This window comes from Pseudomonas sp. 2, from assembly GCF_056627435.1.
Genome location: NZ_JBWXNG010000001.1, coordinates 393,730 through 450,319, shown reverse-complemented (window position 1 = coordinate 450,319; position 56,590 = coordinate 393,730). Strand labels below are relative to the sequence as shown.

At 63.0% G+C, this 56,590-nt stretch carries 51 protein-coding genes and 1 pseudogene (2 of these 52 running past the window's edge); 27 read left to right on the top strand and 25 right to left on the bottom strand.

The window, feature by feature from the left end:
- The 9 genes from AC1MEK_RS02100 to AC1MEK_RS02060 form a co-directional block, all read left to right on the top strand.
- Positions 1-145, top strand: partial view of an ABC transporter ATP-binding protein gene (locus AC1MEK_RS02100; protein ID WP_480394602.1) — the 3' portion only. 929 nt of this gene lie to the left of the window's left edge; 145 of the gene's 1,074 nt are visible here — the last part of the coding sequence; the start codon falls outside the window, past its left edge; it ends in the stop codon at positions 143-145.
- The gene (locus tag AC1MEK_RS02095; protein WP_480394601.1) at positions 132-1,004 is read left to right on the top strand and encodes an ABC transporter permease; all 873 of its coding nucleotides are present in this window, start codon (positions 132-134) and stop codon (positions 1,002-1,004) included. Before AC1MEK_RS02100 ends, AC1MEK_RS02095 begins: the two co-directional genes overlap by 14 nt.
- 6 nt (positions 1,005-1,010) lie before the next feature.
- Complete coding sequence (locus tag AC1MEK_RS02090) at positions 1,011-1,808, top strand: ABC transporter permease (RefSeq protein ID WP_480394600.1); 798 nt, start codon at positions 1,011-1,013, stop codon at positions 1,806-1,808.
- Positions 1,805-2,947, top strand: coding sequence for an NAD(P)/FAD-dependent oxidoreductase (locus tag AC1MEK_RS02085; RefSeq protein ID WP_480394599.1), 1,143 nt, complete (start codon positions 1,805-1,807; stop codon positions 2,945-2,947). Before AC1MEK_RS02090 ends, AC1MEK_RS02085 begins: the two co-directional genes overlap by 4 nt.
- Entirely contained in the window at positions 2,937-3,290 is a 354-nt protein-coding gene (locus AC1MEK_RS02080) for a (2Fe-2S)-binding protein (RefSeq protein ID WP_480394598.1), read from the top strand. Before AC1MEK_RS02085 ends, AC1MEK_RS02080 begins: the two co-directional genes overlap by 11 nt.
- Positions 3,287-4,663 carry an FAD/NAD(P)-dependent oxidoreductase gene (locus AC1MEK_RS02075; RefSeq protein ID WP_480394597.1) on the top strand — a complete coding sequence of 459 codons (1,377 nt, stop codon included), beginning with the start codon at positions 3,287-3,289 and terminating at the stop codon, positions 4,661-4,663. The genes AC1MEK_RS02080 and AC1MEK_RS02075 overlap by 4 nt, the downstream gene beginning before the upstream one ends.
- Positions 4,656-5,825, top strand: a complete 1,170-nt coding sequence (locus AC1MEK_RS02070; protein ID WP_480394596.1) for an NAD(P)/FAD-dependent oxidoreductase — start codon at positions 4,656-4,658, stop codon at positions 5,823-5,825. Before AC1MEK_RS02075 ends, AC1MEK_RS02070 begins: the two co-directional genes overlap by 8 nt.
- Positions 5,826-5,834: 9 nt before the next feature.
- Positions 5,835-6,188, top strand: coding sequence for a RidA family protein (locus tag AC1MEK_RS02065; RefSeq protein WP_480394595.1), 354 nt, complete (start codon positions 5,835-5,837; stop codon positions 6,186-6,188).
- A 189-nt stretch (positions 6,189-6,377) separates the two neighbouring features.
- On the top strand, positions 6,378-7,724 hold the full coding sequence (locus AC1MEK_RS02060) for an amidohydrolase (protein ID WP_480394594.1): 1,347 nt from the start codon (positions 6,378-6,380) through the stop codon (positions 7,722-7,724).
- A 16-nt stretch (positions 7,725-7,740) separates the two neighbouring features.
- Here AC1MEK_RS02060 and AC1MEK_RS02055 read toward each other — a convergent pair whose 3' ends face one another.
- Positions 7,741-8,652: a LysR family transcriptional regulator gene (locus tag AC1MEK_RS02055; RefSeq protein WP_480394593.1), complete on the bottom strand. Its 912-nt coding sequence runs from the start codon at positions 8,650-8,652 to the stop codon at positions 7,741-7,743.
- Between the two features lie 85 nt (positions 8,653-8,737).
- Here AC1MEK_RS02055 and AC1MEK_RS02050 point away from each other — a divergent pair, with 85 nt between their 5' ends.
- Positions 8,738-9,247 (top strand): SRPBCC family protein, encoded by a 510-nt coding sequence (locus tag AC1MEK_RS02050; RefSeq protein ID WP_480394592.1) that lies wholly within the window; start codon positions 8,738-8,740, stop codon positions 9,245-9,247.
- 39 nt (positions 9,248-9,286) lie between these two features.
- On the opposite strand, the gene proP is transcribed toward AC1MEK_RS02050, so the two are convergent.
- Positions 9,287-10,786: a glycine betaine/L-proline transporter ProP gene (proP, locus tag AC1MEK_RS02045; protein ID WP_480394591.1), complete on the bottom strand. Its 1,500-nt coding sequence runs from the start codon at positions 10,784-10,786 to the stop codon at positions 9,287-9,289.
- A gap of 183 nt (positions 10,787-10,969) precedes the next feature.
- Here proP and AC1MEK_RS02040 point away from each other — a divergent pair, with 183 nt between their 5' ends.
- The gene (locus AC1MEK_RS02040) at positions 10,970-11,305 is read left to right on the top strand and encodes a hypothetical protein (RefSeq protein ID WP_480394590.1); all 336 of its coding nucleotides are present in this window, start codon (positions 10,970-10,972) and stop codon (positions 11,303-11,305) included.
- 101 nt (positions 11,306-11,406) lie between these two features.
- A complete protein-coding gene (locus AC1MEK_RS02035; RefSeq protein WP_480394589.1) occupies positions 11,407-13,623 on the top strand; it encodes an OsmC domain/YcaO domain-containing protein in 2,217 nt (738 codons plus the stop codon).
- Positions 13,624-13,673: 50 nt separating this feature from the next.
- Here AC1MEK_RS02035 and AC1MEK_RS02030 read toward each other — a convergent pair whose 3' ends face one another.
- The 3 genes from AC1MEK_RS02030 to AC1MEK_RS02020 are packed head-to-tail and all read right to left on the bottom strand — an operon-like array spanning position 13,674 to position 17,807.
- Complete coding sequence (locus AC1MEK_RS02030; RefSeq protein WP_480394588.1) at positions 13,674-15,098, bottom strand: efflux transporter outer membrane subunit; 1,425 nt, start codon at positions 15,096-15,098, stop codon at positions 13,674-13,676.
- The gene (locus AC1MEK_RS02025) at positions 15,095-16,687 is read right to left on the bottom strand and encodes a DHA2 family efflux MFS transporter permease subunit (protein ID WP_480394587.1); all 1,593 of its coding nucleotides are present in this window, start codon (positions 16,685-16,687) and stop codon (positions 15,095-15,097) included. Before AC1MEK_RS02025 ends, AC1MEK_RS02030 begins: the two co-directional genes overlap by 4 nt.
- On the bottom strand, positions 16,680-17,807 hold the full coding sequence (locus AC1MEK_RS02020) for an HlyD family secretion protein (protein ID WP_480394586.1): 1,128 nt from the start codon (positions 17,805-17,807) through the stop codon (positions 16,680-16,682). Before AC1MEK_RS02020 ends, AC1MEK_RS02025 begins: the two co-directional genes overlap by 8 nt.
- A 99-nt stretch (positions 17,808-17,906) precedes the next feature.
- Between AC1MEK_RS02020 and AC1MEK_RS02015 the strand changes: the two genes are divergently transcribed.
- On the top strand, positions 17,907-18,617 hold the full coding sequence (locus AC1MEK_RS02015) for a CerR family C-terminal domain-containing protein (RefSeq protein WP_480394585.1): 711 nt from the start codon (positions 17,907-17,909) through the stop codon (positions 18,615-18,617).
- A gap of 31 nt (positions 18,618-18,648) precedes the next feature.
- Here AC1MEK_RS02015 and AC1MEK_RS02010 read toward each other — a convergent pair whose 3' ends face one another.
- From AC1MEK_RS02010 to AC1MEK_RS01980, 7 genes are all read right to left on the bottom strand, one after another.
- On the bottom strand, positions 18,649-19,446 hold the full coding sequence (locus AC1MEK_RS02010; RefSeq protein WP_480394584.1) for an IclR family transcriptional regulator: 798 nt from the start codon (positions 19,444-19,446) through the stop codon (positions 18,649-18,651).
- A gap of 109 nt (positions 19,447-19,555) precedes the next feature.
- A complete protein-coding gene (locus tag AC1MEK_RS02005) occupies positions 19,556-21,106 on the bottom strand; it encodes an AMP-binding protein (RefSeq protein ID WP_480394583.1) in 1,551 nt (516 codons plus the stop codon).
- A 3-nt stretch (positions 21,107-21,109) separates the two neighbouring features.
- Positions 21,110-22,813 (bottom strand): ABC transporter permease subunit, encoded by a 1,704-nt coding sequence (locus AC1MEK_RS02000; protein ID WP_480394582.1) that lies wholly within the window; start codon positions 22,811-22,813, stop codon positions 21,110-21,112.
- Positions 22,810-23,874 (bottom strand): ABC transporter ATP-binding protein, encoded by a 1,065-nt coding sequence (locus tag AC1MEK_RS01995; protein WP_480394581.1) that lies wholly within the window; start codon positions 23,872-23,874, stop codon positions 22,810-22,812. The genes AC1MEK_RS02000 and AC1MEK_RS01995 overlap by 4 nt, the downstream gene beginning before the upstream one ends.
- A gap of 12 nt (positions 23,875-23,886) precedes the next feature.
- On the bottom strand, positions 23,887-24,951 hold the full coding sequence (locus AC1MEK_RS01990) for an ABC transporter substrate-binding protein (protein ID WP_480394580.1): 1,065 nt from the start codon (positions 24,949-24,951) through the stop codon (positions 23,887-23,889).
- Between the two features lie 180 nt (positions 24,952-25,131).
- On the bottom strand, positions 25,132-25,890 hold the full coding sequence (locus AC1MEK_RS01985; protein WP_480394579.1) for an enoyl-CoA hydratase/isomerase family protein: 759 nt from the start codon (positions 25,888-25,890) through the stop codon (positions 25,132-25,134).
- Between the two features lie 327 nt (positions 25,891-26,217).
- Complete coding sequence (locus tag AC1MEK_RS01980; RefSeq protein WP_480394771.1) at positions 26,218-26,964, bottom strand: GntR family transcriptional regulator; 747 nt, start codon at positions 26,962-26,964, stop codon at positions 26,218-26,220.
- Positions 26,965-27,079: 115 nt separating this feature from the next.
- Between AC1MEK_RS01980 and AC1MEK_RS01975 the strand changes: the two genes are divergently transcribed.
- From AC1MEK_RS01975 to AC1MEK_RS01965, 3 genes are all read left to right on the top strand, one after another.
- Positions 27,080-28,435, top strand: coding sequence for a class-II fumarase/aspartase family protein (locus tag AC1MEK_RS01975; RefSeq protein WP_480394578.1), 1,356 nt, complete (start codon positions 27,080-27,082; stop codon positions 28,433-28,435).
- Positions 28,436-28,509: 74 nt separating this feature from the next.
- A complete protein-coding gene (locus tag AC1MEK_RS01970; RefSeq protein ID WP_480394577.1) occupies positions 28,510-29,811 on the top strand; it encodes a cation:dicarboxylate symporter family transporter in 1,302 nt (433 codons plus the stop codon).
- Positions 29,808-31,220, top strand: a complete 1,413-nt coding sequence (locus AC1MEK_RS01965; protein WP_480394576.1) for a class II fumarate hydratase — start codon at positions 29,808-29,810, stop codon at positions 31,218-31,220. The genes AC1MEK_RS01970 and AC1MEK_RS01965 overlap by 4 nt, the downstream gene beginning before the upstream one ends.
- Before the next feature lie 436 nt (positions 31,221-31,656).
- On the opposite strand, the gene AC1MEK_RS01960 is transcribed toward AC1MEK_RS01965, so the two are convergent.
- Positions 31,657-32,127, bottom strand: a complete 471-nt coding sequence (locus tag AC1MEK_RS01960) for an REP-associated tyrosine transposase (protein WP_480394575.1) — start codon at positions 32,125-32,127, stop codon at positions 31,657-31,659.
- 197 nt (positions 32,128-32,324) lie between these two features.
- Here AC1MEK_RS01960 and AC1MEK_RS01955 point away from each other — a divergent pair, with 197 nt between their 5' ends.
- Positions 32,325-33,797, top strand: coding sequence for an MFS transporter (locus AC1MEK_RS01955; protein WP_480394574.1), 1,473 nt, complete (start codon positions 32,325-32,327; stop codon positions 33,795-33,797).
- 345 nt (positions 33,798-34,142) lie between these two features.
- Positions 34,143-34,730 carry a LysE family translocator gene (locus AC1MEK_RS01950; RefSeq protein ID WP_480394573.1) on the top strand — a complete coding sequence of 196 codons (588 nt, stop codon included), beginning with the start codon at positions 34,143-34,145 and terminating at the stop codon, positions 34,728-34,730.
- Here the strand turns inward: AC1MEK_RS01950 and AC1MEK_RS01945 are convergent, their stop codons facing one another.
- The 3 genes from AC1MEK_RS01945 to AC1MEK_RS01935 all read right to left on the bottom strand — a co-directional run bounded on the left by AC1MEK_RS01945 (position 34,731) and on the right by AC1MEK_RS01935 (position 39,878).
- Positions 34,731-35,555 (bottom strand): helix-turn-helix transcriptional regulator, encoded by an 825-nt coding sequence (locus AC1MEK_RS01945; RefSeq protein WP_480394572.1) that lies wholly within the window; start codon positions 35,553-35,555, stop codon positions 34,731-34,733.
- 6 nt (positions 35,556-35,561) lie between these two features.
- Positions 35,562-37,205 (bottom strand): phosphoethanolamine transferase, encoded by a 1,644-nt coding sequence (locus tag AC1MEK_RS01940; RefSeq protein WP_480394571.1) that lies wholly within the window; start codon positions 37,203-37,205, stop codon positions 35,562-35,564.
- A 249-nt stretch (positions 37,206-37,454) separates the two neighbouring features.
- Complete coding sequence (locus AC1MEK_RS01935; protein ID WP_480394570.1) at positions 37,455-39,878, bottom strand: glucose/quinate/shikimate family membrane-bound PQQ-dependent dehydrogenase; 2,424 nt, start codon at positions 39,876-39,878, stop codon at positions 37,455-37,457.
- Between the two features lie 339 nt (positions 39,879-40,217).
- On the opposite strand from AC1MEK_RS01935, the gene AC1MEK_RS01930 reads away from it, so the two are divergent.
- Together AC1MEK_RS01930 and AC1MEK_RS01925 are read left to right on the top strand one after the other, a co-directional pair.
- A complete protein-coding gene (locus tag AC1MEK_RS01930) occupies positions 40,218-40,658 on the top strand; it encodes a GNAT family N-acetyltransferase (RefSeq protein ID WP_480394569.1) in 441 nt (146 codons plus the stop codon).
- Positions 40,659-40,672: 14 nt separating this feature from the next.
- Positions 40,673-41,323, top strand: coding sequence for an FMN-dependent NADH-azoreductase (locus tag AC1MEK_RS01925; protein WP_480394568.1), 651 nt, complete (start codon positions 40,673-40,675; stop codon positions 41,321-41,323).
- Between the two features lie 15 nt (positions 41,324-41,338).
- Here the strand turns inward: AC1MEK_RS01925 and AC1MEK_RS01920 are convergent, their stop codons facing one another.
- Both AC1MEK_RS01920 and AC1MEK_RS01915 read right to left on the bottom strand, forming a co-directional pair.
- Positions 41,339-41,761, bottom strand: coding sequence for an NUDIX hydrolase (locus AC1MEK_RS01920; RefSeq protein ID WP_480394567.1), 423 nt, complete (start codon positions 41,759-41,761; stop codon positions 41,339-41,341).
- Positions 41,762-41,783: 22 nt separating this feature from the next.
- Positions 41,784-43,262 carry a hypothetical protein gene (locus AC1MEK_RS01915; RefSeq protein WP_480394566.1) on the bottom strand — a complete coding sequence of 493 codons (1,479 nt, stop codon included), beginning with the start codon at positions 43,260-43,262 and terminating at the stop codon, positions 41,784-41,786.
- Positions 43,263-43,502: 240 nt separating this feature from the next.
- Here AC1MEK_RS01915 and yghU point away from each other — a divergent pair, with 240 nt between their 5' ends.
- A complete protein-coding gene (gene yghU / locus AC1MEK_RS01910; RefSeq protein ID WP_480394565.1) occupies positions 43,503-44,342 on the top strand; it encodes a glutathione-dependent disulfide-bond oxidoreductase in 840 nt (279 codons plus the stop codon).
- 775 nt (positions 44,343-45,117) lie between these two features.
- Here the strand turns inward: yghU and AC1MEK_RS01905 are convergent.
- From AC1MEK_RS01905 to AC1MEK_RS01895, 3 genes are all read right to left on the bottom strand, one after another.
- On the bottom strand, positions 45,118-45,471 hold the full coding sequence (locus tag AC1MEK_RS01905) for a hypothetical protein (RefSeq protein WP_480394564.1): 354 nt from the start codon (positions 45,469-45,471) through the stop codon (positions 45,118-45,120).
- A gap of 115 nt (positions 45,472-45,586) precedes the next feature.
- On the bottom strand, positions 45,587-46,048 hold the full coding sequence (locus AC1MEK_RS01900) for an Hsp20 family protein (protein ID WP_480394770.1): 462 nt from the start codon (positions 46,046-46,048) through the stop codon (positions 45,587-45,589).
- 143 nt (positions 46,049-46,191) lie between these two features.
- Entirely contained in the window at positions 46,192-46,701 is a 510-nt protein-coding gene (locus AC1MEK_RS01895) for a thioredoxin family protein (RefSeq protein WP_480394563.1), read from the bottom strand.
- A 181-nt stretch (positions 46,702-46,882) separates the two neighbouring features.
- Between AC1MEK_RS01895 and AC1MEK_RS01890 the strand changes: the two genes are divergently transcribed.
- The 3 genes from AC1MEK_RS01890 to AC1MEK_RS01880 all read left to right on the top strand — a co-directional run bounded on the left by AC1MEK_RS01890 (position 46,883) and on the right by AC1MEK_RS01880 (position 51,377).
- Entirely contained in the window at positions 46,883-47,392 is a 510-nt protein-coding gene (locus AC1MEK_RS01890; RefSeq protein WP_480394562.1) for a sigma-70 family RNA polymerase sigma factor, read from the top strand.
- Entirely contained in the window at positions 47,389-48,339 is a 951-nt protein-coding gene (locus AC1MEK_RS01885) for a FecR domain-containing protein (RefSeq protein WP_480394561.1), read from the top strand. Before AC1MEK_RS01890 ends, AC1MEK_RS01885 begins: the two co-directional genes overlap by 4 nt.
- A gap of 629 nt (positions 48,340-48,968) precedes the next feature.
- Positions 48,969-51,377, top strand: a complete 2,409-nt coding sequence (locus AC1MEK_RS01880) for a TonB-dependent siderophore receptor (protein WP_480394560.1) — start codon at positions 48,969-48,971, stop codon at positions 51,375-51,377.
- On the opposite strand, the gene AC1MEK_RS01875 is transcribed toward AC1MEK_RS01880, so the two are convergent.
- Positions 51,374-51,676 (bottom strand): DUF1330 domain-containing protein, encoded by a 303-nt coding sequence (locus AC1MEK_RS01875; protein WP_480394559.1) that lies wholly within the window; start codon positions 51,674-51,676, stop codon positions 51,374-51,376. The genes AC1MEK_RS01880 and AC1MEK_RS01875 overlap by 4 nt on opposite strands.
- Before the next feature lie 85 nt (positions 51,677-51,761).
- On the bottom strand, positions 51,762-52,430 hold the full coding sequence (locus AC1MEK_RS01870) for a type 1 glutamine amidotransferase domain-containing protein (RefSeq protein ID WP_480394558.1): 669 nt from the start codon (positions 52,428-52,430) through the stop codon (positions 51,762-51,764).
- A gap of 134 nt (positions 52,431-52,564) precedes the next feature.
- On the opposite strand from AC1MEK_RS01870, the gene AC1MEK_RS01865 reads away from it, so the two are divergent.
- Positions 52,565-53,467, top strand: a complete 903-nt coding sequence (locus AC1MEK_RS01865) for a LysR family transcriptional regulator (protein WP_480394557.1) — start codon at positions 52,565-52,567, stop codon at positions 53,465-53,467.
- Positions 53,468-53,480: 13 nt separating this feature from the next.
- On the opposite strand, the pseudogene AC1MEK_RS01860 reads toward AC1MEK_RS01865, so the two are convergent.
- Positions 53,481-54,377, bottom strand: a pseudogene (locus AC1MEK_RS01860) (LysR substrate-binding domain-containing protein); the annotation flags it as partial.
- A 131-nt stretch (positions 54,378-54,508) separates the two neighbouring features.
- Between AC1MEK_RS01860 and AC1MEK_RS01855 the strand changes: the two are divergent.
- Positions 54,509-55,450 carry a DMT family transporter gene (locus tag AC1MEK_RS01855; RefSeq protein ID WP_480394556.1) on the top strand — a complete coding sequence of 314 codons (942 nt, stop codon included), beginning with the start codon at positions 54,509-54,511 and terminating at the stop codon, positions 55,448-55,450.
- Between the two features lie 19 nt (positions 55,451-55,469).
- On the opposite strand, the gene AC1MEK_RS01850 is transcribed toward AC1MEK_RS01855, so the two are convergent.
- Positions 55,470-55,904, bottom strand: a complete 435-nt coding sequence (locus AC1MEK_RS01850) for a GNAT family N-acetyltransferase (RefSeq protein WP_480394555.1) — start codon at positions 55,902-55,904, stop codon at positions 55,470-55,472.
- A gap of 286 nt (positions 55,905-56,190) precedes the next feature.
- Here AC1MEK_RS01850 and katG point away from each other — a divergent pair, with 286 nt between their 5' ends.
- A protein-coding gene (gene katG, locus AC1MEK_RS01845; protein ID WP_480394554.1) for a catalase/peroxidase HPI crosses the window boundary here: on the top strand, positions 56,191-56,590 show its beginning. Its footprint extends 1,856 nt past the window's final position; only the first 400 of its 2,256 coding nucleotides appear in the window; it begins with the start codon at positions 56,191-56,193; its stop codon lies beyond the right edge, outside the window.

Below are 56,590 nucleotides of genomic sequence, written 5' to 3'. Positions count from 1 at the left end.
GGTCGAAAGCCATCTGGGCCTGGTCCACATGACCCAGCCGAACCTCGGCACGCCACCGCCGGAGGAAGGCTGTGAAGTCGGGCTGGACTGGTCTGATGACGATTTGCGCCTGCTGGATCGGGAGGTCGCCCATGGCCAGGTATGACGCCGAACACATTGGCGCCGCGCCCTGGATACTCAGCGGTCCGGCGTTGCTGGTGTTCATCGCGCTGTTGCTGGCACCGCTGCTGCTCACCGCAGTGCTGTCACTGAACCTGTTCAATGACAGCGAAGGTGTGGTCGCGGCCTACAGCCTGGGCAACTATCTGGAGGTGTTCAAGGACGACTACTTCCACGATATTTTTCTGCGCACCGGTGGTATGGCGCTGGCCGTGACGCTGCTGTGCGTGCTGCTGGGCATTCCCGAAACCATCATCATTGCCCGCATGGCGCCGCGCTGGCGTTCGCTGTTCTTGCTGGTGGTGCTCGGACCGCTGTTGATTTCGGTGGTGGTGCGCACCCTCGGCTGGGCGATTCTTCTGGGCAATAACGGCCTGATCAATGACGCCTTGCAGGCACTGGGCATTACCGAGCAACCGGTGAAGATGTTGTTCACCCAGGTCGGCGTGATCATCGCGCTGACCCATGTACTGGTGCCGTTCATGGTCATCGCGGTGTGGGCGACCCTGCAGCGGCTCGATCTGCAAGTGGAGTGGGCGGGCCTGTCGCTGGGTGCCTCCAGGCTGACGGTGTTTCGTCGCATCATCCTGCCGCAGATCATGCCCGGTGTGCTCTCGGGATCGATCATTGTGTTCGCTCTGGCCGCTTCGGCTTTTGCCACCCCCGCGATCATCGGCGGGCGACGCCTGAAAGTGGTCGCCACCGCAGCCTATGACGAATTCCTCGGCACCCTCAACTGGCCCCTTGGCGCGGCTATCGCGATGCTTCTGCTGGTCGCCAACCTGATCATCATTCTGGGTTGCAGCAAGCTGGCCGAACGTCGCTTCAAGCAAGTCTTCGAGTAGACGACCATGCACAAGAACGGATTTTTCTCGCTGCTGTTTCATGCGTCTTTCATCACCTTCATTGTCGCGCCGCTGGTGGTGGTGATGGCGATGGCGTTCACCAGCAAAGGCTACCTCTCGCTGCCCACCGACGGTCTGTCGCTGCGCTGGTTCCGGGCGTTGCTGGACAATCAGGAGATGCTCGACGCCTTCGTGCTGTCGATCAAACTGGGCCTGGCATCCGCCACGCTGGCGGCGCTTCTGGCCATCCCGGCGGCACTGGCGATCAGTCGTTACGACTTTCCCGGCCGTGGCGCGGTGACCGGCTTTCTGCTGTCGCCGCTGATGATTCCCTCGGTGGTGCTGGGCATCGCATTCCTGCGGTTCTTTTCACTGGCGCACATCGGAGGCTCGCTGTGGGCTCTGACCCTGACCCATGTGATCGTGGTGCTGCCTTATGCATTGCGCTTGACGCTGGCGTCCACCATCGGGCTTGAACGCGATATCGAACACGCCGCGCTGTCGCTGGGTGCTACGCGCTGGAAGGCGTTTTACCGGGTGATTCTGCCGCGCATTCGCACCGGGGTGATCGGTGGCTGGATGCTCGCGTTCATCCAGAGTTTCGACGAACTGACCATGACCGTGTTCGTCGCCACCCCAGGCACCACCACCTTGCCGGTGGCCATGTACAACCAGATTTCTCAGACCATCGACCCGTTGATCACCGCGGTTTCCACGGTGCTGATCATCGGCACATTGCTGTTGATGCTGGTGCTGGACCGCATGGTCGGGCTGGATCGGGTACTGATCGGAGAAGGCAAATGAGCCAGGATGCAAACAGCGCCACCCAGGCCGACGTGATCGTCATCGGTGGCGGGCTGGTCGGGATGGCAGTGGCTTACGGTCTGGCCCGCAGCGGCGCCAACACCCTGGTACTCGACCAGGGCGACGATGCGTTCCGTGCCTCGCGGGGCAATTTCGGCCTGGTGTGGGTGCAGGGCAAAGGCCACGACCTGCCAGATTACTCGCGCTGGACTCGCTCCTCGGCCACTCGCTGGGCAGAGCTGGCAGGGGCGTTGCGCGAGGACTGCGACGTGGATGTGCAGCTGCGTCAGCGGGGCGGTTTTCACATGTGCTTCAGCGACGAAGAAATGCTGGAGCGCCAGTCCCGGCTGCAGACCCTGCAAGACGCGCTCGGTGATTACCCGTTCCAGATGCTCGACGCCGCCGACCTCAAGGCACGCTTGCCGCTGATAGGTCCGTCGGTGGTGGGCGCCAGTTACACGCCGCAGGATGGTCACGTCAATCCGCTGAAGCTGCTACGGGCATTGCATGCCTCGGCCCAGGCAAGAGGCGCGCGGCTGATCAATGGCGTGCAGGTGGACCGCATCGAGTGTGCGCCCGGAGAGTTTCGCGTCACGGCCGGGCAGCGGCGTTTCGTCGCGGCCAGAGTGGTGTTGGCAGCCGGGTTGGGCAATCCCGCACTGGCGCGGCAAGTCGGGCTGCATGCGCCGGTCGCGCCCAATCGCGGGCAGGTGTTGATCAGCGAGCGGGTCCGGCCGTTTCTTGACTACCCGACCATCAATGTACGGCAGACCGACGAGGGCACCGTGCAGTTGGGGGATTCGATGGAGGAGGTGGGATTCGACGACCGCACCACCACCCAGGTGCTGGCGAAAATTGCCCGGCGAGGCGTCGCGACCTTCCCATTGCTCGCCCAGGTGAGGCTGGTACGAGCCTGGGGCGCGCTGCGGGTCATGAGCCCGGACGGTTTCCCGATCTATCAGCAGTCGACCCGGCACCCCGGAGCCTTCGTGGTCACCTGCCACAGCGGCGTGACCCTGGCCGCTGCCCACGCCTTGCGCATTGCGCCGTGGATTCTCGGCGGTGAACAACCCCGGGAGCTTGGTGTGTTCGCAGGTGATCGTTTCCTGACTGACAAGGTGTATGCCCATGCGCACTGATCCGCTGTTTCAACCGGTCATGAGTGAGGTCAAGTCGACGCGCACCGTGAAACTGACCTTCAACGAACAAACGCTGAACGTGCCGGCGGGCAGCAGTGTGGCGGCCGCCTTGCTGATGTCCGGCATCAGCCGCTTTCGCGCCACGCCGGTCAGCGAAGCCCCCCGTGCGCCGTACTGCATGATGGGGGTGTGTTTTGAATGTCTTGTGGAGATCGATGGCGTGCCCAATCGCCAGAGCTGTCTGATCGAAGTCAGCGAAGGCATGCGCATTCGCTCTCAGGAAGGGGCGCGGGACCTGGTCTTCGCTCCAGTGGATGTCCAGACGTTCGAGGTGCAGTCATGAATCCGCTATCGGTCGATGTGGTGGTCGTGGGGGCGGGAGCGGCGGGTATGTCAGGCGCCGTTGCGCTCGCCCGGTTGGGCCTGCAGGTGGTCTTGCTCGATGAGCAGGGCAGCCCCGGCGGGCAGATTTATCGCGGTATCACCCTGGCGCCGCTGGGGCGTCGCGACATGCTCGGCCCTGATTACGCCCATGGCAATCAACTGGCCCAGGCCCTGGCATCGTCCAGCGTGCAGTATGAAAAAGGCGCCTCGGTGTGGCAGGTGACGCGCGAGCATCAGGTCAGCTATTTGCGCGACGGCCGTCTGCACACCCTGCAGGCCCGTGCCGTGCTGCTGGCGACCGGTGCCATGGAGCGTCCGTTCCCGATTCCTGGCTGGACACTGCCGGGTGTGATGAGCGCGGGCGCGGCACAGATTCTGCTGAAAAGCTCGGGTCTGGCGCCGAGCGAACCGGTGGTGCTGGCCGGCTGCGGCCCGCTGCTTTACCTGCTGGGCTGGCAATACCTGCGCGCCGGCGTAGCGATCAAGGCGCTGGTGGACACCACCCGGCCTGAAGACTACTGGCGGGCGCGGCGGCATCTGTTTGCGGCATTGCGCGCATGGCCCTACCTGCGCAAGGGCCTGGAATTGATGCGTAGCTTGCGCAGTGCCGGTATCGCTCATTACACCGGTGCCGAGCAACTGGCCGTGGAGGGCGATGAAGCGGCGCGAGCGTTGACCTTCAGCGCGGGGGGCAAAGCGCAGCGCGTGGCGACCCGCTGCGTGCTGTTGCATCAGGGGGTGGTACCGAACATCCAGTTCAGCCAGTCACTGCGCGCCGGGCATCACTGGGACGCCGATCAACTGTGCTTCAGCCCCAACGTGGATGCGTGGGGGGCGCTGGATGTGCCCGGTATTCACGTGGCCGGAGATGGCGCCGGAATCGGTGGCGCGCAGGCGGCAGCCTTGCAGGGCGAATTGGCGGCGTTGGGTATTGCCCGGCAATTGGGTGCACTCAGTGACGCACAGCGCGACTATCGCGCCGAGTCGCTGCGCGAGCGGCTTGCGTCGAATCTGCGCATCAGGCCGTTTCTCGATGCGCTGTATCAGCCCAAGGAAGCCAATCGCATTCCAACGGACGATGTCATGGTCTGCCGCTGCGAAGAGGTCACGGCCGGGGAACTGCGCCAGTTCGTGGCGCTGGGCTGCACCGGGCCGAATCAGGCCAAGTCCTTCGGGCGCTGTGGCATGGGGCCGTGCCAGGGGCGCATGTGCGGCCTGACGGTGACTGAAGTCATCGCCAAAGCCCGCGGCGTGTCTGCCGCCGAGGTCGGCTACTACCGCATCCGGCCGCCGATCAAACCCATCACGCTGGGAGAGCTGGCCAGTGAATAGAGGGAGCGATGTGCTGGTGATCGGCGGTGGCATCCACGGTCTGAGCACGGCGTTTCACCTGGCCCTGCGCGGGGTAAAGGTGACCGTTCTGGAAGCCGACTATTGCGCGCGCCATGCCTCGGGGGGCAACGCTGGAGGGGTGCGCACATTGGGTCGCCACATCGCCGAGATTCCTCTGGCGCTGTCCTCGCGCCAGCTGTGGCACGGGCTGGAGGATTTGCTTGGCGACGACGGTGGTTTTGTGCCAGGCGGTCAGCTGAAGCTTGCAGAGAACCCTGCCGAACTCGACCAGTGCCGAGCGCGTGTAGAGCAGTTGCAAGCACTGGGTTTCGAGCATGAAGTACTGATCGACCAGCAGCAGGTGTTCCAGATCATACCCACCGTCGCCCGTCATGTGGTGGGCGGCATCTGGGTCAAGGACGATGGCTATGCCTTGCCGTTCAGAACGGTCACGGCGTTTCGCCTGGCGGCAGAAAAACTGGGCGTGCAGGTGCTGGAAGGCACATCGGCCCAGCGCATCGAACAGCGCGGCACTCAGTGGCAGGTCACCACGCCCCGTGGCGTGTTCAGCGCCGAACATGTGGTGATCACGGCTGGTGCCTGGGCGCAGGAACTGGCCGCGCAAGTGGGGGAGGCAGTGCCTGCTCGTCCCGAGGGCCTGATGCTGATGGTCACCCATCGCGTTGCGCCATTCTGCACCCCGACCCTTGGCGCGACCGGCCGTGCGCTGTCGTTCAAACAGTACGCCAACGGTACGGTGGTCATCGGTGGCAAGTTGATCGGGGCGCTGGATTTTCCGGCACGCCATGGTGAGGTCGACATGACGCGACTGGGCACCAGCGCTCGCACCGTCACCGACCTCTTTCCACACTTGAAGCATCTGGGCGTCAACCGCGTCTGGGCCGGGGTCGAGGCATTCACCGCGGACGATCTGCCGGTGATAGGCGCCAGCCGTAAAGCGAGCAGGCTCAGTTATGCCTTCGGTTTCAGCGGCAGCGGATTTCAGATGGGCCCTGGTACCGGACTGCGCCTGGCGCAGCAGATTCTGGGAGAGCATTCGCTCATTTCGCTGGATGCGTTCGCCATTGACCGTTTCGACAAACCCGCCAGCGCCATCGCGCTGCCCACCCATCAACCCGCTACATCCGTTCCCAACCAATAAGGAGTTCCCATGCTGGACATCACCCGTATCGAAACCAACCAACGCATGAGCCGCGTCGTGCAGTGCAATGGCTTCACCTTTCTGGGCGGCCAGACCGCTACTGACCGCACCCTGGACATCAAGGGCCAGACCGCTCAGGTGCTGGAAAAGATCGACAACTACCTGGCCAAGGCCGGCCTGGACAAGACCCGCATCCTCAGCGCGCAGGTCTGGCTCTCCGACATCGGCGCGAACTTCGCCGGCATGAACGAAGTCTGGGACGCCTGGGCACCGGAGGGCCACGCGCCTGCGCGAGCTACGGTCGAGTCACGCCTGGCAGCGCCGGATCTGTTGGTGGAGATTACCGTGGTGGCGGCTGGCTGACGTTCATCGTGCCAGTGAGCAAGGTCTGCCGTGGGGCAGGCCTTGCTACGGACCGGGTTCCAGCATCGATACCTCTGAGGTATCGCGTCGGACCCAGAAGGTATTTCTGCTCCAGCGTTCTGCTTCGTATAGTCCCTGTTGTGTAGCGAGTTGCAGTCACACTCCATAACAACAAACAAGGACTTAGCCATGAATTTCCCCTCTCGCTTGTTGGCCCTCTGTCTGCTGGGCCTGCCCGCGCTGGCGTTCAGTCAGGCGCGCGATACTTCCTGGGTCGATTCCGCTGTCGCAGGCGTGAACCGTCAAGTGGTCGATTGGCGACACGACATTCACCAGCATCCCGAGCTGGGCAATATGGAGGTCAGAACCTCCGGATTGGTGGCTGCGCAGCTGCGCGTTGCGGGAATCGAAGTGCGTACCGGCGTCGGCAAGACGGGCGTGGTGGGCGTGCTGAAGGGCTCACTGCCGGGGCCGGTGGTTGCGTTGCGTGCCGACATGGATGCACTGCCCGTCGAGGAGCAAACCGGGCTCGCGTTCGCCAGCAAGGCGCAGGGTGTGCGTCTGGGCAAGACGGTGCCGGTGATGCACGCCTGCGGCCACGACACGCATACCGCAATGTTGCTCGGGGCGGCGAAGGTACTGGCCGAGCACAAGGATCAGATTCAGGGCACGGTGGTGTTTCTGTTCCAGCCCGCCGAAGAGGGTGCGGCGGACGTCGATGACATGGACACTGAACACCTGATCGGCGCGCAGGCGATGATTCGCGACGGCGCACTGGATGCTCCAAAGGTCGAGGCCGTCTTCGGTATTCATGTGATGGCCGGATATCCGACCGGCCATCTGTATTACAAGTCCGGCACCGTACTCAACAGCAGCGACGGTTTCAGGCTCGTCGTCAAAGGCCGGCAGACTCACGGGTCGGCACCCTGGAGCGGCGTCGATCCGATCGTCGCCAGCCAAGGCATCGTCGCCGGTTTGCAGACCCTGATCAGTCGTCGTGCCGATCTGAGCAAGGGCATGGGCGTGGTCAGCGTGGGCACCATCAACGGCGGCTCGGCCAGCAACATCATCCCTGAGTCGGTTGAGCTGACGGGCACCATTCGCACCAACGATGCTTCGATCCGTGAGTCTGTGCTGCAAAAGATGCCGCCACTGGTCAATGGCATCGCCAATGCCTACGACACCTCGGCCGATCTGCAGATCGTGCACCACGCGCCGGTGACAGTGAACGACCCGGCGCTGACCCAGGCGATGGTGGCGTCCCTGAATCAGGCTGCACCGGGAAAGGTGCACCCTTTGCAAACGTCGCTGTCGCCCAGTGAAGACTTCTCGTACTACGCCGAAAAGGTCCCGGGATTGTTCGTGTTTCTGGGTGCAACCCCGGCTGATCAGGACATGACGCGAGCGGCCAACAACCACAGCCCGTATTTCACCGTCGATGACGCGACACTGGCTACCGGGGTGAAGGCTCACGTGCGGTTCGTGCTGGATTATCCGGGCAGGGCGACCAGGCTTAGCACCGCATCGCTGAACTGAGACGCAACGCGGCCGGTCAGCGTGAAGGCTGACCGGCCACGGCCGTCAGCAACCCTCGCACCCACGCAAGCCCCGCATCCCGATCCGTCCGCTCATGCCACACCAGCATCTTGCTGAACCCGGGGATCTCGGCGGGCGGTTTCATCACCGCAAGCCCCGTTTGGTCCACCGCCAGGCGGCTGGGCACCACGGCAATCAGATCGCTGTGCGTGAGCAGTTCCGGAAGGATCAGAAAGCTGGTGACCGATACGGTGACGCGGCGGGCTTTGCCGACCTTGGCCAGTGCTTCGTCGGTCACACCTTCGAATGCACCGCCCGAGGACGACACCAGCGCGTGATCCAGTGCGCAGAATCGTGCCAGCGACAAGTGTTTGCCGCTGGCGGCGGGATGGTCGGCGCGCAGCACGCACAGGTAGCGCTCGTCGAACAGGTGAGTCGCGTGCAGGCCGGGCGTGATGCTTTCAGGCGTCACCAGCGCGAGGTCGATATCACCACGTTCCAGCTGGTTGTGCAGGGTCTGGTGATCGACCGGTTGCACCGACACGCGGATGTTCGGTGCCTGGGCGCGCAGCGCTGCGAGAAAGGGCGTGACCACCGCCCGCAGTGCGTAATCGGTGGAGGCGAGCCTGACGGTGAGGCTGGCGCTGGCCGGGTCGAACGCCTGCGGATGCAGCAACGCTTCGATCTCGGTCAGCAAGCGCTTGACCGGCCCGGCCAGTTGTTCGGCTCGCGAAGTGGGGACGATGCCGCGTTGGGCGCGCACGAACAGCGGGTCATCGAAGCTCTCGCGCAGGCGATTGAGCATGCCGCTGACAGCGGGCTGGGTGAGGGACAGTCGGTCGGCGGCGCGGGTCACGCTGCGTTCGTCGAGCAGCGCGTCGAGGGCCTTGAGCAGGTTGAGGTCGAGGTGTCTGATATCAGAATTCATGATGCGTTGGATATAATATCACGATTGGTCTTATGTCACGCTAGCACCCATCATGGGCTCAGTCCAACGCATCAGGGTGTGCACCATGCATGAAATCATCTGGCCTGAAGGCTATCTGCCCGGCCTTACCGACAACTTCGTCTCCAATGAAATCATCGTCGCCGACTTGAGCGCAGCGCAGGTCTGGCCGCTGCTGAGCCAGGCCTTGCGCTGGCCGGGTTACTACGCCAACTCGGCCAATGTGCGGTTGTACGAGGTTAACGCCACTGAACTCAAAGACGGCCTGCGCTTTTACTTCGAGACCTTCGGTTTCCCGGTCGAAGCACAGTGCAACGAGTACGTGCCGCCGTTGAATGGCGAGCCAGGGCGCATCGCCTGGCACGGCTGGGCGGGCGAGGGGGAAAGCCGGCTGGATGTGCACCACGCCTGGCTGATCGAAGACCTTTCAGGGGGGCGGGTACGGATTCTGACCCAGGAAACCCAGAACGGTTTGCCTGCTCAGGAATTGGCCAGGACTCGACCCAATCCGATGCTCAACGGCCATCAGGACTGGCTGGACGGTCTGTTAAAGGCTGCTTTCGAAAACTTGCGCTGAACCCTTGAAAAGGGCCGCTTCGAGCGGCCCTTTTCTGTGTCAATCAATGCGCGGATGCTGCTGCGCCAGCTCCTTGCGCTTGGCCTCCAGCTCGGCAATCTGCGCGTCGATGTCTTCGATCTTCTGCTCGATATTGTCGTGGTGTTCCTGCAGCAGTTCCTTGGCTTCTTCCAGATCGGAAGCGGCCGGCGCGGCGCCGCGCAGGGGCTTGTTGGCGGTTTCCTTCATGGTCACGCCGGTGGCCAGGCCGATCACCGCCACCACCATCAGGTAGTACGCAGGCATATAAAGGTTTTGGGTGCTCTCCACCAGCCAGGCGGCGAGGGTCGGGGTCAGGCCGGCAATCAGCACCGACACGTTGAAGGCGCTGGCCAGCGCGCTGTAGCGGATATGGGTGGGGAACATCGCGGGCAGGGTCGAAGCCATCACGCCGATGAAGAAGTTGAGCACCACCGCGAGGATCAGCAGGCCGGCGAAGATCACCCCGATCTTGCCGCTGTTGATCAGCATGAACGCCGGAATCGCCAAGATGAACAGGGCGATGCTGCCGACGATGATGAACGGCTTGCGGCCGATCTTGTCGCTGATAAAGCCGATCAGCGGCTGGACGAACAGCATGCCGACCATGATCGCGATGATGATCAACACCCCGCGGTCTTCGCTGTAATGCAGGTTGTGCGACAGGTAGCTGGGCATGTAGGTCAGCAGCATGTAATAGGTGACGTTGGTCGCCACCACGATGCCGATGCAGGTGATCAGGCTGCGCCAGTGTTTGGTCGCCACTTCCTTGAACGAGACTTTCGGGCCGTGGGACAGGCCTTCGCGGTCGCCTTGTTCGAGCTTGTCGACGTGCTGCTGGAAGGCCGGGGTCTCTTCCAGCGCATGGCGCAGGTACAGGCCGAGCAGGCCGAGCGGCAGGGCGAGGAAAAACGGCAGGCGCCAGCCCCACTCCTGGAATTTGTCTTCACCGAGCACAGTGGAAATCATCACCACCAGACCCGCCCCCAGCACGAAACCGGCGATCGAACCGAAATCCAGCCAGCTGCCGAGAAACCCGCGCTTGCGGTCGGGCGCGTACTCGGCGACGAAGATCGACGCGCCGGTGTACTCGCCGCCCACCGAAAAGCCCTGGGCCATCTTGGCCAGCAGCAACAGGATCGGCGCCCAGATGCCGATCGATGCATAGGAAGGAATACAGCCGATGGCGAAGGTGCTCAGCGACATGATGATGATCGTTGCCGCCAGCACTTTCTGCCGCCCGTATTTGTCACCCAGGGCGCCGAAGAACAACCCGCCCAGCGGGCGAATCAGGAAGGGCACCGAGAAAGTCGCCAATGCCGCGACCATTTGCACGCTGGGGTCGGCGCCGGGAAAGAACACCTTGCCCAGCACATAGGCGACGAAGCCGTACACGCCGAAGTCGAACCACTCCATCGCGTTGCCCAGCGCTGCAGCGGTGATCGCCTTGCGCATCTTCGCGTCGTCGACGATGGTGATGTCCTTGAGCCCGATGGGGCTGACTTTTTTCTTTGATTTCATGCCGCTCACTCTGTTTCTGAACTGTCTTGCTTCGGGATAGCGCTCGATGCCATTGTTTTGGTGGCACGCTCTATCGGTTCAGATACAAAAAGAAGCAAAATAATTCACCGGCCTGGGCAGTTTTTGTCCTGGCCCTGATGGACAGCTGGTTTTCAGGTCAAGGAGCGACGCGCCTGCCGCATCATGAGAAATCCTTACGATCCCCCCGGAATCCCCGAGTATCGGGTGAAGTTCTATTGCCTGCTCGGCGCAGGATTTTTTCTACTGTGCGCTTGGGCAGAGTCGTCAAGTCTTTATGACGCCCTCACGAATTACGAGTTCGACACCCTGACCGGCCCCCGCCGCCATCTGGTGAAGGAGCACTTGCGTTATCTCGAGACACCTTGGGCGTTCGTTTATCACTTTGTACTCGACCTCGCGACGTTTCTGGCAACCAGCGCGCTAGGGCTGGGGCTGGCCTGGCGATTGGTACGAGGGCGCAAAGCGTTCAAGCGCGCATCGTCGTCCGGTTTCGACTAACGCACCGTACCGACCAGCGGCCCCCACCTCAAACCACAAGACTTCCCGCGCAAAACCCGGATAATGGCGGCCATTTCGCTTTCGTAATTCGGTGTGCGCGCATGGAAATCAAGGTCAACTTTCTCGACAACTTAAGGCTTGAAGCCAAGTTCGACGACTTCACGGTGATCGCCGATCAGCCCATCCGCTACAAGGGCGATGGCTCGGCGCCGGGGCCGTTCGACTACTTCCTGGCCTCGTCGGCGCTGTGCGCGGCGTATTTCGTGAAGCTGTACTGCAGCACCCGCAACATTCCCACCGACAACATTCGCCTGTCGCAGAACAACATCGTCGACCCGGAAAACCGCTACAACCAGATCCTCAAGATCCAGGTCGAGCTGCCAGCCGACATCTCGGAAAAAGACCGTCAGGGCATCCTGCGCTCCATCGACCGTTGCACCGTGAAGAAAGTGGTGCAGGCCGGCCCCGAATTCGTGATCGAGGAAGTCGAGAATCTGGATGCCGACGCCCAGGCGTTGCTGATGCCGGCGTCGACCGCAAGCGAGGGCACCTACATCCTCGGCAAGGACCTGCCGCTGGAGCAGACCATCGCCAACATGTCGGGCATCCTCGCCGAGCTCGGGATGAAGATCGAGATCGCCTCGTGGCGCAACATCGTGCCCAACGTCTGGTCGCTGCATATCCGCGATGCGCATTCGCCGATGTGCTTCACCAACGGCAAGGGCGCGACCAAGGAGAGCGCGCTGGCCTCGGCGCTGGGCGAGTTCATCGAGCGCATCAACTGCAACTTCTTCTATAACGACCAGTTCTGGGGCGAGGACATCGCCAATGCCGAGTTCGTGCATTACCCGAACGAGCGCTGGTTCAAGCCGGGGCCGCAGGATGCGCTGCCTGCCGAAATCCTCGACGAGTACTGCCTGGGCATCTACAACCGCGATGGCGAACTGCGCGGCTCGCACCTGTACGACACCAACTCGGGCAACACCGCGCGGGGCATCGTCTCGCTGCCGTTCGTGCGCCAGTCCGATGGCGAAACGGTGTATTTCCCGTCGAACCTGATCGAGAACCTGTTCCTGAGCAACGGCATGAGTGCCGGCAACACCCTGGCCGAAGCGCAGGTGCAGTGCCTGTCGGAAATCTTCGAGCGGGCGGTGAAGCGGGAGATTCTCGAAGGCGAACTCGCGCTGCCGGACGTGCCGCAAGAGGTGCTCGCCAAGTACCCGGGTATCGTGGCCGGTATTCAGGGGCTCGAAGAGCAAGGCTTCCCGGTGCTGGTCAAGGACGCGTCGCTGGGCGGTGAGTTCCCGGTGATGTGCGTGACCCTGATGAACCCGCGCACCGGCGGTGTGTTTGCCTCGTTCGGCGCGCACCCAAGCTTTGAAGTGGCGCTGGAGCGCAGCCTCACCGAACTGCTGCAGGGCCGCAGTTTCGAAGGTTTGAACGACCTGCCCGCGCCGACCTTCGAAGGCCAGGCGGTGATCGAGCCGAACAACTTCGTCGAGCACTTCATCGACTCCAGCGGCGTGGTGTCGTGGCGCTTCTTCAGTTCGAAGGCCGATTACGAATTCGTCGAGTGGGACTTTTCCAGCGAGGGCAGCTCCAGTAAAAAAGAGCAGGCCAACGCCGAGGAGGCCGCGACGCTGTTCGGCATCCTCGAAGACATGGGCAAAGAGGCCTACATGGCGGTGTACGAAGACCTGGGCGCCACGGCGTGCCGGATTCTGGTGCCCGACTATTCGGAGATCTACCCGGTCGAGGACCTGATCTGGGACAACACCAACAAGGCCCTGGCCTTCCGCGCCGACATTCTCAACCTGCACAACCTGAGCAAAGTCGGCCTGCGTAACCTGGCCAAGGGCCTGGAAGACAGCGAGCTGGACGATTACACCGACATCACCACGCTGATCGGCATCGAGTTCGACGACAACACCGCGTGGGGGCAGCTGACCATTCTGGAACTGCGCCTGCAGATCTACCTGGCCTTGCAGAAATACGAAAAAGCCAAGGATCTGGTGGAGGCGTTCCTGCAGTACAACGACAACACCGTCGAGCGCGGCCTGTTCTACCAGGCGGTGAACGTGGTGCTGGAAATGGAACTGGACGAAGACCTGGAACTGGCCGACTACGAAACCAACTTCCGCCGCATGTTCGGCAACGAGCGCATGGACGCGGCGATCGGTTCGGTCAACGGCAGCGTACGCTTCTACGGCCTGACCCCGACCAGCATGAAGCTCGAAGGGCTGGACCGCCACCAGCGGCTGGTCGACAGCTACAAGAAACTTCACGCGGCGCGGGCGAAGGCGGCGGGGTTGCGCTGACCCAGGCGCTGATCGTGCCCACGCAGAGCGTGGGTACGATCAACGCATCCTTACAGCGTCCAACCTAACCCCAACGATTTGTGCAGCGAAGCAAAATCCTTGAGCAACTCCGCATCCCCGGAAATCCGGCTTTCCTGCGCCTGATAACGGGTGCGCTCAGCGTCGAGCCAGTCCAGGGTGCTGGCGGTGCCGGCGCGGTAGCGTTGGCGGGTGAGGTCGGCGGCGCGCACGGCGGAGGCTTCGACGTTACGCAGCAGCACCACGTTCTCCCGCTGGTGACCATAACGCGCCAGTGAGACGTCGGCGTCGCGCAGGGCGCTGAGCACCACGCTCTTGTATTGCGCCAGCGCCTCGTCATGCCCGGCTTCGGCGCCTTCGACACTGGCGGCTACCCGGCCGAAATCCAGAATGTTCCAGCTCAGGCGCGGCAGCAGCAGCCAGGTGCCGTTGTCCTTGCGCGCCAGATGGCCCGGGTCGCCCGCCGAGAACGACAGATCCCCGGTGAGGCTGAGCTTGGGAAACCAGTCGGCCTTTTTCTCGCCGATCTGCGCGTTGCTCGACGCCAGTGCACGCTCGGCGGCGCGGATGTCGGGGCGGGCCTTGATGATCGCCGCAGGATCGGCGAACGGCACTTTTTCCGGCATGGCAGGCAGTGATTGAGTGGGCGACAAGCGCGCATCCAGCTCGCCCGGTTCCAGCCCGCACAGCAGACCCAGTTGATCGATGGATTCGACGATCGACGCTTGCAACGGAAGGCGTTGGGCGCGGGTGTTCTCGGCCTGGGTCAGCACCTGTTCCAGTTGCAACTGCGAGGCCACACCACGGCTGCGTCGCTGCTGGGTCAGTTCGACGGCCTGCTGCTCGATGTCGACGCTGGCATCCACCAGACCCAGGCGCGTCTGCTGATCGCGCAGGTCGACGTAGGTCTGCACCACTTCGGCGGCCAGTTGCACCTGAGCATCGGCCAGTTTGGCGGCGGACGACTCCGATTCGGCCTGCGCCGCTTCGATGGCCCGGCGATTGCCGCCGAACAGGTCGGCTTCCCAACTGGCATCGAACCCGGCCAGATACAGGGTCAACGGTCCACGCCCGTCACCGCCGCCGCTGTCACCCAAAAATGAAGTGTCGGGGGAGCGCAGTTTTAGCATCGCCGCATCGGCGGTGACCTTGGGCAACGCATCGGCGCGCGAACCGCTGAGGCTGGCGCGGGACTGACGCAAGCGCGCCTGGGCGCTGGCGATGTCCGGGCTGTTGTGTAAAGCCTGGTCGATCAACTGGTCGAGCAACGGATCGCCCAGCGACTGCCACCACTGGGCGACCGCGGGTTCGTGGGCGGCAAGCGGATCGGAGTGAGGCAAGCGCCCGGCGGCCAGGGTTTTGGGCGCGACATCGGGCGCACCTTTGTAGTCGGGCCCCACGGTGCAGGCGGACAGCAGACCAACGGCCAGAAACAGCGGAATAGAGCGGGAAATCATTGTCGTGGGCCTGCCTGCGCCGGGCGCGTTTTCAGGATGAAGATCAGGGGCAGGCACGCCAGCATCGCCAGCCCCAGTACATAAAAGGCATCGTTGTAGGCCAGCACCGAGGCTTGCTGGGCGATATCACTGGCCAGTTGCTCCATCGCCTGCAATTGGGCGGTGGAAGGATCGCCGGTTTGCGCGAGGAAGCTGGCGGTCTGGCTGGCGATGTGATCCTGGGCCAATTGACTGTTGGCCAGGATGCCGTCGCGCAGCGCATCGTCATGGAAGTGGCTGCGCCGGTCCATCAGCACCCCGAGCAACGCCAGCCCCAGGGTGCCGCCCAGGTTGCGCGACATGTTGTAGAGGCCAGCGGCGTCGCCTGCATCGCGCGGCTCCACCGAGCGCATGGACAACTGGCTGAGGGGCAGCATCACCAGGATCTGGCCGAAGCCGCGCAGGATCTGCGACAGCACGAAGTCATGGCCGACGCTTTGCGCGGTCAGTTCGGTGTCGACAAAGCAACTGGCCCAATACAGCAACAGCCCCAGGCCGACCATGTAGCGCAGGTCATAGCGGCCCAGCAGCTTGGGAATGATCGGCATCAGCAGAAACGCCGGGATACCCGACAGCAGCATGATCGAGCCCGACTGCTCGGCGTTGTAGCCCGACAGAATCCCGAGAAACTGCGGCACCAGATACGCCGTGCCATACAGCCCGGCGCCGACGGCGGTGGCAATCAGCAAGACGCTGCCAAAACTGCGGTTGAACACCAATTGCAGGCGCACGATCGGCGTGCTTGAGCGTAACTGGCCCAGGGCGATCAGGAAGAAGCCGACGAGGGTGGCGATGCTCAGCCAGATAATCAGCAACGAATCGAACCAGTGCTCGCGCTGGCCTTCCTCCAGCACCACGGTCAGCGAACTCAGCCCCAGCGCTAGGCCGACGATCCCCGCCCAGTCGGCCTTGATGAAGCGTTCGAGGTTCATCTTCTCCGAGGGCAGGCCGGTGAGCAGCAGGGTGATCAAGGCGATGCTGATGGGCAAGTTGAGAAAGAAGCACCAGCGCCAGTCGATGTTTTCCGTGAGCCAGCCGCCGACCACCGGCCCCAGCAACGGCCCGAGGATGGCGGTCATGCCGAACAGTGTGGTGCCGATGGGTAATTGGTGGGCGGGCAGGCGCGTGCGGACGATGGTCTGCGCGGTGGGGATCATCGCGCCGCCGGCAAAACCCTGGCCGATGCGCCCGGCGATCATCGCCCCCAGGCTTGAAGACAAGCCGCAGAACATCGAGAAGAAGGTGAACATCAGCGCCGTGCCCACCAGAAACCGGCGCAGGCCGAACACCCGGGTCAGCCAGGCGGCCAGCGGGATCATGACGATTTCCGACATCAGGTAGCCGGTGGCGATCCAGGTGCCTTCGGTGCCAGTAGCGCCGATCTGCCCCTGAATCTGCGGCAGCGCCGAGTTGGTGATCGAAATGTCCAGAGTTGCCAGCAGCGCGCCGAGCGAGCCCGCGGCGACGGCGATCCAGTCGGTCAGCGAGGCGTTGCGCGGCTGCTCGGCCTGGCGCTCTGGGAGTGCTCCGCTCACCAGGGCCTCAGCCATGAGTGGCGTCTGCGTTGTGCGAGCGGATGTCCACTTCGACGGTCGCCGACAGCCCCGGGACCAGCGCAGGGCGTACGTCATCGGTGATGTCGAGGGCGATACGCACCGGTACCCGCTGGACGATCTTGGTGAAGTTGCCGGTGGCGTTCGACGGCGGCAGCAGGGCGAACTGCGCGCCGGTGCCGGGCGCCAGACTGTCGACATGGCCATGCAGCGTGCGGCCCGGCAGCGCATCGACATGCACCTCGACCGACTGGCCGGGGCGCATGTCGCCGATCTGGGTTTCCTTGTAGTTGGCGGTCAGGTAGATCGCCTCGACCGGCACCACCGTCAGCAATCGCGTACCGGGCTGCACGTACTGGCCGACGCGCACGCCACGGTCGGCGACGCGGCCATCGATCGGGCTGCGAACCACCGCGTCGTCCACGTCCAGCTGGCTCTGGGCTTCGCTGGCCTTGGCCACGCCGAGTTGCGCCTGGGCCTGTTTGAGCTGGGCCTGCAGCGTGCCGTAGCGGGTTTCGCTGGAGCGCAAGGCGGCCTGCTTGGCGGCGACCGTGCTGCGCGCCTGGGCCAGTTGGTTGTTCAGTTGCGCCAGACGCTCCTCGGGCTCGGCCCCGGAGCGGGCGAGCGGGGCGTAGCGGGTGACTTCGGTCTGGGCGTGGCGGGAATCGGCTTCGGCGCCCTGCAGTTGCGCGCGGGCTTCGGCGATGGTCGAGTCCTGCTGGGTCAGATCGGCCTGGGCCTTGGCCAGGTCTGCCGTGCGCGCTGCGATGGTGGCCGAGGCTTCGTCGCTGACCGCCTGATACTTGCGTGCATCCAGGCGCACCAGCACGTCGCCGCGCTTGACGGCCTGGTTGTCCGCCACCAGCACCTCGCCGACATAGCCGCTGATTTTTGGTGCCACGCTGATGCTGTCGGCCTGCAGGTAGGCATCGTCGGTGGTTTCGATGAAACGCCCGGCCAGCCACCACCAGGCTGCCCACGCCAGCCCCACAGCTAGCGCGATGGTGACCAGCGACAGCAGAATCCGCAGCGCCTTGCCGCGCTGACCGTTGGCGGTGTCTTCAGGCACGACGAGGGACGAGGTCGCGGAAGGTGGGGGAGGTGTGGCGGCGGACATCGGGGTTGCTCCGAATTTATATCAGGTGGAATAAATTCGTTTTTTCGCCAAAATTTGTCAACTGGTATATTTTGCCCCGGTACTGAACGGGAGCTGCACATGGCACGACACAAACCGGCCGCCGAAGGTGGTTATCAACGGGGCGAAGAGACCCGCGCACGCATCGTCGAGGCCGCCGTGGCGGTGTTTGGCGAGCGGGGCTTTGATGGCGCCTCGACCCGCGACATCGCCACCGCCGCCGGGGTCAACGCGCCGGCCATCCAGTATTACTTCGACGGCAAGGAAGGCGTGTACCTGGAGTGCGTCGAGCATTTGATCAAACTGCTCTGGCAGAAAATGGGCGACAGCGTCGAAGCCGCCGAGGCCGCGCTGGCCCGGCAACCGATGCAGGATCAGGCGTTGATCGAGGCTTCGCTGGGCATCCTCGGCGCCGTGGTCTCGACCATTCAGGACAGCCCGCAGACCACCGCCTGGCGCGCGTTTCTCGACCGCCACCAGACCGGCCTGTGCCCGGACAGCGCCTCGATGGCCTTCGAGGACCGCTTCAAGAAACGCATCGGCGTGGTGGTCCGGCTGCTGATCGCCGGGCTCTCGGGGTACGCGGTGGAAGACGAGCGCACCGTGATCCACTCCATGGCCCTGTTCTCCCAGGGGCTGGCGTTCCGGGTGCAGAAACCCAAACTGCTCGAAGCGCTGCAATGGGCCGAGGTCGGGCAGAAGGAAATGGAACAGGTCCGCGATGTGGTGCTGACTCAGGCGCGATTCACCCTCGAAGGGCTGATCCGCCAGCGTGACGCGCGCAGCGGCTGAGCCGTGCGCCGGCGCTATGGCGGATGCATCGTCAGATCTTGCGCTTGATGGAAATCGATGACGCCGCGCTGATGACCAGATCCGCATAGCGTTTGGTGTCGCGCTCGGGTACCCAGCGCGAGCGCGAAACAGCGATGTTGACGGCGCCGATGCCGCGCCCGTTGGCGTCCAGAATCGCTGCGGCGGTGGAGATGTCGCCATAGAAGAACTGGTCTTCGGTATGCGCATAACGGCGCTGGCGGATCAGTTCGATTTCGGCCTTGAGCGCGCCCCGGTCGGTGACGGTCGCCGGGGTGTGCTGGACGAACTGGCTGCGGTCGAAAATGTCCTCGATCTCGTCGTCACCGTATGTGGCCAGCAACGCAAGCCCGGGGGCGGTGCACCAGGCGGGCAGACGAGTGCCGATGATCACGCTGGCGTTGAACACGTGGCGGCTGACGATCCGCTGCACGTAGACGATGTCGGTGCCATCGATGACGGTCAGGTTGGTGGCCTCCTCGGTTTCCGCGCTCAGCTGTTGCAGGTAGGGCGCGGCGCGAGTGACCAACTCGCTGGACGTGAGGTAGTGGTAGGTGAAATCCAGCAGCTTGGGTGACAGCTCGTATTTCTTGGTGCTGTCCTTGTTCAGATAACCCAGCGTGGCCAGGGTATGGGTGAAGCGCTGGGCGGCGCTCAGGTCCATGCCGGTGAGGCTGGCGATGTCCGACAGCGAAAGCTGGCGCTGGCTGCCGTCGAAGGCCATGAGCACTTTCATGGCCTTGTCCACGGATTGCACGTACAGGGAGGAGGCGGTGGGGTCGGTGGGGGTCTTTTTCGGAGTACGGGCCATGGCGCAGTGACAGATCGGCAAGAAAGGGACGATTATCCGGCAGATGCCGGGGATATTCTATCGCTATTCACTAAAGTGTTACTGCGCAAGCCACCAAGGCTGTCGAAATTCAGGCACCGGGCATCGACGCGTCCCAGGCTGCGTGGATGTCCTTGTCTAGCAGATGCTTCTTGATGCGCTCGCTCGGGGTCAGCTCGAAACGATCCACCTGCTGGTAATAACGCGGGAGTTGATACGACGCGCAGCGCTCCCGGGCCCAGTTCACCAGCGTCGGCCAATCCGCCTGCTGTCCTTGCTCCAGCTGAACGTACAGCATGATTTCCTGCTCACCGATCGCCGATTCGACGCCCACCGCTGCGCAGCTCAGTACGCCCGGATAGCGGTTGAACAGGCGCTCCACCTCCCAGGCCGAAACGTTCTCGCCGCGCACCCGCATGCTGTCGGTGCGCCTGCCAACGAAGAACAGATCGCCGTCAGCGTCGCGGCGCGCCATGTCACCCGTGAACAGCCGACCGTCGCGCAGCGCGCTGGCACTGGCCTGGGGGTTGTCCAGGTAGCCCGGCAGGAACACGCCTTGCACGCTGCTGGATAGCACGATTTCCCCCAATTGCCCAATAGGCACGGGGTTGCCATCGCCGTCGAGCAATTCGACGTTGATCCAGGGCAGCGCCTGGCCGATCGAGCCGGGTTTGCCTGTGCGGTTTAGGGTGGCGAAGCTGGAACATTCGGTCATGCCATAGCACTCGCGCAACGGGCAGCCGAAGCGTTCTTCAATGGCCGCCCAGTTGGCCAGGCTGACCCCCGCACCCCACAGGCTGCGCAGGGCATGTTGCGCGGGCCAGCGGTCGGCGGGCTGCTGCATCAGGATGTCGACGATGCCGCCCAGGTAGTGCAGTTGCGTGGCCTGCGCCTGCACACATTGCGCCCAGAACTGGCTGGCGGAAAAACGTTGGACCACATGCAGCTGTACGTCGGCCAGAAAGGGCAGCAGCAACAGTTGCGCACCGCCGATATGGCACAGCGGCTCCCAGAGCAGAAGCCGGTCGCCGTCCCTGACGTCGGCGACCTGCACCACGGCCTCGCTGGCGATGCGCATCATGCGGTGGGTGAAGATCACGCCCTTGGGCGCGCCGGTGGTGCCCGAGGTGTAGATCAGGCACAGGGTCGCATCCGGAGCGCTGTCGACCAGTGTCAGTTCGGCATCGGCGAATGCCTGCGCCTGTTGGTGCAGTGTCTCGATCGACACGCAGGGCCTGTTTCGCGCCGCGCTCTGGGCCAGCAGTGGCTCGAACTCGGCGTCACCGACCACAAGGTCCGGCCGTGCATGCTCGAAGGGATAGTCCAGGCCTGGGCCGCGCAATTTAGTGTTGACCGGAATCCAAACCAGCCCTGACAGGATCAGCGCATAGATGAGCACGATCTGATCGTCGCTGTTGCCCAGCATCACGACCACCCGTTGCCCGGCCTGCAGCCCGCGTGCGGCCAGCACCTGCTGCAGCGCGGCGACCCGTTGGCGCAGCGCGTGGGTCTGCAGCCCGTGGCCGGCGAAGGTGATGCGCACGCTTGCGTCGCTGCTCGACAACCCGGCGTGGATCAACGGCGCAGTGGTCAGCTGATCGTCAGCGCATCGATGCGGAAAAAATGACTCATAAGGATGCATCGGTCAGTGTCCTTGACGTTTGGAGAGAGAGCGCCGCGAGACCCAGCGGGCCGCCACGGCGAACAGCACGATGAACACCAGCAGGGTGGTGGAAACAGCGGCCAGGGTCGGGGTCAGCGCCAGTTGAATGCTGTCCCACATCTGTTTGGGCAGCGTGGTGTTGATGCCGCCGCTGACGAAAATGGCGATGGTCAGGTCATCGAACGAGGTGATGAACGCCAGCAGAAAAGCCGATACCAGACTGGCCGACATCAGCGGCAGGGTCACCGTGCGCAAGCGGGTGAAGGTGCCTGCGCCGAGCACGCGGGCGGCGTCGTCCAGGCGCCAGTCATATTGTTTGAATGCCGCCGACAGCGTTACCACGACATAGGGCAGCGCCAGCACCGTATGGCCGAGCACCAGTCCGATGTCCTTGCCTGCCAGACCCAGGCGCGAGAACAGGTACAGCAGCCCCAGGGCGATGACGATGCGCGGTACGATCAGCGGCGCGATGAACAGCGCGAACAACCCTTTGCGCCATCCGGCACTGATGCGGGTCAGCGTCAGAGTTGCGCCGAAACCCAGCATCAGCGCCAGCAGCGCGGTGGCAACGCCCACGCCCAGAGAGCGCAGCAGGGCGGCCTGCCACACCGCCGAGGTGAAAAACTCCTCGAACCACTTCAGGCTGAACAGTTTGGGCGGAAAGGCGATGAACGGGCTGCTGGTGAAGGCCAGCGGAACCACCACCAACACCGGCAGGATCAACAGCATCACCAGCAAGACGCTGTAGCCGGTCAGCATCACGCCGTCGCCGCTGCGTTGCCGGCCACTGCTTGCGCGAGAGCAGGCATGGCCCAGCCAGATCAGCAGTTGCAGGCCGCGTCCGGAGTGCCGCGCCTTGGGGGCTTCACCGCCCAGAGACGACAAGCCTGCGACCCGGTCGTAAATCACGAACACCACCAGCGAGCACATCAGCAACACCACTGACAGGGCGCCGGCGAAGTTCATGTCGAACAGGTCCAGCACCGAGGAAATCACCAGCTGCGCCACCATCATTTCCTTTGGCGAACCCAACAGCGCCGGCACGATGAAAAAGCCCAGGCTGGTGATGAACACCAACAGCGCCGCTGCGGCGATGCCGGGTGCCGACAGGGGCAGGAAAATACTGAAAAAACTCATCGGCCCGCTGGCACCCAGCGTCTGCGCCGCCGGGGTCAGGCGCTGGTCGATGCTGCGCATGATCGGCAGCAGGGTGATCACCGCCAGCGGCAGCATGGAGTGGACCATGCCAATCAGCACGCCCGAGAGGGCCGGCACCAGCCCCGAAGGGTTGTCCAGTACATCGGCGGCCAGGGTAGTCAGCAGGCCCTTGCGCGAGAGCAGTAGCATCCAGGCGTAGGTCTTGACCAGATAGCTGGTCCAGAAGGGCAGCATGATCCACAGCAGCCAGCGCTCGCGACCCATGGGCGACAGCCGCGCGAGCAGGTACGCCACCGGGTACGCCAGCAGGACCGAGAGCAGGGCGGTCAAAGCGCTGACCCAGAAGGTGATGCCCAGCACCCGCCCGTACACCGGGGTCTGGGCGATGCGCTCGAAGTTGCTCAGGCTCAGCTCGCCGCTGGCGTTCTGGAAGCTGCCCATGAGCATTTCAGCCGCTGGCAACAGAAAAAACAGCGCCAGGAACAGCAGGGCGGGAATGGCCGGTATCAGGCCTTTGCGCCAGTTCATGGCCGGGCCTGCGCGGGTAACAGAGTGGCGCGATGCGCATCCCAGGCGATGCCGACTGCATCGCCGATGCGCGGGTTCAGGTCGCGGGCGCAACGCACGCTGAAACGGTTGCCCGAGGGCAGACGAATCAGCGCGCGGGTGTCGCTGCCCAGAAACACGCATTCCTCGACATTGCCCACCAGCAACCCGGCATCCGGGGCTGTCAGGCGTGCAGCTTCCGGCCGCACCAGCATCAGGGCCTGTGGATCGCTTTGATGGGCATCGTGGCCAACGCAACCATCCAGCGCCAGCAAACGACCTTCCACATTGAACTGACCATTGCCTTCACGCTGGCCAGTCAACACGTTTGAATGGCCGATGAATTCGGCGGCAAACCGGGTGGCCGGGCGGTCATACAGCTCCTGTGGGGTGGCGAGCTGTTCAATACGCGCGCGGTTCATCAGGCAGATACGGTCGGACAGGGTCAGCGCCTCTTCCTGATCGTGGGTCACATAAATGAAAGTTGCGCCCAGCTCCTGGTGCATGCGGCGGATTTCCAGTTGCATGTGCTCGCGCAGGTTCTTGTCCAGCGCGCCCAGCGGTTCGTCCAGCAGGATGATCGATGGCCGATAGGCGAAGCAGCGCGCCAGGGCGATCCGCTGCTGTTGCCCGCCGGACAGCTCGTTGGGGTAGCGGTGGGCGAAATCCTGCATGCGCACCATGGCCAAGGCGTCATCCACGGCGCTTTCTACCTGCGCCTTGGGGTACTTGCGCATGCGCAAGCCGTAGGCGACGTTGTCGCGCACGCTCATGTGGGGAAACAGCGCGTAGCTCTGGAACACCAGACCGATGCCACGTTTGGCCGGTGCCATGTTCGTCGCGTCCTGGCCGTCGATCAGCAGTTGTCCGCCCGTGGGCGCCACCAGGCCCGAGATCATCTGCAGCAGGGTGGTCTTGCCGGAGCCGGACGGCCCCAGCAGGGTCAGGAATTCGCCTTCACGGACCTGGAGGCTGGTGGGTTGCAGCGCGACGAACTGTCCATACGTCTTGCCCAGTCCACGGGTTTCAAGTTTCACACTCATGCACAGACTCCCTTACGACAAGATCCACGCATTGAAGCGTTCGGTGACGGCGGTGCGGTTCTCTGCCCACCACTGGGGGCTGGGCAGGCGCATGTTCGCGAGGTTCTGTGGCGCGGTGGGCAGCAACGCTGCGCGCTCTGTCGGGATCACGTCGAACGCCTTGCGGTTGGTCGGGCCGTAGGCCAGGGTGTCGGTGAACGCCGCCTGGCGCTTGGCATCGGCGCAAAAACGCACGAACTGTTTGGCCATTTCGGCACGTGGCGTGCCTTTGGGCACGGCCCAGCCTTCGATCGAATACAGGCCCTGATTCCAGACAATCTCCACCGGCGCGCCGTTGTCGATGGCCGCCTGAGCGCGGCCGTTCCAGGTGGAAATCATGTCCACTTCGCCGCTCTGAATCGCTTGCATCGCCTGAGCGCCGGAGGTCCACCACAGGTCGATGTGTGGCTTGATCTTGTCCAGGCTCCTGAACGCGCGGTCGACGTCCAGCGGGTACAACGCGTCTAGCCCTACGCCGTCTGCCAGCAGCGCCTGCTCCAGGGTGTCCAGCGGGCTGCGACGCAGGCAGCGGCGGCCGGGAAATTTCTTCACGTCCCAGAAATCCGCCCAGCTTTGCGGACCTTTGCCTGCCGTGAACGTGTCGGTGCGATAGGCCAGCACGGTGGAGTAGACGTCCACGCCCAGAAAGTTCTCGGTGATGGCCTCGGGCAGCAGATCGGGGTACTCGCTCGCGCTCAAACCGATGGGTTCCAGATAGCCCTGCTCCTGCAGGTAGGGAATGTCGGCGGAGATGGTCAGGGTGGTGACGTCCCAGACGAAGTTGCGGGTTTTTACCATCGCCGAGAACTGCGCGACCGGCTGGGATTCGCGCGCCACGCTGACCACCTTGATACCGGTGGCCTGCTCGAACGGGTCGTAGAACGCCTTTCGGTAGGCCACGGTGTAAGGGCCGCCCGGATCGGAAACGATGAGTTGTTTGTCCGCGGCACGTACAACGCTGGGCAGCGCGCAGACCAGTGCAGTGGCCGCACCGGCCTTGAGCAGTTGCCGACGGCTGGGATTTTCAGGTTTTTGCATGACCGACTCCTGGAAAAACGAATGTTTCGTTGAAGGGAGAAAGCGTCGGCAGCGAAAGGGTGGAGTAGCCGGGGAAGGTACATTGCCGCCGCCGTGCGTTTTGTTTTCAGGACTTGCTGTGTGATGGTCGCGGCGGAGGATGCAGTATTCGGGCCTGCATCCATCCGGGCGGTATCGGGGTTACTTGGCGCGCGCCTTGAAAAAGGCCTCCATCATGCGGGCAGGTTCGCCCGAGTCATAGGCTTCCTTCTGCAGGCGACGGCCTGCCGCGATGCAGTCCTTGAAGCCTTCTTCGCCCATTTCACGAAAGCGCTGCTTGTCCAGACGCATGGCGATCGGCGGCTTTTCGGCCAGTTGCGTGGCGACTTCCAGCGCCTTGCTCATGACCTCGGAGGCCGGCACCAGATGATGGATCAGGCCAATGCGATGGCATTCCTCGGCGTCCATGAGGCGGCCGGTGAGGGTCAGCTCGATGGTGCGCGACATGCCCAGCATGCTGTTCATGATCCAGGGGCCGGTGGTGCTGGGAATGCCCGAGTTGATTTCCGGTTGCCCCATGCGCACGCCCGGATGGCCGATGCGGATGTCGCCGAGCAGGGCGACCTGGAACGCCGAGCCTGCCGCCGTGCCGTTGAGCGCGATGATCAGCGGCTTGGACAGCCCGCGGATGGTGGCGTAGTAGCGCTCCCATTCACCCACCCATTCCACCGCCCGGTCGCCGTCGAAATCGTGCGCCTCGGACAGATCCTGTCCAGCGGAAAAGGCGCGGTCGCCTGCGCCGGTCATGATCACCGCCTTGATGGCCGGGTCGGTGTTGTAGCGGTTGAGCGCGTCGATGATGTCGTTGCGCATCGGAGTGGTCCAGGCGTTGAGCACCTGCGGGCGATTGAGGGTAATGACGGCGACCGGACCTTGAGTTTCTAGCACAATGTCTGACATGTTTATCTCAATGCAATAGTTAATGTTTCATTACGATATGTTCGTGTTGAAAAATGCGCAACTCATTTCTCATGTCAATGTGCCGGTCGGTGCGAAAGCGGGGGGATGGGTGATGAACGTGACAAATGCCAGGCAAAGGCTCTGAAACAAGGCTGAAGCGACGGGTAGGGCGTTCAGACAGGGGAGGTAGCGAAGGGCGGCAGGTTTACTGAGACAGGGCGCGCAAGTACCGACGCAGAGCGGTTCAGGCGTGCGACCTGGAGAAAGAGGGCAAATCTTTTCTAGATATGTAACGAGCGTGAGCCCGGCAGCGCCGGACCCGCAAGGCTATCCCGCAAACTCAGCGCGCTTTTCCCGCTTCATCTGCATGACCAACGTGAACCGGTCATCCGGATACACCGTCTCCGATACCGCAATCAGCCCACCCGACTCATCGCGATACTGGCGAATGATATTCAGGCCCAGCGACCCCGCCGATGCATTGAGCCGTGAGGCCAGCTCGGCACTCAGCTGCACCGGCCGTACCTGCTGATCCACCGCGTCGATCCGCCGCCCGAACTCGCGCTCGATCAACGCCGCGATCAACTCGCCTGGGCATTGTTCGGCCAGTGGAATCACCTGGGCATATGCCGCATCGGCGTACACATCCGTCCAGCACAACGGCGCGCTGCGCTGGTTGACATCGACCTTGATGCTCGACATGCAGAAACAGTGAGACCCCGGTTCCAGCCCCAGGCGGCGGGCCTGGGCGATGTCGACCACGAAGTGCTGCACCTGCTGCACGTCGCGAATGTGCGTTTCGGCCACATGCACCAGATCCGCCACCGAGGCCAGCGACTGCGAATAACCGCCGCTCGGCTCAGCCGCCTCGACACGCGTGCCGACGCGCTTGCGGCGCGACACCATGCCCTGATTCTGCAACTGGGTAATGGCCGCGCGCACGGTGTGGCGGCTCACTTCGTACAGCTCGCACAGCTCGAATTCGGTCGGCAGCAAAGAGCCCACCGGGTAGCGGCCGCTGCTGATGCCTTCCATCAGGTCCTTGGCGACCACGGCGTAACGCGTTTGATTGATGCCTTCCATCGAGCTCTCCCCACAGCGAGTTGACAGTGTATCAGGGCAGCGGGTAATAATTATGTACGGACATAATAAATATGTACGGCCAATAACAACATTTGAGACCCTCTTCATGTCCACTACCGTTTTCGATTCCGCCCTGTTCCGTGACATGTTCGGCACCGCCGAGATGCGCGAAGTGTTCTCCGACAAGGCGCTGATCCAGCGTTACATCGAAGTCGAAGTCGCCCTGGCCCGCGCCGAAGCCCGTTGCGGGGTGATTCCTGCCGAGGCCGCCGAGCAGATCGCTGCCAAATCCACCTTCGAATCCCTTGATCTGGCCCTGATGCAGCACGAGACCGAGATCGTCGGTTACCCGATCCTGCCGCTGGTCGAGCAGCTGTCCAAAACCTGCGGCGAGGCTGGGCGCTATGTGCACTGGGGCGCGACCACCCAGGACATCATGGACACGGCCGTGGTCCTGCAGGTACGCGCTGCGCTGAAACTGGTCGAGCGCGACATTCAGGCCGTGCGTGGACTGCTGGCGGGTCTGGCGCAGAAGTACCGCGACACGCCGATGGCCGGCCGCACGCACTTGCAGCACGCCTTGCCGATCACCTTTGGCTACAAGTGCGCAGTGTGGCTGAGCATGTTCGACCGCCATGCCGAGCGTCTGGTGGAACTGCGTCCGCGAGTAGAAGTGGGCCAGTTCGCTGGCGCGGCAGGCACGCTGGCGTCGTTGGGCGACAAGGGGCTGGAAGTGCAGGAAGCGCTGATGGCCGAGCTGGGTCTGGGCGTGCCCCAGGCGACCTGGCACGTGGCCCGCGATGGCCTGGCCGAGACTCTGAATTTCCTGGGGCTGGTCACCGCGTCGCTGGGCAAGGTGGCGCTGGACGTCATGATGATGATGACCAGCGAGCTGGGCGAGGCCTACGAGCCGTTCGTCAAGGGCCGTGGCGCCAGCAGTACCATGCCGCAGAAGCGCAACCCGATCTCCTGCGAGCTGATGTATGCCGCGGCCAAGGGCGTGCGCCAGCAGGCTGGGTTGATGCTCGATGCGATGATTCAGGACTTCGAGCGCTCCACCGGCCCGTGGCAGGCGGAGTGGATCGCCATCCCCGAGGCCTTCGCCTTGAGCGCTGCCTCGCTGGGCCAGGCGAAGTTCATGCTGGCAGGCCTGGAAGTGCGCCCGGAGCGCATGCTGAAAAACCTCAACATGACCCAGGGCCTGATCGTCGCCGAAGCCGTGATGATGGGCCTGGCACCGGCGCTGGGTCGCCAGTTGGCCCACGACGTGGTGTACGCCGCCTGCCGCGTGGCCAATGACCAGAACATCAGCCTGCTCGATGCGCTGGTGGCCCAGGGCGCGGTCACCGAACGCCTGGACCTGGCCGAACTGCAACGCCTGACCGACCCGTGCAACTACCTGGGTCTGGCGCCGCAGATGGTCGATCGTGCCCTGGCCCGTGAAGGCTCGGTCAAGCGCTGACGGTTTTTCCGGGCCTGCCTTTGCGGGCCCGGTATTCGCTATCTCTGCCCCATAACAACAATGAGAGCGCACACATGTCTTCTGCCGGTAAAAAACCGTTTTATCGCGACCTGACGTTTCAGGTCGTCGCTGCCATGGTCCTGGGGATCGCCTTCGGCTTCATCGCCCCGGAAACCGCCGCCAGCTTCAAGATTCTCGGCGACATCTTTCTCAAGCTGATCAAGACCGCTGTCGCGCCGCTGGTGTTTTTCACTGTGGTGCACGGCATTGCTTCGGCGGGGGACATCAAGCGGGTCGGCAAGGTCGGCCTGCGCGCACTGATCTACTTCGAGGTGCTGTCCACCGTCGCTCTGGCCATCGGGCTGATCTGGGGCAACATGCTGAACATCGGTTCGGGCATGCACGACGCCCATCCGAGCAGCGCCACTGCGGCCGCTGCCAATGCTGCCGTTGCCAAGGGTCATGGCCCGACGTCGACCCTGGATTTCATCTACGGCATCTTCCCGGACAACTTCGTCGGCGCCTTCGCCGGCGGCCAGCTGTTGCAGGTGCTGGTGATCTCCGTGCTGTTCGGTTTTGCCTTGCTGGCGCTCAAGCCTGAACGCCGTGAAGTGATCGAAGAGGGCCTGAGCCGGATTTCCGAATGCTTTTTCGAGTTCATCAACCTGATCATGAAGTTCGCGCCGCTGGGGGCCTTCGGTTCGGTGGCCTATGCGGTGGGCAGCAACGGCACGGCGGTGCTGATGTCGCTGGCCAACCTGGTGCTGATGTTCTACGTCGCGGTGTTTTTCTTCCTCTTCGTGGTACTGGGCGCGGTGTGCCGGTTGTCCGGCTTCAGCCTGTGGCGTTTCCTGCATTACATCAAGGATGAGATCTTCATCGTGCTGGGCACGGCGTCTTCGGAAAGCGCGCTGCCGCGCCTGTTGCAGAAGCTGGAAAAATTCGGCTGCTCGAAACAGAGCGTAGGCCTGGTGCTGCCCACCGGCTACGCGTTCAACCTGGACGGCACGTCGATCTACATGTCGCTGTGCGTCCTGTTCATTGCCAATGCCTACGGCGTGCCGCTGAGCTGGGAGCACCAGTTGGGCATCATCGCGATCATGCTGGTCACCTCCAAAGGCGCGGCGGCGGTGTCCGGCGGCAGCTTCGTGGTGTTCGCCGCCACCGTGACGGCGGTGGGCGTGCTGCCGGCTGAAGGCCTGGCCTTGCTGTTTGGCGTGTACCGCTTCATGTCCATGGCGATCGCCACCTGCAACACCATCGGCAACAGCGTGGCCACCGTGGTCGTTGCCAAGTGGGCCGGGGAGTTTTCCCAAGCGACCGCGCAAGAGGAATATCAGCGCGAACTGGGCCGCGCGCCGGGAGCTGCGCTATGACCGACACGCGACTGGAGCACGATGCCTTCGGGCCGGTGGCCATCCCGGCCCAGCGCTACTGGGGCGCGCAGACCCAGCGGGCCCTTGAAGTGTTCGGCAGCCATGGCGAGCGTTTCGCCCCGGCGCTGATTCACGCCTTCGGCCTGCAGAAGATCGCTGCCGCCCAGGCCAATCGGCGCCTGGGTGCATTGCCCGATGAGATCGCCCAGGCCATCGAGCAGGCCGCGCAGCGAGTGGCGGCGGGGGCGTTCGACGAGCACTTCCCGCTGACCGTCTGGCAGACCGGCTCCGGCACCCAGACCAACATGAACGCCAACGAAGTGATCGCCAACCTGGCCAATCTGGCGCTGGGTGGCGAGCTGGGCAGCAAGCGGCCGGTGCATCCCAACGATCACGTCAACCGCTCGCAGTCGTCCAACGACAGCTTTCCCACGGTGATGCACGTGTCGACCGCCCTGCAGTTGCGCGACGTCCTGCTGCCTGCACTGGCCGGGCTGCGCGACGCGCTGGCGGACAAGGCCCGGGCCTGGGCCAGCGTATTGAAGATCGGTCGCACGCACATGATGGACGCCGTGCCGATGACCCAGGGCCAGGCATTCGATGCCTTCGCCCGGCAGATCGGCCATGGCATCGACCGCATCGAAAGCTGTCTACCGCGCCTTCGCCTGTTGCCCCAGGGCGGTACGGCGGTGGGCAGCGGCCTCAATGCGCCGGTGGGGTTCGATCAGGCGTTCTGTGAAGCCTTGAGCGCATTGACTGGCGAGCCGTTCAGCGCCAACCCGAGCAAGTTCGAAGGCATGGGCACCCACGATGCGCTGGTGGAAGTCTCCGGCGCGTTGAACGTGCTGGCGGTGTCGCTGAGCAAGATCGGCAACGACATCCGTCTGCTCGGCTCTGGGCCGCGTTGCGGGTTGGCCGAGCTGCTGTTGCCGGACGACGGCCTGACCTCATCGATCATGCCCGGCAAGCGCAACCCGACCATCGCCGAAGTGCTGGTGCAGGCGGCCATGCAGGTCATGGGCAATCACACCACCATCACCCTGGCCGGGGCGTCCAGCGCCTTCGAGCTGAACGTGGCCAAGCCGGTGCTGATTCACAACCTGTTGCAGTCGATTGGTGTGCTGGCGCATTGCGTAGGGATCTTTACCGACAAGCTGGTCAAGGGGCTTGAGGTCAATCGTGCGCAACTGGCGGCCAACGTCGAGAACTCGCTGCTGATGGCCACGGTGCTCAACCCGTTGCTGGGTTATGACCGCGTGGCGCAGATCACCTGCAAGGCCGCGGATGAGGGCCTGTCGCCCAAAGCCGCAGCGGTGGCGCTGGGGTTCATCAGTGCCGAGGAATATGAGCGGCAGGTGCGGCCGGAGTTGATGGTTGGATGCCACAAAGGTGAGTTGAGCAATCGCTGATTTCTGATTTCTGATTTCTGATTGCTGAGTGGGAGTGAGCTTGCTCACGAAGATAATGTGTCAGGCGCAAGCGGTGCGACGAGTGTACTGGCGCTTTCGTGAGCAAGCTCACTCCCACAGGATGCGGTGTGCTCGCCGATCTGGCCGCAGGTTCTATGAGTGGGAGTGAGCTTGCTCACGAAGTGATGTGTCAGACGCAAGAGATTTGACGAATGTGCTGGCGCTTTCGTGAGCAAGCTCACTCCTACAGGTTGCGGTGCGCTCGCCGATCTGACGGCAGGTTTGCTGAGTGGGAGTGAGCTTGCTCACGAAGGCGGTGTGCCAGGCGCAAGAGGTTTGACGAATGTACTGGTGCTTTCGTGAGCAAGCTCACTCCCACAGGTTGCGGCATGCTCGGCGATCTGACGCCAAGCTCACTCCCACAGGGGAATGGTTTTTAACCAGAACCTGGCAGCCAGACTGAATCCCACAATGGATAGTCTCCAAGACGCTGCACGAGCCCGGCTCTGAGTGGGTTGGCAACGATGTAGCGTGCGAAGTGGACCATGTCTTCTTCGTGTCTGACGGCGATATCGTGATATCCCCATTGCCATAAGCGGCCTTGTTTTCCTGTGACCCGGTTGACCGCAATCGCGGTTTTGGACTTGAGCCTCTGTACGGTGCTAGCCAAGGTGCCTGTCTGAAGCTCAAACAGCCAATGAAAATGGTCCGGCATGATTACCCATGCCAGTGAGTTCGCAATCTCCAGTCGTTGAATATCCCTGATTTGTTCGACGAGCAACCTGCCCAAGCGCCAGTCGGAAAAGTCATTTCGCGGTTTTTCCAGCCGTGAGGTCACCATGTAAATCCTGCCCGGTTCTGAATACCGTCCGATGCGCAAGCTGTGAGAGTGAAAGGTTTTGCTCATTCCCTGGCTCCGTTCCCTTTGTCATCAGGCCCAACCTAGTCGGTTCGGAGATTGCCGGGAGACTGGTGTTTTGCTGGATATGTTCAATACGTAGAGCTTTCTGCCGCTGCGATCATCCGGTAACGATGGGCTGAACTCCGCTCTGATCACTGAATCACACCCTCAAATAATTCCTTTTCCATATGCACGGACTGGCCATGAGCATTGCGCACATCCACCCGTCAAACGGCGTCGTTACAGGCACGCTGTTCGAAACCGATCTGCCCGCGCGGCTGGATCGTTTACCGTGGGGGCGGTTTCATACCTTGCTGGTGTTTGCCCTGGGTATCACCTGGCTGCTCGATGGCCTGGAGGTGACGCTGGCAGGTTCGGTTTCCGGGGCGTTGAAAGAGAGCCCAGTGCTGCGGCTGAGCAATGCCGATATCGGCCTGGCCGGTGGCGCGTACATCAGCGGTGCGGTGCTGGGCGCGTTGTTTTTCGGCTGGCTGACCGACCGGCTCGGGCGGCGCAAGCTGTTTTTCATCACCCTGGCGCTGTACATCAGCGCCACAGCCGCCACGGCGTTTTCCTTCAGCCTGTGGAGCTTCATGCTGTTCCGGTTCCTCACCGGCATGGGCATTGGCGGCGAATACACGGCGATCAATTCCACCATCCAGGAATTCACCCCGGCGCGCTTTCGCGGCTGGGTGGACCTGACCATCAATGGCACTTTCTGGATCGGCGCGGCGCTGGGTGCAGGCGGTTCGATTCTGTTGCTCGATGCCGAGGTGGTCGGCGGCGATCTGGGCTGGCGTTTGTGCTTCGGCATTGGCGCGGTGCTGGGCCTGGTGATTCTGCTGATGCGCCTGTGGCTGCCGGAAAGCCCGCGCTGGCTGTTGATTCATGGGCAAGGGGAGGAGGCGAGAAGGATCGTCGAGGGCATCGAGCAGCGCTTTCGCCAGCAGGGGCATGAACTGCAGGCACCAGAGGGCCCACCGCTGCGCCTGCATGCGCGGGATCACACGCCGCTCGGGGAAATCTTCGACACGCTGTTCAATGTCTACCGGCGGCGGGCGCTGGTGGGGCTGACGCTGCTCACGGCCCAGGCGTTTTTCTACAACGCGATCTTCTTCACCTACGCGCTGGTGCTGACCGAGTTCTATGGCGTGCCGGCAGCGTCCATCGGCTGGTACGTGCTGCCGCTGGCGCTGGGCAATTTCTGCGGGCCGCTGTTACTGGGGCGCTTGTTCGATGTGGTCGGGCGGCGGGTGATGATCAGCCTGACTTACGCGGTTTCCGCTGTGTTGCTGAGTATCAGCGGCTACCTGTTCGAGCAGGGTGTGCTCAGCGTCACGCAACAGGCGATTGCCTGGATGGTCATCTTTTTCTTCGCCTCGGCGGCGGCCAGTTCTGCGTATCTCACTGTGGCCGAAACCTTCCCGCTGGAAATCCGCGCGCTGGCCATTGCGGTGTTCTACGCCTTTGGCACGGCGCTGGGCGGCATCGTCGGGCCGACGCTGTTTGGCGAGCTGATCGACAGCCATCAGCGTGGGCCAGTGTTCGCCGGTTACCTGATCGGCGCGGCGTTGATGTTGCTGGCCGCGGCGGTGCAGGCAGTCTGGGGCGTGGCGTCGGAGCGCAAGTCGCTGGAACAGGTGGCGCGGCCGTTGTCGCAGGCGAAAGACGGATGAATGCCCTCGATCTAAGGATGTGACTGTGGGAGTGAGCTTGCTCACGAATGCGGTGCGCCAGGCGCAAGAAGTGTGTCGAATGTACCGGCGCTTTCGTGAGCAAGCTCACTCCCACAGGTTGCGTGTGCTCGCCGATCTGACGGCAGGTTTGCTGAGTGGGAGTGAGCTTGCTCACGAATGCGGTGTGCCAGTCGCAAGAATGTGTCGAATGTACTGGCACTTTCGTGAGTGAGCTCACTCTCACAGGTTTTTGCGGGGTGCCAGTGACAGGTCAGTTTTCTTCAATACCCCACCCAACCCCGCCCCTTAACCTCAGGCTCATTCAATGAACGGAGAACAGTTGGCATGAACCTGATGATTTCCATGGCCGCCTTCGCCCTGGCGGCGTCCATTTCGCCTGGCCCGGTGAATGTGGTGGCGTTGAGCAGTGGCGCGCAGTTCGGCCTGGCGGCCACTTTGCGCCATGTGCTGGGGGCGACGGTGGGGTTTGTGGTGCTGCTGGTGTTCACCGGTTTCGGCCTGCATGAAGTGCTGCGCCAGTACCCGCTGCTGACCGACCTCATTCGCTGGGCGGGGATGGCGTTTCTGGTGTACCTGGCCTGGAAGCTGGCCATGGACGACGGGCGGCTGACCGTCGATCAACCCACCCGCGCCCCTTCGTTCTGGCACGGCGCGTTGATGCAGTGGCTCAACCCCAAGGCGTGGCTGGCGGCGGTGGCGGGGATGGGTGCGTTCGTGGCCGATGGCGAAGGGCGGCTGATCGGCCTGTTCGCGCTGATCTACTTCGTCATCTGTTACCTGTCGGTGGCCTGCTGGGCCTACGCCGGGGCGTTTCTCGGCCCGTATCTGCGCAGCCCGCAGCGCATCCGCACCTTCAACCGCAGCATGGCGGCGCTGCTGGCCGGTTGCGCGGTGTCGCTGCTGTACGTCTGATCACTGGCGATACTGGCCAGGCGTGGCGGCGAGGTGTTTCTTGAACACCCGTTGGAAATGCGCTTGGTCGGCAAACCCGCTCTGCTGGGCGATATCGGCGATCGGCTGGCCTTCACGCAGCTGCGCCTGGGCGTGCTGGATGCGCCGGTTGATCAGCCAGGCGTGGGGCGTCATGTGGCAGTGCTGCTCGAAGGCGCGAATCAGATAAGCCTCGGACAGACTCGCCGCCTGGCAGATGTCTTCCAGACGAATCGCTTCGAGAAAATGCGCATTGATGTACTCGACCGCGCGCTCGACCCTGGCATTGACCTTTTTCAGCGGTGCATCACACCCGCCCAGGCGCTGCTGCATCAGGGTGAAGAAACCGACCGCCGCTTCATGTTTGCGAAGAGAATCCTGCAGCGGATCGATCAGCAGCCGGTGCAGCGCCAGCAGCCCGCTGAACAGCTGCGGATCCTCGCTGCGAATGACCGGCAAGGGCTTGAATCCTGCCACCCCACAAGCCTGCTGAACCCGGCCCAGCCACTGGGCGTCGACGTACAGCATGACGTAGGACCAGGGCTGGTCATCGATGGGATTGCAGGCATGCACCTCACCCGGATTCATCAGCACCAGGGTGCCGGTGGCGATGGTCTGGGTGGTTTTTTCGTGCAGGTAGGTGCTTTGCCCGGCGGTGATGGCGCCGATGGAAAACACCTCGTGGGAGTGGCGCGAATAGCAGACCTTGCGCCCGTCGGCGATGGAGCGGGCTTCGATGAAGGGCAACTCGGCATCCCGCCAGAACACCGGGGTTGCATCGAGGCGGGCCGGGTTCTGGAGGGGCATGTCAGGTCATCCTTTGCTGCGCTTGCAGCTGCTGAAGATATCCAGCGCGGGCTGGTATTCGGTGGTCGAAACGCCGAGCAAGCCTAGCACCGAATGGAAGATCCAGTCATGGCTCAGGTCCGGTTGGTTCTGCTTGGCGGCCAGGCACGCACGGTCGACGCTGGCGTCTTGCAGCGTCTGGTTGCCGAACCACATGACCATCGGCACGTGGGTCTGGGCGCTCGGCGCGATGGCATACGGCGCGGCGTGCAGGTAGATGCCGTTCTCACCCAGGGATTCGCCGTGGTCGGAGACGTAGATCATCGAGGTGTCGACCTTGTCCTGATTGCGCTTGAGCAGTTCGATGGTCTGCGCCAGGAAGTGGTCGGTGTAGAGGATCGTGTTGTCGTAGACGTTCTTCAATTCCTCGGACGTGCAGCTGCCCAACTGGTTGGTGCGGCACACCGGGGTGAAGCGCTCCATGGATTTGGGGTAGCGGTCGTAGTATTCCGGGCCGTGGCTGCCGTCAGAGTGCAGGACGATGATGGCGCTGTCGGAAAGCTTGTCGATGTACTCCTGCAGGCCCACCAGCAGGGATTCGTCCAGGCAGTTCTGGCCGTCGCAGAACGGGCTTGGCTGGGTCTTGGGGATGTCGCTGTGCGGCACGCGCAGGCAGGTGCCCTTGCAGTCGCTGTTGTTGTCCAGCCACACCACGTTCAGGCCCGCGCGCTGCAGCATGTCCAGCAGGCCCTCGTAGGTCTTGCCTTTCTTGTCGCTGTAATCGGTGCGCGGGAATTTGGAGAACATGCACGGCACCGACACGGCGGTCGAGGTGCCGCAGGACGCGACCTGGGTGAAGTTGAGGATGTCCTGTTTCTTCAGCTCAGGGTTGGTTTCGCGTGCATAGCCGTTGAGCGAGAAGTGGTCGGCGCGGGCGGTTTCGCCGACCACGAAGATCATCAGGCTCTTTTTCGGCCGGGCCTGGGCTTCGGGGCTCAGCACCGAGTCGGCGCCCACGGTCTGGATCTTCAGCGTTTCCTTGATCGCCACGGTCTGTTTGGTCAGCTTGCCGATGGCGTAGATGTAATTGGTGGGGTTGATGAAGTGGGTGAGTTTGTCTTCATCACGGAAGATCGGCGCGTAGGTGGAATAGAACGGGCCCACGGACGCGGCGATCACCAGCACGCAGCCCACGCACAACAGCACCTTGTTGACCAGGCCCGGCAGCACGCGGCGGTAGGTCACCGGCCATAGCCAGATCAGCGCGATGGGCAACGCGCCGAGCAGCGCCAGATACAGAAACAGCCTGCCGCTGAGCAGGTCCTTGACCTCGCCGGGGTTGGTTTCCAGGACGTTCTGCATCATCACCGTGTCGATGGTGATGCCATAGGTGTTCATGAAATACGCCGCCGACGCCGAACACAGCGCCACCAGGCTCAATACCGGCTTGAGGATGGGGCGGAACGAGAAGGGCGTGAGCAGCAGGGTGATCGCCGCCCACAGAAACACCGCGAACGAGGCATAGAACGCCACGACCTTGAAGCCCTGCAACTGGGTCAGGCCGACCAGCGCGTGCCAGGTGGCCAGGTTGTAGAACACCACCATGCACAGCGCAAACAGCATGACCAGGCGGGTAGAGGTAACGGGTTTGAGCCTTGAACGCATTTCCATATAAAGCACTACTCGAAGCACAGCCTGCACATGCGTTGTGTCGAACCTGTCCCTGGGATCGACACTTCAGGCAAACCTTTCATGGCAGGAGGGTTGATGAGGGCGAGAATCGGGCGGAGTGTTTCAAACCCTTCGTGAAGAATTTGTGAATCGAGAATAGACGAGCGGATCAGGCGCGAGCGGCCTTTCGCAGGCATGAAAAAACCGCTGTCACCCCGAGGGCGACAGCGGTTTTTTTAACGCGGGTACTTACTTGCTGTCAGGCAGCGCGTAGGCGATCACGTAGTCGCCACGGTCGGCCGACTGGCGTGCGCCACCGGCGGTGATGACGATGTACTGCTTGCCGGTTTTCGGCGAGACGTAGGTCATCGGGCCGCCCTGGCTGCCCACGGGCAGGCGGGCTTTCCAGGCTTCCTGGCCGTTGGCGCTGTTGAAGGCGCGCAGGTAGTAGTCCTGGGTGCCGGCGATGAACACCAGGCCACCTTGAGTCGACAGGGTGCCGCCCAGGGTCGGCATGCCGATCGGCAGTTGCATGTGCATCTTGATGCCGAGCGGGCCGGTGTCCTGCACGGTGCCGACCGGCACTTGCCAGGCGATCTTGCGGGTTTTCATGTCGATCGCCGACAGGGTGCCGAAAGGCGGTGCCTGGCACGGAATGCCGGCCACCGACAGGAAGCGGTTCTTGTTCACGGCGTACGGCGTGCCCTTGAGCGGGACGGCACCCATGCCGGTGTTCAGCGCTTCACCGCCGCTGGAGGCCTTGGCGTCCTTCTGCTGCGGCACCATCTGGCTCCACAGGCCCAGACGCATGTCGTTGACGAAGATGAAACCGTGGACCGGGTCAGTGGAAATGCTGCCCCAGTTCATGCCGCCCAGCGATCCCGGGAAGCTCAGCGACACGTCGGTGCCCGGCGCGGTGTACAGGCCGTCGTAGCGCATTTTCTTGAACGAGATGCGGCACAGCAGCTGGTCGAACGGGGTGGCGCCCCACATGTCCGATTCGGTCAGGGTCTGCGCGCCGATCTGCGGCATGCCCACCGATTTAGGCTGGGTCGGCGAGTACGGCTCGTTCGGGATGTTCGAGGCCTTGACCGGCACTTCCTTGACCTCGGTCAGCGGCTGGCCGGTGTGGCGGTCGAGGACGTAGATCTGACCGGCCTTGGTGCCGATCACAACGGCCGGCACCTTGCTGCCGTCGTCCTTGGTGAAGTCGATCAGGCTCGGCTGCATCGGCAGGTCGAAGTCCCACAGATCGTTGTGCACGGTCTGGTAGACCCACTTCTGTTCGCCGGTGGTGGCGTTCAGCGCCAGCACGGACGCGCCGTAGGTGTGGTCGAGCTTGGTGCGTTCAACGCCGTAGATGTCGGTGGACGAGCTGCCCATCGGCAGGAATACGGTGTTCATCGCCGGATCGTAGGACATCGGCGCCCAGCTGTTCGGCGTGCTGCGCACGTAGGTGCTGCCGTCGGCCGGGGCTTTCTTGTCTTCAGGGTTGCCTGGGTCGAAGGCCCAGCGCATTTCCCCGGTGACCACGTCGAAACCACGGATCACGCCGCCTGGCATGTCGGTCTGGACGTTGTCGGCCACGCGGCCGCCCACTACTACGGTAGTACCGGCCATCAGCGGCGCGGACGACAGTTGGTAGTAGGAGTCCGGAACATTGCCCAGGCCCGCTTTCAGGTCCACTTCACCGTTTTTGCCGAAGCCCTGGCACAGCTCGCCGGTGTCGGCGTCGACCGCGATCAGGCGGGCGTCGATGGTGTTGGTCAGCAGGCGACGCTGGCAGCTGGCGCCGGCGGGCACGCTGACAGGAGCCGCTGGCGTGCTGCCATCGGTAGGCTGGGCGACGGCGGCGGTGGCGTCGAAATACGCCAGACCGCGGCAGCGCTGCCAGACCGCCGATTTGGCGTTGGTTTCGTGTTTCCACAGCTGTTTGCCGGTGTCGGCGTCCAGCGCGATGATGTTGTTGTGCGGGGTGCAGATGAACACCTTGTCGCCGATCTGCAGCGGGGTCATCTGGTCTTCCGCGCCGTTGCCGTCGCTGATGGCCACGTCACCGGTGTGGTAGGTCCAGACCGGCACCAGCTTGGCGACGTTGTCGCGATTGATCTGGTCCAGCGCAGCGAAACGGCCACCGCCTTCATCGTTGCCGTAGTGGGCCCAGTCTTTCTGCACCTTGGCCGGGTCGACCTTGGTCAGCGCAGGGCCGTCGCCGGTCGGCGCCACCGAGGCGTGGGGCTGGAACATGCCCCAGAAACCGGCCGCCATGGCGATCACCAGCACGCCGCTCAGCGCGTAGCCGCCGTTGCCACTTGGCAGGCCGTTGGCCTTGCGCAGCGTCGGGTAGACCAGCGCCACCAGCAGGCTCAGCACACCCAGGGCGAACAGGCGCGACACCAGCGGCCAGAACACCAAGCCCGCATCGGCCACCGCCCACAGCAAGGTCAGTACCATCACCGCGGCGAACAGCCAGGCCCCGCCGACGCGCCCCTTGAACAGCAGGAACGACGAGGCGATCAGGCCAAGACCGGCAAGCAGGAAATACCAGCTGCCACCGAGGGTGACGAGGTAGCCGCCACCTGCTGCGAAAAGTAATCCAAATACCAGCACGCCAAGTGCGACGACCCAGATGGGCCAGCGACTGACGGGTGCCGAAGGGCGAGACGTAGTCATGTTGCGTGATCCTGCTGACGCAGCGCGTTGTGGGAACGCTCCGCGAGGGTGGGAAGAACGGTTTTGCAGTGCGACGGCCTTGATTCTTGAGAACGACCGCAGACATCGCACAGATAATTAACCAGTTAGTTAATTGTGCAAGGATAGCAAAAAGATCCCCGAGTGCGGCAAATTGTCCTTGTAATGCCCGGATAAACACTGTTGTCCGATCCGTAACAATAGCAAGCCTTTCGCCAGGCAAGCGGCCGATTGTCCTACCGGTTTAACGGCCCATTGGATATTCAACGTGACGCGCGGCGGCCCTAGAGTGAACCTGTCGATTCTTTGATGGGGGCTGTCATGACGTCAGAAGTGCAATTGCGTGTGTTCACCACGCCCGCCGAGCTTGAAACCTGCTTCGAGCTGATGCAGGTGTTGCGGCCGATGCTGGTCTCGCCCACGCAGTTCGCCGAGCAGATCACCCGCCAGATGCAGCAGGGCTATCACCTGCTCGGTGCCGTGCAGAATGGCAAGGTGGTGGGGCTGATCGGCTACCGCGATACGGAAAACCTGCTCTACGGGCGCTTCATCTATGTCGACGATCTGGTGGTCGACCCCGCGGCGCGTCACCTCGGGCTGGGTGCCAGGCTGCTTGACGACGTGCGCCAGCGCGCCATCGCCCAGGGTTGCGCGCACTATGTGCTGGACACCGGCCTGCACATGGCGCTGGCGCAGAAGTTCTATTTCCGCGAAGGGCTGCTCGCCAGGGGCATGCACTTCGTCCAGAGTCTGCAGAGCTGAGAGGAGGGGACCCCATGCATGAAGTCCTGATGATCAACTGCAGTCCCCACGGCAATCGCTCGGCCTGTTACCGGCTGACCAGCGATATGATTCAGGCGTTGCGCCACGCCCATCCGGGGATTCAGGTGAACGAGCGCGACCTGGTGGCCGAGCCGCTGCTGCCTGTGGACTCGGGCTACGCCCACGCCATTCTCGACGGCCATGGCGATGAACATCCGGCGTTCGAACAATCCGAGCGGCTGATCAACGAGCTCGAGCGCTGCGACCTGTTGCTGATCGCAACGCCGATCCACAACTTCACCCTGCCAGCGGCCTTGAAGTTGTGGATCGACAACGTGGTGCGCGTGCGCCGCACCACCGACAACGGGCCGCGCGGCAAGGTCGGGCTGCTGGCCGACCGGCCGGTCTATATCGTCATCAGCTCAGGCGGCTTCCATCGCGGCCCGTCGGCGCGCCAGCCGGAATTCTTCACCTCCTACATGCGCCATGTGCTGGACAGCATCGGCCTGTGCGATGTGCATTTCATCTATCTGCAAGGCACGGTCGCCGGGCCGGAAGCGGTGGGCGCGCAACTGCAAGAAGCCCGGCGGCAACTGGCGTTCGAGCCGCTGTTCACCCATATGCAAGTGGACGCAGCAGGCGTTGAAGTGTTTGTCGGCGAATGAGCGGCCCTACGCTGTTTATGCCGGCTGGCTGGCCAGATACTCGGCCAGCCGTTGCTGCAAGTGAGGGATGCCGTCCTTCATCGCGATGTAGTCGGCGGCGCTCCGGCTTTCCCAGCGCTGGCCTTCGTCGCCGAACACCACCTGCTCGAAGGTCCCCGACGGCACGTGGGCGACGAAGAACCAGGTGTCCAGCCCGTTGCGGCCCTGGCCGGGGTATACCTGGCGCCAGACGATCCAGGCCGGGTCCAGGTGCAGGCCGAATTCCTCATGGGTTTCGCGCAGTGCACATTGCTCGGGCGTCTCGACGCCCTCGCGGCCACCGCCCGGCAAATCCCACAGGCCCGGCCAGGGAATGGTCGGGATGTCGTCGCGCAGGCAGGTCAACAGATGGCCTTCGCAAAGCACGGCGATCTTGGCGCCGGAGAAGGGTTGTGACATCGGGTTCACCTCGCGGCAGGCCTTATTGCGCCTGCTCGACAGTCCATTTCACCTGAGAGCCCGTACCGATGAATTGCGTCGGGACAAACAGGCCATAGTCTTGCAGATAGGCGTAAACGACAACGCCTTTACCCCAGGGGTAGTGATTGCCTGAGCAGTTGACCAGCTTGGCGTCGCCCGAAAGGCTGGGGTAGAACGTATTGGCGGGCTTCTGCGTTTCGACGTCGCAGACAAACGATGTGTCGACCAGTGTGTCGGTCTTGCGATGAGGGTACTGCGGTGCCTGCACGGTGTAATGTAACTGGCTGCCTGCGGGCATTGCTGCCCAGTCACCGGAGAAGTGCAGGTCGGTAAGGGCTCGTTCCTTAGTGGATATACGGCTTGTCACGGAGCCCGAGGCCGAGTTTTGAGCAAGCTCGATCAGGCCTCGGAAGGTGACTTTGCTCAATTTTTCCTGTGAACCACGGAATATTTCGGTCAGCTGCTTGCCCGGCTCGGCGGGTGCATAGTGCATGCTGAGCGCCAGACGACCTCGGCCTGTCTCTTCGAGCCATTTCCCGAATGCAAACTCACGCGCACTGAGTTGCAGCCGAGTCAGGCGCTTGCGCGGCTCTGGCAAGTGCAGGGCGTCGATGGCGTTCGCCACCGGCGTCGCAATAACGGGCGTCGGCAGGTCGAAAGGCTCTTGCTTGCGCCCTTGATAAGCGGCGTATCGAGTCAACGCTTGCGGTCCCGCGCAGGCGGCATCGAGCAGTTGCCGATCTTCAGCCGACAGGTTCTGCGCGGGGACGGGTTGGGGATCGGTCTGTACGCTACCCGTCGTTACTCGATCCACCGGGTCCAGGCTGAACTCGCTGAGCGTGGTCAGTTGCTGCTGTGTGCATTCGGCGCGCAGTTGCCGTCGGACCTGAGCCAACTGGTATGCGCCACCTGCCTGTAACTGATAGGCAGGCGGAACCTTCGCGGTCCAGAAAGTCACGCTGTCGACCGAGCGTGTGAGACCTGCCTGTTCGATCAACTGCCAATCCTGCTGCTCGGGCGCGCTGATCACCCGCCAGTCCGCAGCGGCGGTCGGCGTACATATCTGCTTGAACTGAGTGCTGTCCAGGAACTGTTGGCGCTGCGGCTCGGGAATCTCCATGTAACGGTCCAGATGTGTAATGTCCAGATCGGCGAACAGCACCATGCCTCTGTCGCTGCGGTAGCTCATCTTCACGAACGGGCGGCCGCAATCGACGTCGAATCGCGCCAGATAGCGCGGCGTCTGCTCCCCGAGCGGAACCACGAGATAGGTGATCCGCTTTCCTGCGCGTACCACCGATGCGGGCTGCGGTTGCGCCGTCAACACGGCGTTGAACACAGTTACACCCTGGGAAAGCACGGGATTGGCAGAGGATGCCGGAGCGGCGTTGCCACTGGGGCCGCCGGACTGGCATCCGGCGAAAAACAAGGCACACCCCAATGCAGGCAAGCGGTAAAAACGGTAGCGGATGGCATCCATGCGACTGACTTCTTCTGTGGAAAGTGCTGGCACTTTAACTCCTATCGGATTAATGGAACACCCTTGTCACGTGACGAGCACTCTCCGGACGCGGTAAGGTCTGCCCACGCAACGCAGCGGGGAACGGGTCGCTACCGGCCCTGAACTGCTCACGCTTGTGCCCGGTCTCATTTTCTCGCTCCCTGTTTTTTCACGGCGCGTTTGCGATGCCGCTGTGATTCACTCAAGAGGTTTCGTTTCATGACCAAAGCAGCCTACGTTCCCCCGAAGGTCTGGACTTACGAGGCGCCATCCGGTGGCCAGTTCGCGAGCATCAACCGCCCGACGGCCGGCCCCACCCATGAAAAGACCCTGCCGGTCGGCAAGCAGCCGCTGCAACTCTATTCGCTGGCCACGCCCAACGGGGTGAAGGTCACCATCCTGCTCGAAGAGCTGCTGGCCTTGGGGCATAAGGAGGCCGAGTACGACGCCTGGTTGATCAAGATCGGCGAAGGCGACCAGTTTGGCAGCGGCTTCGTTGATATCAACCCGAATTCGAAGATCCCGGCCTTGCTGGACCGCAGCGTCGAGCCGCCGGTGCGGGTGTTCGAATCCGGCTCGATCCTGCTGTACCTGGCCGAGAAGTTCGGCGAACTGCTGCCCAAGGGTCCGGCCGAACGCACCGAAACCCTGAACTGGCTGTTCTGGCAGATGGGCGCGGCGCCTTATCTGGGCGGCGGTTTCGGCCACTTCTACCTCTATGCGCCGGAAAAGATCGAATACGCGATCAACCGCTTCACCATGGAAGCCAAGCGACAACTCGATGTGCTCGATCGCCGCCTGGGCGAGAGCCGCTATCTGGCGGGCGACAGCTACACCATTGCCGATATCGCGGTCTGGTCCTGGTATGGCCAGGTGGCCTTGGGCAACGTCTATTCAGCCGCGGAATTCCTCGCTGCCGAGGAGTACACCCACGTCCAGCGCTGGGCGAAGGAAATCGCCGAACGCCCGGCCGTGAAACGCGGGCTGCGGGTCAATCGTACCTGGGGGGAGGAGGGCAATCAGGTGCCTGAGCGGCATCAGGCTTCGGATCTGGATTGATCTCCCGCCCCCGTGGCTTGCCGGCGGGGGCGATGATATGGATCAAGATCAAGAGCGTTCTTCCTAACGTCAGACCTGTTTCGACTTCGTCGAGTTACTTGGAAAAGACCCCCAAGTAACCAAGGGGTCTTGCTCCTGGTTGGGCCCCTCCTTCGTCGGGGTACCCTCACTCCGGTCTCGTTCCGTGGGCCCGGCGCGAAGGGCCATCCATGGCCCAACGCGCCTCTCGCGGCATCCATGCCGCTCGACCCACTCCACGAGACCTTCATTCGGCCTGCACCCAAGTCGCGATTTGTGGTGTTTGGGCTATCGCGCACGAAGATCAAAAGCAAAAGCGATCGGCTCACGCCGTTCCCGTAGCAGCCGGGCTTGCCCGCGGGTCGCCCTCAAGATCGTCCCGCCGGCAAGCCGTGCTGCTACGAAGAGCATCGCCCTCGTGCTCGCGCTTTTGATTTGGCTTTTGATCTTCATGCGCGATAGCCCAGACGACACAAATCGCGACTTGGGTGCAGGCTGAAAGCAGGTCTCGCGTAGTGGGCCAAGCGGCAGGATGCCGCGCGAGGCGCGGGGCCATGGATGGCCCATTCGCGCCGGGCCCACGGAGCGGGACCGGAGTGAAGGGACCCCGACGCAGGAGGGGCCCAACCAGGAGCAGGACCCCTTGGTTACTTGGGGGTCTTTTCCAAGTAACTCGACGAAGTCGAAACGCTTCTGCCGTTAGGCAGAACTCTGCAATCGACCATGCAACATCGCAGTGAAAGGTCACCGCAAAGTTTCAGCTCCGCAAATCCGTATGCTTCTCCCCACACGGCACCTTACGCTGCTCCGCCGGATGAAACTCCCCCTCCAGGCTCAGCTCATCGAGCCGCAACGTCAGCGCCTGCTCGATCCCGGCAATCGCCACCGCATCATGCAGATCATCCACCAGCAGCCAGAGCCGTGGCAGGTTCTGAAAATACACATCCTCGATCTCCACATCCTGCGTCAGCTCCCGATCCACCCGCCACAGGCACATGCGCTGCGCGGTTTCCGGGTCCTGCGGCCAGCGCTCGGACGTCGTGACCCAGACCTCGTGATAATCATGCAGATCGATCTTGCCCAGTTTTTCCAGCGAGACAAAAGTATTCACGCAGTCACCTGTATGCCAGTGGATGCCAACAGACAGTCATCGCTGTCCATGCGTGCCTCGTGGGCGAGGCGTACAGGTAATAGGGCCAGCAATCGTTTTACGAGTTCCATCCAATTCAGTGACGATCGATCTGCCGTCGGTCCGGTCCGTCGCCTGGGCTGTTGATCTTGATATGCCGCGCCCGGGGCTCATCCGGCGTGACGCGCAACAGAAAAATGATCAGCAAACCGTTCTCGAAGGTCGCGCCCTGAACCTCGATGTGATCGGCCAGGTGGAACACCAGCCTGAACGGCCCGTGGGCAATACCCTGATGCAGATAGGTCGCGCCGGCGTCGGTCGGCCGTTCGCCGCCGCAGACGATCAGCACGCTTTTCTCGATGCGCAGGTCCAGATCGTCCGCCGCAAGGCCAGCCGCAGCCACGACGATGCGGTAATGATCGTCGCCGTAGCGCTCGATGTTATGGGGCGGGTAACAGGTGGATGGTTCGTTGTGCAGGGCCGACTCGAACAGGTCGCTCAGCCGGTCGAAACCAACGGATTGGCGCAGCAGGGGCGCCAGGGTGATGGCCGTTGTTATTGTTGTCGCCATGTCGAAATCTCCTGGGCATTGCGCAAGTGATCAAGACGGAGTCGTTTTCGGGCTCAGTACTGCAATCAGTTAGGCCCAGCCGTTGGAAAACACAAGCATGGCGACACATTTTGCGGCAAAGGGCAGGGCGCTCAGGCTTTGACAGCGGCTTCGAAAATGGCGAGGAAGTCCTGCAAGGTGCTTTCCAGGTACTTGCCCGCGCGGTAGTCCGCCTTGAGCGCTTCGCCGCCGTCGATCACCGCCTGCGGGCTTTCGACAAAGCGACCGACCGGCTCGAATTGTTCGTCGAGCACCAGTACCAGTGGAATCGAGATCCGCTCAAGCTCCAGGCGCTGCTTGAGGGTGTTTTCCGCCCGGCCCTTGGAAATGATCGCCAGGTCGATGTTCGGTTTGCCGCGCTGCATGTAGTCCATCACCGCGATATTGATCTGGCAGTCCGGGCACCACATTTCGCCCACCACCAGCAGGTGAAACGACGCCTGCACCCCTTGCAGACGCTGCTGAGTGGCGATGCTGATGGTCTGCTGTTCGTTGATTTTGTGCTGCATCTCGCGGATGGCGGCGATTTCCGCCGGGAAACCTCGGGCGACGAACGACTCGAATTGCTCGCCATATTCGAAGAGGTCTTTGTAGGAGGACATGGTCTGTGCTCTGTGGGAAAACGTGGGAGCCATCCCAGCAGAATTGTCGCCGAGCGGCAACTCTTGCCCCTCCCGATGGCGTGATCGCGAGGATGATCTGCTAAAAAGCGCTTGGTTTTAAGAATGATCACTAATTAGAATCAGTCGCATTTTGAATCGCGCCATCCAGCAGAGCCATCCGATGTCCGACGCCGCGACGCCTCCGCAACCCACACTCGATGCCTTGTATCGCGACCACCACGGCTGGCTGGAAAGCTGGCTGCGGCGGCGCATGGGCAACGCGTGGGACGCCGCGGACCTGAGCCAGGACACCTTCGTGCGGGTGCTCGCCAGTTCACAACAGCTCGCCGACTTACGCGAACCCCGGGCCTATCTGCTGACCGTGGGCAAGCGCCTGCTCAGCAACTTCTATAGCCGCCGCAGCCTGGAACAGGCGTATCTGCAGGCGCTGGCGCAACTGCCGCCAGAGTGCGTGCCGTCGCCCGAACAGCGCTGGGTGCTGCTGGAAACCCTGCAGGCCATCGATGAATTGCTCGATGGGTTGCCTGTGCCGGTGCGTCGGGCGTTTCTCTTGAGCCAACTGCAAGGGCTGGGTTACCGGGAAATCGCCGAGCGCCTCGGCGTGTCCGAGCGCACCGTCAAACGCTACATGGCCCAGGCCTATGAGCATTGCCTGCTGGTGGACTGGTGAACCGCGCTGCGCCCTCGAACGAGGACCGCGACATCGCGCGCAAGGCCGCGCAGTGGTTGGCGCTGCTGGAGTCGGGCGACGCCAGCGAGGCCGATCAGCTGAAATTGCAGCAGTGGCGCGACAGCCATGCCCGCCACGAACACGCCTGGCAGAAAGTCCAGCAACTGCGCCAGCGCTTCAACGGCCTGCCGGTACGCTTGGCCATGGCGGCGCTGGATCGCCCGCAATCGGGGCGGCGGGCCGTGCTCAAGGGCGCGCTGGGTCTGGCGGCCTTGGCGCCGGCGGCCTGGCTGCTGAGTCGCGAGTTGCCGCTGGACGTCTGGCGGGCCGACCTTTCGACCGCTACAGGTGAGCACAAGCGCGTGGTGCTGGCCGACGGCAGCACCCTTGAGCTCAACACGGCCAGTGCGGTCAACGTCGACCTGAGCGTCCACCGCCTGACCCTGCTGCGCGGCGAAATCTCGCTCAAGGTGCCGGGCACGTCGGCGTTGACCATCCAAGGGCCTTACGGTCGGGTGGTGGTCAGCCAGAGCGAAGTCTGCGTGCGCCTGGGCAGCCATGATTGCCGGGTGTCGGTGGTCAGCGGAAACGTTCGTTTGTTGCCGTTACAGGAACCTGAACTGCTGTTGCAGGCGGGCCAACAGGCCAGTCTCCAGGCCCGCGGAGCAGGGCCGGTCAGCCCCTTCGACGCTTTCGCCCCCGGCTGGCGAGAAGGCGTGCTCATGGCCCAGAACCAGCCCCTCGGCGACTTCCTGCGCGAACTGTCACGCTACCGCACCGGCCTGCTGCGCTGGGAGCCTGCACTGGAAAACCTGCGCGTCACCGGCAGCTTCCGCCTGGACAACACCGACCGCATCCTCTCATTGCTCGCCGCCAGCCTGCCGCTGGAGATTCACACCCGTACCCGTTATTGGGTCACCCTTGTGCCGCGTGGCAAACCGGCGTGAAGCCCCGTAGCAGTCCGGTTTGCCAGCGGTCGCCCGGGGTCGCGTCCGGCCGAAGCGGCAGCAAGATCAGGCGACCTTGTTGTGTCAGGCGCACCGCGTGCACAGGATTTGCTGCCGCTTCGCGCCAGATCGCGAGCAAGCTTGCTCCCACGGCCTTCGGCCAGAATCAAAAGCAGATCGCACAACATCAAACCGTTGCCGTTGCCGTTGCCGTTGCCGTTGCCGTTGCCGTTGCCGTTGCCGTTGCTTTTGATCTTCGTGCGCGATAGCCCAGACACCACAAATCGCGACTTGGGTGCAGGCTGAATGGAGGTCTCGCGCAGTGGGCCAAGCGGCAGGATGCCGCGCGAGGCGCGGGGCCATGGATGGCCCATTCGCGCCGGGCCCACGGAGCGAGACCGGAGTGAAGGCACCCCGACGCAGGAGGGGCCAAACCAGGAGCAATGGTTTGGTTACTTTGCCGAAACAAAGTAACTCGACGAAGTCGAAACAGCTCTGACGTTAGGAAGAACGCTTTTGATCTTGATCTTGATCAAAACCCACCGGTTCAAAAAAAACCACCAACCCCTGTCCCTTTTCAAAATCTCACCGGTCATTGAAGGCAAGTGAACCCCATACGAGACCCTTCCATGCCCGCCGTTCCGCCAATCCGCCTGCGCCCACTCCTGCACCTGAGCCTGCTCCTGACCCTGAGCACCAGCCCCCTCCTGGCCACCACGACCTGGGCCGACGATACTGCAGGGCGCCGCACCTACCAGATCCCCGCCGGCACCCTCGGCGCCGCACTGACCCGGTTCGCAGGCCTGGCCGGCGTCAATCTCTCCGTCGACCCCGCCCTGGTCAGCGGCCACGACAGCCCCGGCCTGTCCGGCGAATACGGCATCGAAGAAGGCTTCGCCCGCCTGCTGCAAGGCTCCGGCCTGCAACTGGTACCGGTGGGCGAGCAGGCCTACACCCTGACCCCGGCCCCGCAAGGCAGCAGCCTGCAACTGGCCCCCACCTCCATTCTTGGCGCCACCTCAGGCGCCACCGACGGCCAGGCCTACGCCGGAGGCCAGGTTGCCCGTCGTGGCTCCCAGGGCCTGCTCGGCTCGAAAGACTTCATGGACACCCCGTTCAGCATGACCACCTACACCCGCCAGGCGGTCAAGAACCAGCAGGCCCGCACCTTGGGCGACCTGATCGCCAGCGACCCCTCGGTACGCGCCACCAACCCGGCGGGCGGGCGCTACGAGCAGTTCACCATTCGCGGCTTCAGCCTGTTCAACAGCGATGTCGCCTACAACGGCCTGTATGGCGTGCTGCCCACTTACACCATCGACATGGAAATGGCCGAACGGGTCGACATCCTCAAGGGCCCGAGCCAGTTGATCAACGGCATCTCCCCGCGCGGCAGCGTCGGCGGCGGGATCAACGTGGTGCCCAAGCGGGCAGAGGACGTGCCCATCACCGAGCTGACCACCAGCTACGCCTCCAACAATCAGGTGGGTGGGGCGCTGGATGTGGGCCGCCGCTTCGGTGACGAAAACCAGTTCGGCATCCGCTTCAACGGCGTGAAGCAGTCCGGCGACACCGAGTGGGATCATCAGAGCGTCGACCGGGAAATGGCCGTGCTGGGCCTGGACTTTCGTGGCGAGCGCCTGCGCCTGTCGACCGACATCGGCCACACCGAGCGCGACACCGACGCGCCCCAGGAGCGGGTGCAGATTGGCACCAACGCCAAGGTGCCCAACCCCAACGACGTGCGCCACAACTACGCGCAAGCCTGGAGCCGGGCACGGACCAAGGACACCTTCGGTACGGTCAATGCCGAGTACGACGTCAACGACTCGGTGATGCTCTACGGCGGCGTCGGCGCGCGTAAAAGCAACCACGACTTCCTGCGTCACGCCGTGTCGATCACCAACAACGCCGGTGATTTCAGCGTTCAACCGCGGGACTTCACCCGGGACGAGAACGTGCGCACGGCCACCGCCGGTGTGCGCAACTGGTTCCACACCGGCCCCGTGAGCCATGAGGTCAACCTGGCGGCCAGCTATTTCTACATGGATTTCGAAAACGGCGGCGCACGCTACGCTGCATCGCCCAGCAACCTGTTCGACCCGGTGGACACGCCGACCCCGAGCAATCCCACGCGCCAGGATGCCAAGGTCTACACCGAAAACCGCTTCAGCGGCGTGGCGCTGTCGGACACGCTGGGTTTCTTCGATGATCGCCTGCTGCTGACCCTCGGCGCCCGTTGGCAGCGGGTCAAGGTCGATGACTGGACCGATGGCGTGAAGGGCATCACGTCCTATGACGAGGAAAAGGTCTCGCCCTCCGGCGGCATTCTCTACAAGGTCACCGACCGGGTTTCGGTCTACGCCAACTACATGGAAGGCCTGAGCCAGGGCAAGATCGCGCCGTCGACCTCGATCAACGAAGACGAAATCTTCCCGCCGTTCATCAGCCGCCAGGTGGAAGTGGGGGCCAAGTACGATCAGGGCTCGTTCGGCCTGACCGCTGCGGTGTTTCGCATCAAGCAGCCGGCTTACGAGACCAACTCGACCACCCGGGTGTTCGGCCCTAACGGCAAGCGCCAGAACGACGGGGTGGAAGTGACGATGTTCGGCGAGCCGCTCAAGGGCTTTCGCCTGCTCGGCGGGGTGATGTACATCGACAGCGAGCTGACAAACACCACCAACGGCGCGTTCGATGGCAACCGCGCACCGGCGACGCCCAAGTACAACGTCAACCTGGGCGCCGAATACGATGTGCCGGGTGTGCAGGGCCTGACCCTGACCGGGCGCGGCATCTATTCCAGCTCGCAGTACCTGGATCAGGCCAACAGCAAGGAAATCGACGCCTGGGAGCGTTTCGACGTCGGCGCGCGCTACGCCTTCAAGGTCGAAGGCAAGTCGGTGACCGTGCGGGCCAACGTCGAGAACGTGCTGGACAAGCGCTACTGGAGTTCGGCCGGTGCGTCGGATGACAGCGAGCCGGGCCTGACCCTGGCGACCCCGCGCACCTACCTGCTGTCGGCGACCATCGGTTTTTAACTGGCCGCGACGTCGCTGCCTTCGACCAGCAGCAAGCGGTACTCGGCGCCCTTGAAGCGATGTTCACGAGCCTCCTGATAGGCCGGGCTGTCATACCAGGCGCGGGCGGCGGCCATGTCGGGGAAACGCAGGATGGCCACGCCTTCAGTAGCGGGGCCTTCCAGCACATCGAGCTGGCCGTAGAACGCCAGGCGAGTGATGTCGTGGCCGGTGCGGGCCAGCGGCGCCTTTTCGGCGTACTGCTGCATCTGCGCGGCATCGGTGGTGTTTTCGCGGATGAAAATGACGTAAGCGGACATGACTGCCTCTTGGATAAAGTGAAAACCATTATGTCCGGCATGGCTGCACCATCGCACCGCCATGCCGGGGTTCAGCCCGAGAATCTCAGCGCAGCGCCTCGAGCATCGCCTTGGCCAGTGCGGCACCGGAGGCGGGATTCTGGCCGGTGATCAGGCGGCCGTCGACCACCACTTTTTCCTGCCACACGTCTGCTGCTGCATAGTCGGCGCCTTCCGCGCGCAGGGCATCTTCCAGCAGGAAGGGCACATCGGCGGCGGCATAGCCGTTTTCTTCGGCGTTGGAGAACGAGGTCAGCTTGCGGCCCTGCACCAACGGCGTGCCGTCTTTCAGTTTTGCGCCCAGCAGCGCGACCGGGCCATGGCACACGGCTGCGACGATCTTGTCGCCATTCCAGGCACGCTCGACTGCGCGCTGAATTTCTGGGTTGTGGGCAATGTCGACCATCGGGCCCAGGCCGCCGGGGAAGAAGATCGCGTCGTAGTCCAGCACGTCGACTTCAGACAGCTTGCGGCTGTTGTTCATGCGGCGGATGGCGGCGCTGTTGCGAAACGCAAGCTGCGCAGGATCGCTTTCGTCGTAGCCGTCTTCCGGGGTGGTGCCGCCCAGCAAGGAGGCGTATTCGACTGCTACACCAGCCTGCTCGAAGACTTCATAGGGATGCGCAACTTCGGGGAAAAAGTACCCGGTAGCGCGTTTGTTCGGGCCGATTTCGGCGGTGTTGGTCACGATAAACAGTACGGTCTTGATGCTCATGGTCGATCTCCTCGTTGAATGAAACCGGATCAGCACGTTGGCGTTGCAGCCGGGATGGGCTAACTTTGCTCGCTATCCAGATATTCGAGAAATTTACTTATCTGATTTCAGATATTCACAGAGCGTTATGAGCCATGCGATACGACCTCAACCTGCTGCCGGTTTTCATTGCGCTGATGGAAGAGCGCAACGTCACCCGCGCCGCCACGCGTTTGGGCATCACCCAGCCTGCGCTGTCGAATGCCTTGAACCGGCTGCGCGACACGATGCGTGACCCGCTGTTCATCCGTGAGCGTTATGGCATCAAGCCCACGCAGTTTGCCGAGGAGATCGCGCCGGTCGTCATCGACACGCTGACGCGGCTGGACGATTTGATTCTGGGGCGGCAGCAGTTCGATCCGGCGACCTCCAACCGGGTGTTCAATCTGGCCCCCAACAGCTATGTGGAAATCGCGCTGATCCCGACGCTCGTCGCAAGGCTCAGAGAGCTGGCGCCGCAGATCAAAGTGTCGCTGGCACCGTTCGGCACTGACCTTGCCGAAACTGGCGTGATGTCCGGCACCACCGACATGGCGCTGGGGCGCATGGTCGACCCGCCAGACAATCTGGTCATTCAGCACCTGATGGACGAAAGCCTGGCGTGCGTGGTGCGCGCTGATCATCCGGACATCGGCACCAGCATTTCCCGCGAACAGTACGAGCGACTGCGCCACGTTAACGTGTTGCCGCCGGGGCGGATGCGTGTGGGCCTGTTTCAGGTGCTGGAGCATCAGGGCTTGCGGCGTGAACTGGCGATCTCCGTCACCCATTTTCTGGCCGTGCCGGAGATCATCGCGGTGACCGATTACTGCGCGACACTGCCTCGGCTGATCTGCAAACAGATCGCCAAGGACCCGCGGCTCAAGGTGCTTGCGGCGCCAGTGGATCTTGGGACATTTCCGGTGGACATGGCCTGGCACGTGCGCTATCGCAATGACCCGGCTCATCAATGGTTCCGCCAATTGCTGGTGGAGACGGCCGCAGACTTGATGAGTTGAGCCAGGCGGCATCTTCGGCGGTCGCTGCCAGCAACCACTCCCGAAACACCTCGGCGGCGGGCGACAGGCTGCGATGCTTGACCGACACCAGGTACTCGCCGAACCCGGTGATGCATTCGAACGCGGTGACCCGTCGTAGCTCGCCTTTGGCCATCGCCTCCTGATCCATGAAGGTCCACGCCAGACCGATGCCCATGCCTTGCTGCACAGCTCGGAAGGCCAGGGTCAGTTGGTTGAACACCGGCGCCTTTTCCGGTGGCGTGTAGTCATGACCCAGGTGTTTGAACCACTGTTGCCAGTCCAGGCAGTGCCAGGCCGAGGTGTCGATCTGCACCAGATTGGCCTTGGCCAGTTGTTCCAGGGTCTCGATGCCGGCGACATTCAGCGACGGATGCGCCACCGGATAGACGATCTCCGGCAACAGAAAATCGCTGTTCAGGGTCGCCCAGTCACCATCGCCATAGAGCACGCCAAGGTCGAAATCGTTGAGGCTGGCCTCGTCGATTTCGTTGATCGCATGCACATGCACGGCGATGTCGGGGTAGGCCTTGTTGAATTCGATCAACTTGGGAAACAGCCAGAACTGCGCCAAGGCGTGGGTCGCCAGCACCGACACGGCGTTGGACTGGTGCACGTTGCGGATCCGCGTGACGTTCTGATACAGGCTGGCGAGCATGACGTTGACGGTTACCAGCAATTCCTCTGCCGCTCGGGTCAGGGTCACGCCACGGGGCTTGCGCTCGAACAGCGCCACGCCCACCGAGGCTTCCAGCTGCCGCATCTGCTTGCTCACCGCGCTCTGGGTGATGAACAGCTCGGTGGCCGCGGCAGTGAAGCTGGCATGGCGGCCGACCGCCTCGAAGGTGATCAGCGTTTCCAGCGGGGGCAGGGTGCGCAGGTAACGGTTGATGGCGATGCTCCTGAAACGTCGATCGCTGCGTGATATTCCGCTGGGGAATGTGTCGCTGACTTTTTATCGCATGTGCGCGGGTTTGGCCATCGCTAGAATCTCGCCAAACTGCCCTTTATCGAGTTCTGGTCATGAACAGCGCGTTCGCATATGCATTATTGGCTGCCGCCATCTGGGGCGGGGTGATCATGGGGCCCTCGCTGTTGCCCGAGTTCAGCTCGGTGCTGATCAGCAGCGCGCGCTTCGCCATGTACGGCCTGATTTCCCTGTTGATCGCCTTGCCGTTCGCCTCGCGTCTGCTGGCCAGGCTTACCCGCGCCGATGTGATGATGCTGCTGCGTCTGTCGCTGACCGGCAACGTGCTCAACTTCGCACTGCTCGGGGCGGCCATTCAACTGTGCGGTGTCACCGCCGGTGCGCTGATCAACGGCATGATGCCGATCGGCATTACCTATCTGGGCCGTGCCGATGCGGGCTCCTTGCCACTGGGCAAACTCAAGTTGCCGTTGCTGATGGTATTCCTGGGGATCGTATCGATCAGCCTGGGGCACGTCACCGGCGATACCTCGCAGCACTCGCTGTGGTCCCAGGCACTGGGCCTGGCGTGCGGCCTCAGCGCGGTAGTCAGCTGGTCGTGGTTTGCCACGCGCAACAGCCGCTACCTCAAGACCAGCCAGTTCAACAGCAGCGAATGGTCGACCTTGACCGGGATCGTGACCGGCTTCGTCGCAGTGATCTTCGGCGGCGTGGCGCTGCTGCTGTTTCCGGACCTGGTGCCCAGGGAAGTGGAAAGCGGGCGCTGGATGACCTTCTTCTGGGTCTGCCTGTATCTGGCGGCGTGCGGCTCGTGGCTGGCCAATGGCCTTTGGAACGCCTGTTCGCGGCGAGTGGCGTCATCCTTGAGTGGCCAGTTGATCGTGATCGAAACGCTGTTTGCCTGCGTCTACGGCTTCATCTATACCCAGCGTTTTCCCGGAATCATGGAGTTGGTCTCGATTTCGCTGCTGGTCGGTGGCGTGGTCTGGGCGGCCAGACGCCATCAGGTGCCGGCAGTCAAAGTGCCGGCCTGCTGAGGGCTCTGGTTCATGCCCGTCAGGCGTTCTCGTTGCCCGGGCGGGTGAACGAATAGCGGTCGATGTCGGTGCGCAATTTCCAGCCCTGGTGCTGCCAGAACTCGGCCGCGCTGTGGTTGGTCTTGAGCACGTCCAGATGGCATTTGCCGATGCCCAGTGTTTCCAGCGCCGACAGGCAGCCTTCGATCAGGCGCTTGGCGACGCCCTGGCCGCGAAACTCCGGCAGCACCAGCAGGTGCTGCAGATAGCCACGCCGCCCGTCATGCCCGCACATCACGCAGCCACACAGGCCCGATTTACTTTCCGCGACAAAGCTCATGCCGGGGTTGCGCGCCAGGTAGCGCGCAGTCGCCTCATAAGAATCAGCATCGCGTATCGATATGCCGGGCGTATTGTTCATCAGGGCGATCACGGCATCGTAATCGTCCATCGTCATGCTGCGGATGTGGATCATGGCAAGGCCTGTGGACGTGGGGACGGGGCAGGGTAGCAGAGCGATGGGCCGTTGATGTGACAGCCCGTTTGCAACATCGCGAAACCGTTAACAGAGTCTGTCTATCGGTGCGTAATGCTCTGACTATTAGACCTCTTGGCGAAGGCGTCTACCCTTCTTCTAGCGTCGGCGATTGCCGTCCCGTTCAAACCTGATAAGGCGATAAGAAAACTACTGAGTTCATTCAGCTATCCGGTGGCTGTGAGGACTGGATGGCCGGGTGACACCGACCAAAGGTAGATCAAACATGGCAAATGAATCGAAATGCCCGTTCAACCATGCCGCAGGTGGCGGCACGACGAACCGTGACTGGTGGCCGAACCAGTTGAACCTCAAGATTCTGCATCAGCATTCTTCCCTGTCCGACCCGATGGGCGAGGACTTCGACTACGCCAAAGCCTTCAAAAGCCTGGATTTCGCCGCGGTCAAGGCCGACCTGCTCAAGGTCATGACCGACTCCCAGGACTGGTGGCCAGCGGACTTCGGCCACTACGGCCCGCTGTTCATTCGCATGGCGTGGCACAGCGCCGGGACCTACCGCACCGGCGACGGCCGCGGTGGTGCAGGGGCCGGGCAACAACGTTTTGCGCCGCTCAACAGCTGGCCCGACAACGTCAGCCTCGACAAGGCCCGGCGCCTGATCTGGC

Coding starts and splice junctions, on each gene's coding strand:
- AC1MEK_RS02095 (WP_480394601.1), top strand. CDS start 132: ATGGCCAGGTATGACGCCGAACACATTGGCGCCGCGCCCTGGATACTC.
- AC1MEK_RS02090 (WP_480394600.1), top strand. CDS start 1,011: ATGCACAAGAACGGATTTTTCTCGCTGCTGTTTCATGCGTCTTTCATC.
- AC1MEK_RS02085 (WP_480394599.1), top strand. CDS start 1,805: ATGAGCCAGGATGCAAACAGCGCCACCCAGGCCGACGTGATCGTCATC.
- AC1MEK_RS02080 (WP_480394598.1), top strand. CDS start 2,937: ATGCGCACTGATCCGCTGTTTCAACCGGTCATGAGTGAGGTCAAGTCG.
- AC1MEK_RS02075 (WP_480394597.1), top strand. CDS start 3,287: ATGAATCCGCTATCGGTCGATGTGGTGGTCGTGGGGGCGGGAGCGGCG.
- AC1MEK_RS02065 (WP_480394595.1), top strand. CDS start 5,835: ATGCTGGACATCACCCGTATCGAAACCAACCAACGCATGAGCCGCGTC.
- AC1MEK_RS02060 (WP_480394594.1), top strand. CDS start 6,378: ATGAATTTCCCCTCTCGCTTGTTGGCCCTCTGTCTGCTGGGCCTGCCC.
- AC1MEK_RS02055 (WP_480394593.1), bottom strand. CDS start 8,652: ATGAATTCTGATATCAGACACCTCGACCTCAACCTGCTCAAGGCCCTC.
- AC1MEK_RS02050 (WP_480394592.1), top strand. CDS start 8,738: ATGCATGAAATCATCTGGCCTGAAGGCTATCTGCCCGGCCTTACCGAC.
- proP (WP_480394591.1), bottom strand. CDS start 10,786: ATGAAATCAAAGAAAAAAGTCAGCCCCATCGGGCTCAAGGACATCACC.
- AC1MEK_RS02040 (WP_480394590.1), top strand. CDS start 10,970: ATGAGAAATCCTTACGATCCCCCCGGAATCCCCGAGTATCGGGTGAAG.
- AC1MEK_RS02035 (WP_480394589.1), top strand. CDS start 11,407: ATGGAAATCAAGGTCAACTTTCTCGACAACTTAAGGCTTGAAGCCAAG.
- AC1MEK_RS02030 (WP_480394588.1), bottom strand. CDS start 15,098: ATGATTTCCCGCTCTATTCCGCTGTTTCTGGCCGTTGGTCTGCTGTCC.
- AC1MEK_RS02025 (WP_480394587.1), bottom strand. CDS start 16,687: ATGGCTGAGGCCCTGGTGAGCGGAGCACTCCCAGAGCGCCAGGCCGAG.
- AC1MEK_RS02020 (WP_480394586.1), bottom strand. CDS start 17,807: ATGTCCGCCGCCACACCTCCCCCACCTTCCGCGACCTCGTCCCTCGTC.
- AC1MEK_RS02015 (WP_480394585.1), top strand. CDS start 17,907: ATGGCACGACACAAACCGGCCGCCGAAGGTGGTTATCAACGGGGCGAA.
- AC1MEK_RS02010 (WP_480394584.1), bottom strand. CDS start 19,446: ATGGCCCGTACTCCGAAAAAGACCCCCACCGACCCCACCGCCTCCTCC.
- AC1MEK_RS02005 (WP_480394583.1), bottom strand. CDS start 21,106: ATGCATCCTTATGAGTCATTTTTTCCGCATCGATGCGCTGACGATCAG.
- AC1MEK_RS02000 (WP_480394582.1), bottom strand. CDS start 22,813: ATGAACTGGCGCAAAGGCCTGATACCGGCCATTCCCGCCCTGCTGTTC.
- AC1MEK_RS01995 (WP_480394581.1), bottom strand. CDS start 23,874: ATGAGTGTGAAACTTGAAACCCGTGGACTGGGCAAGACGTATGGACAG.
- AC1MEK_RS01990 (WP_480394580.1), bottom strand. CDS start 24,951: ATGCAAAAACCTGAAAATCCCAGCCGTCGGCAACTGCTCAAGGCCGGT.
- AC1MEK_RS01985 (WP_480394579.1), bottom strand. CDS start 25,890: ATGTCAGACATTGTGCTAGAAACTCAAGGTCCGGTCGCCGTCATTACC.
- AC1MEK_RS01975 (WP_480394578.1), top strand. CDS start 27,080: ATGTCCACTACCGTTTTCGATTCCGCCCTGTTCCGTGACATGTTCGGC.
- AC1MEK_RS01970 (WP_480394577.1), top strand. CDS start 28,510: ATGTCTTCTGCCGGTAAAAAACCGTTTTATCGCGACCTGACGTTTCAG.
- AC1MEK_RS01965 (WP_480394576.1), top strand. CDS start 29,808: ATGACCGACACGCGACTGGAGCACGATGCCTTCGGGCCGGTGGCCATC.
- AC1MEK_RS01960 (WP_480394575.1), bottom strand. CDS start 32,127: ATGAGCAAAACCTTTCACTCTCACAGCTTGCGCATCGGACGGTATTCA.
- AC1MEK_RS01955 (WP_480394574.1), top strand. CDS start 32,325: ATGAGCATTGCGCACATCCACCCGTCAAACGGCGTCGTTACAGGCACG.
- AC1MEK_RS01950 (WP_480394573.1), top strand. CDS start 34,143: ATGAACCTGATGATTTCCATGGCCGCCTTCGCCCTGGCGGCGTCCATT.
- AC1MEK_RS01945 (WP_480394572.1), bottom strand. CDS start 35,555: ATGCCCCTCCAGAACCCGGCCCGCCTCGATGCAACCCCGGTGTTCTGG.
- AC1MEK_RS01940 (WP_480394571.1), bottom strand. CDS start 37,205: ATGGAAATGCGTTCAAGGCTCAAACCCGTTACCTCTACCCGCCTGGTC.
- AC1MEK_RS01935 (WP_480394570.1), bottom strand. CDS start 39,878: ATGACTACGTCTCGCCCTTCGGCACCCGTCAGTCGCTGGCCCATCTGG.
- AC1MEK_RS01930 (WP_480394569.1), top strand. CDS start 40,218: ATGACGTCAGAAGTGCAATTGCGTGTGTTCACCACGCCCGCCGAGCTT.
- AC1MEK_RS01925 (WP_480394568.1), top strand. CDS start 40,673: ATGCATGAAGTCCTGATGATCAACTGCAGTCCCCACGGCAATCGCTCG.
- AC1MEK_RS01920 (WP_480394567.1), bottom strand. CDS start 41,761: ATGTCACAACCCTTCTCCGGCGCCAAGATCGCCGTGCTTTGCGAAGGC.
- AC1MEK_RS01915 (WP_480394566.1), bottom strand. CDS start 43,262: ATGGATGCCATCCGCTACCGTTTTTACCGCTTGCCTGCATTGGGGTGT.
- yghU (WP_480394565.1), top strand. CDS start 43,503: ATGACCAAAGCAGCCTACGTTCCCCCGAAGGTCTGGACTTACGAGGCG.
- AC1MEK_RS01895 (WP_480394563.1), bottom strand. CDS start 46,701: ATGTCCTCCTACAAAGACCTCTTCGAATATGGCGAGCAATTCGAGTCG.
- AC1MEK_RS01890 (WP_480394562.1), top strand. CDS start 46,883: ATGTCCGACGCCGCGACGCCTCCGCAACCCACACTCGATGCCTTGTAT.
- AC1MEK_RS01880 (WP_480394560.1), top strand. CDS start 48,969: ATGCCCGCCGTTCCGCCAATCCGCCTGCGCCCACTCCTGCACCTGAGC.
- AC1MEK_RS01875 (WP_480394559.1), bottom strand. CDS start 51,676: ATGTCCGCTTACGTCATTTTCATCCGCGAAAACACCACCGATGCCGCG.
- AC1MEK_RS01870 (WP_480394558.1), bottom strand. CDS start 52,430: ATGAGCATCAAGACCGTACTGTTTATCGTGACCAACACCGCCGAAATC.
- AC1MEK_RS01865 (WP_480394557.1), top strand. CDS start 52,565: ATGCGATACGACCTCAACCTGCTGCCGGTTTTCATTGCGCTGATGGAA.
- AC1MEK_RS01855 (WP_480394556.1), top strand. CDS start 54,509: ATGAACAGCGCGTTCGCATATGCATTATTGGCTGCCGCCATCTGGGGC.
- AC1MEK_RS01850 (WP_480394555.1), bottom strand. CDS start 55,904: ATGATCCACATCCGCAGCATGACGATGGACGATTACGATGCCGTGATC.